The following is a 56596-nucleotide window of genomic DNA, read 5'->3' as shown; positions in this document are numbered from 1 at the left end:
GGCCTGACGGATGCGCTCCAGTTCGGTATGTCCGAGGTCACGGACGCGCCGGACCCGGGTCTCGTAACCGGCCCGCTCGATGCGCTTGACCATCTGGCGGACGTTGCGCATCGCGCGGCCGGCGAGCGAGAAATCCGCGACGTCCACCACCGCCTCGTCGCCCAGTTCGAGGGCGTCCAGGCCGGTCTCCCGGGTCCAGACCTCGCCGCCGGTCTCCGAGCAGCCCATGACGGCGGGTGTCCAGGAGTGCGCCTTGGCCTCGTCCATGAAGCGCTCGATGGCGCCCGGCCAGGCCTCCACGTCGCCGATCGGGTCGCCGCTGGCGAGCATCACGCCGGAGACGACGCGGTAGGTCACCGCCGCCTTGCCGCTGGGGGAGAAGACGACGGCCTTGTCGCGGCGCAGCGCGAAGTGGCCGAGGGAGTCGCGGCCGCCGTGCTTGGCGAGCAGCGCCCTGAGACGGGACTCGTCCTCCTCGGTGAGGTGTGCGGCGGGGTGCTCGGGACGGAAGGCGAGGTAGATCGTGGTGATCGCGGTGAGCAGGCCCAGGGCGCCCAGGGAGACGCCGACGGTCCACGAGGTGTCGCCCTGGTAGTCGACGGGGCCCTCGAAGCCGAAGAGGCCGTACAGGACGTGCGTGATGCGGTCGGCCAGGCTCGGGTCGCCGACCATGCGGTTCGGGTGGACGCTGACGATGATCAGCCCCAGGACGAGGGAACCGGCGCCCATGAGGACGAAGTTGGCGAGCGCACGCCACCGGCTGCGCGGGTCGGGCAGTGCCCTGAACTGATCGCGGTGGCGCAGCAGCGGCGCGAGCAGGGCGAGCGAGATGACCGCCCCGACGAGTGAGTGGCGGTACGTGAACTGCGCCAGCGCGCCCGCCGGCAGCAGTGCCACCGCTGCCCGCCAGGCCCGGCGCTTGCGGCGCCTGAGGCCGTGGGCGAGCAGCAGCAACAGCACGCCGGTGCTGAGCGAGAGCGCGGCCGCGAACGGGCCGAGCGCGCCCGGCAGTACCTCGGCCATGGTGTGCATACGGCTGTGCCGGAAGCGCGGGAAGACGCCGGCGGCGATGTCCAGAAGGCCTACGAGTGCGCAGGCTCTGGCGACGAGGACGGGGACGGCCTCGGGGCGCGGTCCGTGCAGTGCACGCCGCAACCGTGTTGATCGGATCGGAACCCCGCCCGACATTTCCTCATCTGTCCTGACAGACATCGCATCCCATGGTTCTGCGAGTGACTCTGGATCCGGAGCACCGATTCGGGCATCCGGCGACATTGCGCCCTCTAGGACGGTGTCTCGTGAGGAGAGGTTCACTCATCTCCTCAAAGCCGTTTCAAAGGCCGAGGAAAGCGAAAGCAAGCAATGGGTCTCACGAGCAACAACACGCTGGTGCCGGCGGTCCTGGCCGCCGTGACGCTGTTCGCCGGCACGGTGTGGCTCTGGCCACGGCTGGCGCGCCGGGGCTGGCGGTCCGTCAGCGCCCGTATCGGGCTGCTGCTCGCGACGCAGGTCCTGATCTTCGTGTCGGTAGGACTCGTCGCGAACCAGGCCTTCGGGTTCTACGCCTCCTGGGCCGACCTGTTCGGGCAGGAGACCGACCAGGGCGTGGTGGTCGACCACAACCCGGGCGAACGGTCGAGAGGACCCCTGACGGTGACGGAGATAGGGGACGTGCCCGGCAAGGGCGGCTTTCGGCCGTCGTCGGCCGGGCAGGTCCAGACGGTCGACATCGTCGGCCCCAAGTCCCACATCGCCAGCCCCGCGTACGTCTATCTCCCGCCGGAGTATTTCCAGGAGCGCTATCGGACGCGTACCTTCCCCGCGGCCGTCGTGCTCACCGGTTATCCGGGCACCGCGCGAGCGCTGGTGGACAAGCTCCACTATCCGCGCACAGCTCTGGAACTCACCAAGAGCGGCCGTATGCAGCCGATGATCCTCGTGATGCTGCGGCCGACCGTGGCACCGCCCCGGGACACCGAGTGCGCGAACGTTCCGGACGGCCCGCAGACCGAGACGTTCTTCGCGAAGGACCTTCCGAAAGCGATCAACGAGCACTACAGGGTGGGCAGGGAGCTGGGCAACTGGGGAATCATCGGGGACTCCACGGGCGGCTACTGCGCGCTGAAGCTCGCCATGCACCACCCCAAGGTGTACGTCGCCGGGGCGGGCCTGTCCCCGTACTACAACGCGCCCGTCGACCCCACCACGGGCGACCTGTTCCAGGGCGACAAGGCGCTGCGCGACCGCGCGAACCTGTGGTGGTGCCTCAAGCACCTTCCCGCTCCGGACACCTCACTGCTCGTCAGCAGCAGCAAGGTGGGCGAGAAGAACTACAAGGACACCCTGAAGTTCATAGAGCGGGTGAAGGCGACGGAAACGACTCGGATCTCGTCGATCATCCTCGAAAGCGGCGGGCACAACTTCACCACCTGGCGGCGAGAGATCCCGGCGACGTTGGAGTGGATGAGCGGGCTGCTGACCGGTGATCAGCGAACGGCGAGTGATCGGTGAGTGATCGACGAGTGATCAATACGCCGAATTCGACGGCCGCTCCGATTCCTGATGTCGTGTGAAGCCGAGGGGTGGCTGTGTTTTTACGGGGCGGGGCACCAAGGTTCGCCTACTCGCGGTAAGTTTCTGGCCATGCCACGTGGACGTCACCGCCATTCCCCGCCTTTGCACAGGCTGCTGCCTCCGTCGGCGATCGCAGGCGTCTCCCTCGTCTGTGCCTTCGGCCCCTGGGTCTTCTCGCAGCAGGCCGTGCTGCGCGTGATAGCCGCGTTCGCCGCGGCGGTCGCGGTCGTCGGGGCGGCCGTCATGCGCCGTTGGGACGCGCAGGCGGGCAAGCAGGTCGCCGACCTCACGCGCGCGCGTGCGAGCGACGAGTGGCGGCACGAGGAGCGGGTCGCCGAACTCGAGACCGACCTCGAGGAGTCGCGGGAGCTGCGCGTCAAGCTGGAGCAGCGGCTGCGCGCCAAGCGCGCCGAGCTGGCGGGCCTGCGCAACGAGCACGCGGCGCTGCTGCGGCGGTACGCCACGGCGGAGACGGAGCGGGCGAGCGCCCTGGAGGGGCGCCGGCTGCTGGAGATAGAGGCCGCCCCGGCGCGTGCGCTGCCGCCGGCGGCGGAGGCCGAGGCGGAGGCCGACGCGGTAACTGCCGGGGACGACGGGCCCGAGACCGAGACCGAGGCGGGGACCGAGGCCGAGGCAGGGTCCGAGGCCGCGGAGGCTTCTGAGGAGAAGCCGGAGCGGCCCGCGATCTTCTCCCCGGAGGGGTCGCGGTTGTTCCTGCGGGCGAACGCGGCGCTGAAGCGGCTCGACGAGGGCGGCGGCGACGCGGACGGAGCCCGGGGGGCGAGGACGGAGGCCCCGGCCAAGGCCGAGGCTCTGTCCAAGGCCAAGGCTCTGGCCAAGACAGAGGTCACGACGAAGGCCAAGGCGGAAGCCAGGACCGCGCCCAAGGCAGAAGCGAGGACGGCGGCCAAGGCAGAAGCCAGGACGGCGGCCAAGCCCGGGACCAAGGCTGAGTCCGAGGGCGAGCCGGTGAACGCCGGTTCCGCCGCGGCGGACACCGGCGGTACCGGGGCGGAGGCCGCGCAGGAGGACGAGGCGCGGGGGAAGCTCGAGGCGGTCGACGGGCATGAGCGCGCGGCCGCCACCACCACGGCGAGAGCCGCCCAGCCGCAGCAGCAGCCCGCCGGTCACTTCATCGCGCCCACCGCGGTGGCGGTCGTGCCCGCGGCTCCCGTGCGGCGCCCGCGGGTCGAGGGCGGGTTCGACTTCTTCGGCACGAAGGCGGGGGCCTCGCGGGACGCCCTGGAGGCCGTGCAGAACGAGGACCTCGCCGATGTCGTCGGCCAGGAGGCCCTCGCTCTGCACAAGGCCGAGTCGGAGGCGGAGTTCAAGCCGGCCGACGAGGAGTCGCGGGGGGTCGGCCAGGTCATCGACCTGACGGCCCACGACGAGACGGAACAGATCAACCTGCAGGGACTGCGCAGCGCGGTCTCCTGACCGACGTACGGCTGCTCGCGAGGGGCACGGTCAGACCATCCAGCGGTCGGGCCGTGCCCCTTTCCGTCCCGTCCGCGACCTCTCCGCCTGCGCACCGAGCAGCGCCGCGGCCTCCTGAGCGTCCCTCAGGCGGGCCGTGACGGTCTTGTTCGCTCCCGTGTCCACATGAACGTCGGCGACCCGCCACAGCCGCTCCCACGGCCCCTGAGTGATCCGTACGCTCTGGACCTTCGCGTGCGGGACGAGCGCCAGGCTCCGGCGCAACAGCCCCTGACGGGAGGCGAACACCGCGTCGGTGACAGCGAGTCCGTAGCCGCGCCACCACAGGGGCACGCACCGCCCCGCCCGCCGCGGGGGCCGGGACAGTGCCGACAGCGGCGGCACGGTCACCCCGGGCAGCACGCGCGCGACGACCGCCTCGGCGGCCTCGCGCGGGGCGACCGGCACCAGCACGGAGTTGGACGACCCGGCCACGTCCAGTTCGACGCGCACCCAGCCGCGCCGCCGCCACAGCAGCGGCTCCACGATCCGTACGGTCTGCACCCGCCCCGGCGGCACCGTCTCGTGGGTGCGGTCCAGGAGGCCGTGGTCGATGCGCAGTCCGTCCGGGGACTCGCCCACCGTCCAGTCGTACTCGGAGACGAACCGCCCCACACTGCTCGCCCCCGCCGCGCCGAGCAGCGGCAGGGCGGTCGCGAGGACCGTCCACAGGCTGTGGGTGGCCCACCACAGCAGCGGCGGTACGACGAGGGCGGCGACCAGCGCGCCCCAGGTGGCGCCCGTCAGCACGAGGGAGAGCGCGAGGTCACGCGGGGGCGTGCGCAGCAGCTCACGCGCCGGAGCCTCGCCGACCTCGTGCGCGGTCTCGGGAGCGAACCCGGCGGCGCGCGCGAGGAGTTCCGCGCGCAGGGTCCGCGCCTCGCGCTCCCCGAGGAAGGCCAGCTCGTCCTTCTTGTCGGTGCCGACGACATCCAGCCTGAGCTTCGCGACACCCGCCACGCGCGCGAGGAGCGGCTGGGTGACGTCGATCGCCTGGATCCGCTCCAGCCGGATGTGCGCGGTGCGCCTGAACAACAGGCCGGTGCGGATGCGCAGTTCGGAGTCGGTCACCGCGAAGTGGGTGAACCACCAGGTGAGAAAGCCGTACAAAGCGGCGCCCGGGACGATGACGGCGAGCGCGAGCAACAGGGTGGTGGTCGTCAGCCGGGTCAGCTGGCGCTGCGCCTGGTCGGGGTCGTGCACGGCCCACCCGATGACGACGGCGACCGGCGCCCACGCCCGCCTGAGCGGCGTTATGGGATGCAGCCGCCGCTCCGCGACGGGTTCCTTCTCCGGCTTCTCCTGTACGGCGTCGTCGACGCCCTGCGTCGTCACAGGCCCGCCGATCGGGCCTCGCCGAGTTCGGTGAGCCGGTCCCGCAGCCGCTCCGCCTCGGCCGGGTCGAGGCCGGGGATGGTCGCGTCGGTCGCCGCGGCGGCGGTGTGCAGCTGGACGCTGGCCAACCCGAAGTGCCGCTCCACGGGCCCGGAGGTGACCTCCACCAGCTGCATGCGGCCGTACGGCACGACGGTCTCCTCGCGCCACAGCACACCCCGGCTGATCAGCAGGTCGTCGGCGCGCTCGGCGTAGCGCCAGGAGCGCCAGTTGCGGCCGAGCACCACCCAGCCCCACCCGAGGAGGGCCAGCGGGAGCAGGGCGAACATCGCCCACACCGGCCCGCACAACAGCCCGAGCAGCAGCCCGAGGGCCACCGCGAGCAGTCCCAGCCACACCACCAGCAACAGCCGCCGCATCCGCAGCAGCCCCGGCGGCAGCCCGGTCCACACCGGTTCGTCGCCCGCGACCCCTGTGTCCTGCCCGCTCCCCGTCTCCATGGGGCCAGCGTACGTAGGAGAGACTGTGTCCATGACTCCTACGACGGAGACCACGGTCGGCATCGGCGGCGCCGCGGAGAGCACCGACATGGTGCTCAACATCGGACCGCAGCACCCGTCCACCCACGGCGTGCTGCGTCTGAGGCTGGTCCTGGACGGTGAGCGCATCATGAGCGCGGAGCCGGTGATCGGCTACATGCACCGCGGCGCGGAGAAGCTCTTCGAGGCGCGCGACTACCGCCAGATCATCATGCTCGCCAACCGCCATGACTGGCTGTCGGCCTTCTCCAACGAGCTGGGCGTGGTCCTCGCCGTGGAGCGGATGCTCGGCATGGAGGTGCCCACGCGCGCGGTGTGGACGCGTACGTTGCTCGCCGAGCTCAACCGGGTGCTGAACCACCTGATGTTCCTGGGCTCGTACCCGCTGGAACTCGGCGGCATCACCCCGGTCTTCTACGCCTTCCGGGAGCGGGAGGTCCTCCAGAACGTGATGGAGGAGGTCTCCGGCGGCCGGATGCACTACATGTTCAACCGCGTCGGCGGCCTCAAGGAGGACCTGCCGGCCGGCTGGAGCACGCGCGCGCGTGCTGCTGTCTCCGCCGTGCGCTCGCGCATGGACCGCTTCGACGACCTGGTGCTCGGCAACGAGATCTTCCGGGGGCGCACCAGGGACGTGGGCGTCCTCGCCCCGGAGACCGTCCACGCGTACGGCGTCAGCGGCCCCGTCGCGCGTGCCTCGGGCGTCGACTTCGACCTGCGCCGCGACGAGCCGTACCTCGCCTACGGGGAACTCCAGGGCACCCTGAAGGTGGTGACCCGCGAGGAGGGCGACTGCCTGGCCCGCTTCGAGGTCCTCCTGGAGCAGACGCACAACGCCCTCGACCTCGCCGACGCCTGCCTGGACCGGCTCGCCGAACTGCCGCCCGGTCCGATCAACCAGCGCCTGCCCAAGGTTCTCAAGGCGCCCGAGGGGCACACCTACGCGTGGACCGAGAACCCGCTCGGCATCAACGGCTACTACCTCGTCAGCAAGGGCGAGAAGACCCCGTACCGGCTGAAGCTGCGCTCGGCCTCGTACAACAACATCCAGGCGCTGGTGGAGCTGCTGCCGGGCACGCTGGTGGCGGACATGGTCGCGATTCTGGGGTCACTGTTCTTCGTGGTCGGGGACATCGACAAGTAGCCCGTCGACGCCGACGGGCTGGAGCAGCCAGCCGAAGTCGCCGAGTCCGCCCGGCGCGGTCAGTTCGGCGGCCTCTCCGGCGCGCGCGAGGGCGCGTAGGTACTCAGCGGGTTGTGTGGATGCCAGTGAGAGCGGGGGGCGGGCGCCTTCGATGCCCAGGGCGCGCAGGGCAGCGCGCTGGGTCAGCACGCGCCCTCCGGGGAGCGCGCACGCGTCCAGCGCCACATGGGCCGTGAGATCGCACGACCCGTCCGGTACGGGTGCGCACTCGCGCCCCTCACGGAAGCCGGTGAGCGTCCCGAAGAGGGGGCGCGAGGACGCCGTGTGCGCGTAGTCGACGGCCACCGCGAGCCCCCGGCCGACCGTGGCCACCGCCGACGCCCACGCCTCGTCCCGGGGCAGGCCGATCTCGGCCCGCAGTCCCTCCTCGGCCGGCAGCGGCCACCACCGGTCCAGCCACTCGGCGTCCGCGCCGGCGACCGCTTCCCCGAGACGTTCGCGACCGTCGCCTCGTACGAGAACCCGTCGCGGCAGGCCCGAGGAGTCCGTCTCGGCGATCTCCACCGGTACGTTGTCCAGCCATTCGTTGGCGAACAGCAGCCCGGTGATGTCCTTCGGCGGTTCGGGCAGCCACTCGATCCGGTGATCGAGGGCGGCGGGGCGGTCGGCGACCTCGACGGCGTACACGCGCGTGCGTGCGTTCACCTCCGCGGGCAGCGCGGCGAGGACGCCGGCCGCCAGCTCGCCCCGACCCGCGGCCATGTCGACGAAGTCGAGCCGGGTGGGCCGGTCCAGCGCCTCGTCGAGGCGGCACAGCAGCCGGGCCACGGCCCTCGCGAACAACGGGGAGGCGTGCACGGACGTACGGAAGTGTCCGGCGGGCCCCTCCGGCCTGCGGTAGAAGCCGTCCGGGCCGTACAGGGCGGCCTCGGCGGCGGCCCGCCAACCGCTCCAGCCGCCGGTCGTGTCATTGGTCACGCGGTCAGGCTAGGCGCACAGGGGAACGGGACCTCCACCTTGGGGAGTACGCGCGGGCGGTACGGATCGGTCCTCCGGTTGACCCCTGCACACATCACGCTTCCCTACGCTGGGTTACGTGCAACGCCTCTATGACTTCCTCCGCAGACACCCGACAGGGGTGGACGTCTTCTGGGCCGTCTTCCTGTTCGGGATCTCGCTCGCGAGCGGGACCGCCGGGGGGGAGTCCCAGGGGACGAAGTCCCCGTCGGTCATCGTTCCCGTCGTCCTGCTCCTGTGCCTGGTCGTGGCGCTGCGCAGGCGCATGCCGGAGCGGATGCTGCTGCTGGCCATCGGACTCGGCGTGGTCCAGCTGGCGCTGGACGTGGAGACCACGGCCGCCGACTTCGCCTTCCTGGTGATCGTCTACACGGTGGCGGCCACCGGTGCCCGGTGGGCCTCCCGGCTGGCGCTGACGATCGGCCTGTGCGCGGCCACTGCCGCCCAGCTGCGCTGGCCGCTGGAGAACTCCGGCGCACTCGGCAATGTCGCGATGATGATCTTCCTGACCGTGCCCTTCGCCCTGGCCTGGGTGCTCGGCGATTCGATCCGCACCCGCCGCGCCTACTTCGCGCAGCTGGAGGAGCGCAACGCCCGCCTGGAGAAGGAGCGCGAGGCACAGGCCAAGGTCGCCGTCGCCGCCGAACGCGCCCGGATCGCCCGCGAACTGCACGACGTCGTCGCGCACAACGTGTCCGTCATGGTCGTCCAGGCCGACGGCGCCGCCTATGTCCTGGACGCCGCGCCCGACCAGGCCAAGAAGGCCCTGGAAACCATCTCCTCCACCGGCCGCCAGGCCCTCGCCGAGATGCGGCGCCTGCTGGGCGTGCTGCGCACCGGCGAGCACCAGGAGGGCGGTGAGTACGTCCCGCAGCCCGACGTCGAGCAGATCGAGGACCTCGTCGATCAGTGCCGCGGCTCCGGACTCCCCGTCGACTTCAAGATCGAGGGCACCCCGCGCCCGCTGCCCAGCGGCGTCGAGCTCACGGCGTACCGCATCGTGCAGGAGGCGCTCACCAACACGCGCAAGCACGGCGGGCCGAACGCGGGTGCGAGCGTGCGCCTGGTCTATTTCGACGACGGCCTGGGCCTGCTCGTCGAGGACGACGGCAAGGGCGCCCCGCACGAGCTGTACGAGGAGGGCGGCGCCGACGGCGCGGGCCACGGCCTGATCGGCATGCGTGAGCGGGTCGGCATGGTCGGCGGCACCCTGGACGCGGGCCCCCGCCCCGGCGGAGGATTCCGCATCAGTGCGCTCCTGCCGCTCAAACCAGCGCATTGACACCGACGCGCGCCCCCTGTTGACACCTGTCACGCCCCCTGGCGACATGCCGTACGACCCCGAGGAAACGGAAGAGGCCCGATGACGATCCGCGTGATGCTCGTCGACGACCAGGTGCTGCTGCGCACCGGGTTCCGGATGGTGCTCGCAGCCCAGCCGGACATGGAGGTCGTCGCGGAGGCGGGGGACGGTGTGGAGGCCCTCCAGGTGCTGCGCTCGACCGCCGTGGACGTGGTCCTGATGGACGTCCGCATGCCGAAGCTCGACGGTGTGGAGACCACCCGCCGCATCTGCTCGGAGCCCGAGCCGCCGAAGGTGCTGATCCTGACCACCTTCGACCTCGACGAGTACGCCTTCTCCGGACTGAAGGCGGGCGCCTCCGGTTTCATGCTCAAGGACGTGCCCCCCGGCGAGCTGCTCACCGCGATCCGCTCGGTGCACAGCGGCGACGCCGTGGTCGCCCCCTCGACGACCCGGCGCCTGCTGGACCGGTTCGCACCCATGCTGCCCGCCACCGGCAAGGAGCCCCAGCACAAGGAGCTGGAGCGGCTCACCGGCCGCGAGCGCGAGGTCATGGTGCTGGTCGCGCAGGGGCTGTCCAACGGCGAGATCGCGGCCCGGCTGGTGCTGTCCGAGGCGACGGTGAAGACCCATGTCGGCCGCATCCTGACCAAGCTGGGCCTCAGGGACCGGGTGCAGGTGGTGGTGCTCGCCTACGAGACAGGGGTGGTGCGCGCGGGCGGGCAGGGCTGAGACACGGCCCCACGGCAAGACTCGTCCGGAGCTCGGGCTACCTCAATATCCCTTCCAGGAAGTCGCTGCCCAGCCGCGCCACCAGGGTGACGTCCAGCTGGTGCAGGACGTACCGGCCGCGGCGGCGGGTGGTGATCAGGCCCGCCTTCTTCAGGACGCTCAGGTGCCGGGATATCTCCGGGGCGGTCATGCCGTGCACCTGGGCGAGCTCGCTGGTGGTGTAGGCGCTGCGGGCCAGATGCCGGCACAGGCGCATCCGGACGGGATGGGAGAGCGCGGTCAGCCGCAGGGCCAGCTGCTCGACCGAGGGCGGGGAGGCGAGCTCGGGGGAGCCGACCGGGTAGTGCAGGGCGGGCTGCCAGCCGTACCGGTGCAGGACGCTCAGGTGCGGCCAGCCCAGGCTCGTCGGGATCAGCAGCAGACCTCCCTCCGCCGTGGCGCTGTGTCCGATGCCCAGCTTGTCGACCGTGATGCGGCTCGCTGCCTCGTCGAGCGTGACCGCCGGCGACACCGCGGTCAGCGCTTCCGCGAGGCCCTTGCGGCGCAGCAGGTCCGTCTTGTGGCGGGCGTCCGCGGCGAGCTGGTGGCGCAGCCGCGACCAGGTGTCCGCGAAGAACGCCTCGTCGCAGTCCTCCACGAACTGCCGGAACCAGGCCCTGATCCGCGGCGGGTCGGCCAGCAGCCGCTCGGTGAACCGCACCTGCTGCGGTCCGCGCGACGCGGCCAGCTCCAGGGCACGCCGGTGCAGTGAGCTGTCGCGGAGCACGCTCGGGCCGGGCGAGCCGTACGGCAGCGCGCAGGTGAACTCCAGGGCCGCGTCCACGAACTGCTCGTCCGTCAGCTTGTCGAGCAGGTCCAGGTCCTCGGCGATGCAGGCCCCGGGGAGCGTGCTCCGGCCCGCGACGCCGGCGAAAGGCATGAACAGGTCCGAGAACGTCGTGCGCCACAGGAAGTCCGCCTCGCACATCCGGTCGGCCAGATGAGGGTCGAGCCGCGCGGTCACGCCCGTCACCCAGGCCTGGAGTCCCGGATGGTGCCCCGGTTCGGCCAGCGCGTGCAGCGCCATGCCGAGCTCGGCCAGGGGCGAGGGCACGACGGCGACCCTCTCCGGCCGCAGCCCCGCGATGTCGATGCGCACGCTCATGACCTCATGGTGCACCCCGCCACTGACAACGCCGCCCTCGATTGACAGGGGCCGTCAATCGACGCGACGCCTCCGCCGTGGCCGCGCAGCCTGGGGTCATGAGCATCACCCAGCAGCACCTCCTCGACACCTACCGCGCCCGGCACCTCGGCACCCCCGTCCCGCCCGCGCCCGGCACCCACGACCTGCGGATCGTGCGCGCCCTGCGCGAGTACCGGCGGTCCCGGGCGGTCCTGGCGGAGCGGCCCGCCCGGGCGCGGCTACGGCACGCCCTGCGCCGTCGGCTGCACCGGCGGGCCCGCCCCGGCTGCTGACCCCCTAGCCGGCGACCTCCCGCAGCCGGGCGGCGAACTCGGCGGCCGCCGCCCTCACGTCGGCCGCCGTCCACTCCAGGGCGGCGGCACGGACGTAGACCTCGGTCATGGCCAGGCCCGGACCCTTCTCGTTCCAGGGGTTGATGAACAGGGCCGTCCCCGTCTCCTCCGACTGCCGGATCGCCGCCTCGGAGACCTCGTCGACGCCGTACGGCAGCCAGACCTGGAAGTCGAAGGTGTGCGGCACCTCGGGGTGGACCCGTGCCCACGGCACCCCGGCCTGAGCGAACCCCTCGCGCAGCGCGGCGGCCACCACGCGCGCGTGGGTCACGTACTCGGGCAGCCTGGGCAGTTCGTGTTCCAGCCCGGCGAGGGCCGACAGGGCGGTCGGGAACTGCTGGAAGATCGCGCCGCCGTACCGGTGCCGCCAGGTCTTGGCCTCCTCGATCAGGCTCTCCGGGCCGGCGAGCGCGGCCCCGCCGAAGCCCTGGAGGGACTTGTAGAACGACACGTAGACGCTGTCCGCGAGGTCCGCGATCTCGGCCAGGGGGCGGCCGAAGTGGACGGTGGTCTCCCACAGACGGGCCCCGTCGAAGTGCACCACCGCATCCCGCTCGCGCGCCGCCGCCACGAGCTCGCTGAGCTCCTCCCAGGTGGGCAGCAGGAATCCGGCGTCCCTCAGGGGCAGTTCCAGCATCAGCGCCCCGAAGGGCTCCTCGAAGCCGCGTATCTCGTCCGCCGTGGGCTGTCGCGGCTCGCTCGTCACAGGGACCGGGCGCAGACCGGAGACCTCCCGGAAGGCGTCGCGCTCGTGCACCTGGGGGTGGGCCAGGGCGTGCAGGGCGACGGTGGGGTTTCCGGTGCGGCCCGCCCAGCAGCGCAGCGCCACCTGCTGGGCCATCGTGCCGGTCGGGAAGAAGGCGGCGGCCTCCTTGCCGAGGAGACCCGCGACCTTCTCCTCCAGGGCAGCGACGATGCCGTTGCCGTACAGGTCGGACGGCTCGTCCAGGTCGTGGAGGGCGTCCGCCCCGTCGAACAGCGCCAGGCGTTCACGGAGGGGCGCGAGCATTTCCAGGCGCGCCAGCGTGCGCCCCGCGCTCCGGTAGGCGCTGATGCGCCGTGCGCGGCGCCGCAGGAGCCGTTCCTCCTCGGTGAGTTGCTCCGACGGCTCCCCCTCCGTGACCTGCTGCGCTCGTCCCTCGTCCGCCGTCGGCACGGCCTTGTGCCCCGCTGTGTCACTCATGCGCGGATCATCTCCCGCGCCCCCGGACAGGGGCAGCCCATTTCCGCGGCCGGCGGCCCACGGAAACCCACAGCCTGTGGACAACCGGACGCCCCTCGAACCGATCGCGTTAACATGACGAGAAATCGTCCGGTACCCAGATGCGGACTGGAACGGGAAGGCCGCCGTCGCGTGAGTACAGTCCAACAGCCAGACAGCAAGGACCGCCCCGCGCGGCTCACCGTCGGCGTCGTCGGCGCCGGCCGGGTGGGGCCGACGCTCGCCGCGTCCCTCCAACTCGCCGGACACCGGCCGGTGGCCGTCTCCGGGGTCTCCGACGCCTCCCGGCGGCGGGCCGCGCTGATGCTCCCCGACGTCCCGCTCGTCACTCCCGCCGACGTCCTGCAGCGCGCCGACCTGGTGCTGCTGACCGTCCCCGACGACACCCTGCCCGGCCTCGTCGAGGGCCTCGCCGAGACCGGTGCCGTGCGTCCGGGGCAGCTGCTCGTGCACACCTCCGGGCGCTACGGCGCGAAGGTCCTGGACCCCGCCCTGCGCGCGGGCGCCCTGCCGCTGGCCCTGCACCCGGCGATGACCTTCACGGGCACCCCCGTCGACGTCCAGCGCCTCGCGGGCTGCTCCTTCGGCGTCACCGCCCCCGAGGAACTGCGGCTGGCCGCAGAGGCCCTCGTCATCGAGATGGGCGGCGAGCCCGAGTGGATCGAGGAGGAGAAGCGCCCGCTGTACCACGCGGCCCTCGCCCTCGGCGCCAACCACCTGGTCACCTTGGTCGCACAGGCCATGGAGCTGCTGCGCTCGGCGGGTGTCGAGGCCCCCGACCGGATGCTCGGCCCGCTGCTCGGCGCCGCCCTGGACAACGCCCTGCGTTCCGGCGACGCGGCCCTCACCGGACCCGTCGCGCGCGGGGACGCGGGAACCGTCGCCGCGCACGTCACGGAACTGCGCGAGCACGCCCCGCAGACGGTCGCGGGCTATCTGGCGATGGCGCGCGCGACCGCCGACCGCGCGCTCGCCCACGGACTGCTGAAGCCGGAGCTCGCCGAGGACCTCCTGGGGGTACTCGCCACCGGGACCGACGGCGCCGAGGGAGACGCCCGATGACCACGACCCTGCTGCGCACCGCCGACGAACTCCACGCACGCACGCGCGTGGGCCGCCGGGCCGTCGTGATGACCATGGGTGCCCTGCACGACGGCCACGCCACCCTCATCCGCACCGCGCGCGAGATCGCCGGAGCGGACGGCGAGGTCGTCGTCACCGTCTTCGTGAACCCCCTCCAGTTCGGCGCGGGCGAGGACCTCGACCGCTACCCGCGCACCCTGGACGCCGACCTCAAGATCGCCGAGGACGCCGGCGCGGACGCCGTCTTCGCGCCCTCCGTCGACGAGGTCTACCCCGGCGGCGAGCCCCAGGTGCGCATCAGCGCGGGCCCGATGGGAGAGCGCCTGGAGGGCGCCTCGCGCCCCGGACACTTCGACGGCATGCTCACCGTCGTCGCCAAGCTGCTCCACCTCACCCGCCCCGACATCGCCCTCTACGGCCAGAAGGACGCCCAGCAGCTCGCCCTGATCCGCCGGATGGTGCGCGACCTGAACTTCGGCGTCGAGATCGTCGGCGTGCCCACGGTGCGCGAGGAGGACGGCCTGGCCCTGTCCAGCCGCAACCGCTACCTCACGCCGCGGGAACGGCGCACGGCACTCGCGCTCTCCCGCGCCCTGTTCGCGGGCCGCGACCGGCACGCCGCACAGGAGGCGCTGCGCGCGCGGGCCCGCGAAGTGCCCGCCACGCACGCGCGTGCCGAAGCCCTGAGCGCCCTCGGCGAGTCCCGCGCGGCCGCCGACGCACACGCCGTCGCCAAAGCCCTGCCCGGTGCCCCCTCGGCCGTCCGCGCGGCCGCCCGTCTGATCCTGGACGACGCCGCCCGCCAGGACCCGCCGCTCGCCCTGGACTACCTCGCGCTCGTCGACCCGGCCGACTTCGGCGAGATCGACGACGACTTCACCGGCGAGGCCGTCCTCGCCGTCGCCGCCCGGGTGGGGACGACCCGGCTGATCGACAACATCCCCCTGACCTTCGGAGCCGCCTCGTGACCAGCACAGGCATACGACTGCACGCACCCGCGCCCGGGTGGTCCATCGACGCGGACGTCGTGGTCGTCGGCTCCGGCGTCGCCGGCCTCACCGCGGCCCTGCGCTGCGAGGCGGAGGGCCTCAGGACCGTCGTCGTCACCAAGGCCCGCCTCGACGACGGCTCCACCCGCTGGGCGCAGGGCGGCATCGCCGCGGCCCTGGGTGAGGGCGACACCCCGGAACAGCACCTGGAGGACACGCTGGTCGCGGGCGTGGGCCTGTGCGACGAGGAGGCCGTACGGATCCTCGTCACCGAGGGACCCGACGCCGTACGCCGCCTGATCGCGACCGGCGCGCACTTCGACGAGTCCGAGGCGGGCGACCTCGAGCTCACCCGCGAGGGCGGCCATCACCGGCGCCGGATCGCGCACGCGGGCGGCGACGCGACCGGAGCGGAGATCTCCCGGGCGCTCGTCGAGGCCGTACGCGCGCGGGGACTGCGCACGATCGAGAACGCGCTCGTGCTCGACCTGCTGACCGACGCCGACGGCCGTACGGCGGGTGTCACCCTGCACGTCATGGGCGAGGGTCAGCACGACGGCGTGGGTGCCGTGCGGGCCCCGGCAGTCGTCCTCGCGACCGGCGGCATGGGCCAGGTGTTCTCCGCGACCACCAACCCGTCCGTGTCGACCGGCGACGGCGTGGCGCTCGCCCTGCGCGCGGGCGCCGAGGTCAGCGACCTGGAGTTCGTGCAGTTCCACCCCACCGTGCTGTTCCTCGGCCCGGACGCGGAGGGACAGCAGCCGCTGGTCTCCGAGGCCGTGCGCGGCGAGGGTGCCCACCTGGTCGACGCCGACGGGGTCCGCTTCATGCTCGGCCGGCACGAACTGGCCGAGCTGGCGCCGCGGGACATCGTCGCCAAGGGCATCACGCGCCGCATGCAGGAGCAGGACGCCGAGCACATGTTCCTCGACGCCCGGCACTTCGGCGCCGAGATGTGGGAACACCGCTTCCCGACCATCCTCGCCGCGTGCCGCGCCCACGGCATCGACCCGGTCACCGAGCCCATCCCGGTCGCACCGGCCGCCCACTACGCCTCCGGCGGCGTGCGCACCGACTCCCGGGGCCGTACGACCGTCCCGGGCCTGTACGCGTGCGGCGAGGTCGCCTGCACCGGTGTGCACGGCGCGAACCGGCTCGCCTCCAACTCCCTGTTGGAGGGCCTGGTCTACGCCGAGCGCATCGTGGCCGACATCGCGGCGGTCCAGAAGGCGAACGGCCTCCACGCGCGCGTGCCGGTACCCGTCGAGCACCCCGAGACGCCCGCCCACCCCCTGCTCGCCCCCGAGGCCCGGTTCGCGATCCAGCGGATCATGACGCAGGGCGCGGGTGTGCTGCGCTCGGCCGAGTCCCTGTCCAGGGCCGCCGACCTGTTGCAGCAGCTGCATGCCGACGCCCGGGACGCCCTCGCCGAGAACGGCAAGACGGCCGAGCCCGGCGTCGACACCTGGGAGGCCACCAACCTCCTGTGCGTGGCCCGTGTCCTGGCGGCCGCGGCCCTGCTGCGCGAGGAGACTCGCGGCTGCCATTGGCGCGAGGACGAGCCCGACCGGGACGACCCGGCGTGGCGCCGCCACATCGTCGTACGACTGAATCCCGACCGGACCCTCGCCGTACACACCACCGATACCGCAGACTTCCCCCCGACCCGGCAGCACCTTCAGGAGCAGTGACAGCAGTGAGCACCGACGACCTTCCCCTCGCCTCGTCCGGCGGTTGCGGCGACGGCTGCGCCTGTGGCGCGGACGCCGGCATCGGCGACGACGAGTACCTGGAGTGCGGGCTCGACCCCGCGCTCGCGCAGCTCCTGGCCGACGCCGGGCTCGACCCCGTGGAGGTCGAGGACATCGCCAACGTGGCCATCCAGGAGGACCTCGACCACGGCGTGGACGTGACGACCGTCGCGACCATCTCCGAGGACGCCGTCGCCACCGCCGACTTCGTCGCGCGCGAGGCGGGCGTCGTGGCCGGCCTCAGGGTCGCCGAGGCGGTCGTCTCGGTGGTCTGCGAGGACGAGTTCGAGGTCGAGCGGCACGTCGAGGACGGCGACCGGGTGGATGCGGGACAGACGCTCCTGTCGGTCACCACGCGTACGCGTGACCTCCTCACCGCCGAGCGCAGCGCGCTCAACCTGCTGTGCCGGCTCTCCGGCATCGCGACCGCCACACGCGCGTGGGCGGACGCGCTGGAGGGCACCAAGGCACGCGTGCGGGACACGCGGAAGACGACTCCCGGGCTCAGGTCGCTGGAGAAGTTCGCGGTGCGGTGCGGGGGCGGGGTCAACCACCGGATGTCGCTGTCCGACGCGGCGCTGGTCAAGGACAACCACGTGGTCGCCGCCGGTGGTGTCGCGCAGGCCTTCAAGGCCGTCCGGGAGGCCTTCCCGGACGTGCCGATCGAGGTCGAGGTCGACACCCTGCACCAGCTGCGGGAGGTCGTGGACGCGGGCGCCGACCTGATCCTGCTGGACAACTTCACGCCCGGCGAGTGCGAGGAGGCGGTCGCGCTCGTGCACGGGCGGGCCGCCCTGGAGGCCTCCGGCCGGCTGACGCTGGCCAACGCGCGCGTGTACGCCGACACCGGGGTCGACTACCTCGCCGTCGGGGCACTCACCCACTCCTCGCCGATCCTCGACATCGGCCTCGATCTGCGCGAGGCGGAGTAGTCGCGATGCTCCTCACGATCGACGTAGGCAACACGCACACCGTCCTCGGGCTGTTCGACGGCGAGGACATCGTCGAGCACTGGCGGATCTCCACGGACGCCCGCCGGACGGCGGACGAGCTGGCGGTACTGCTCCAGGGCCTGATGGGCATGCATCCGCTCCTCGGGGACGAACTGGGCGACGGCATCGACGGGATCGCGATCTGCGCGACCGTGCCGTCCGTGCTGCACGAGCTGCGTGAGGTGACGCGGCGTTACTACGGCGACGTGCCGGCCGTGCTGGTCGAGCCCGGGGTGAAGACGGGGGTGCCGATCCTCACCGACAACCCCAAGGAGGTCGGCGCGGACCGGATCATCAACGCGGTGGCGGCCGTCGAGTTGTTCGGCGGGCCGGCGATCGTCGTGGACTTCGGTACGGCGACGACGTTCGACGCGGTGTCCGCGCGCGGGGAGTACGTCGGCGGGGTCATCGCCCCCGGTATCGAGATCTCCGTGGAGGCGCTCGGGGTGAAGGGGGCGCAGCTGCGGAAGATCGAGGTGGCCCGGCCGCGGAGCGTGATCGGGAAGAACACGGTCGAGGCGATGCAGTCCGGGATCGTGTACGGCTTCGCCGGGCAGGTCGACGGCGTGGTGAGCCGGATGGCGCGGGAGCTCGCGCAGGACCCGGACGACGTGACGGTGATCGCCACGGGCGGTCTGGCGCCGATGGTGCTGGGGGAGTCGTCGGTGATCGACGAGCACGAGCCCTGGCTGACGCTGGTGGGGCTGCGGCTGGTGTACGAGCGGAACGTCTCGCGGATGTGATCGCCGGGCCGGCCCGCGTGGACCGGCATTGGTGTGGCCCTGTCGCGCCACACCCGCCCGTTATGACGAGTTTGTCTGATTAGCGCGTACTGTCGCTGCATGCCCACGCCATACGGATCCCGCGGCGGCATGGCGTTCGGCGTGGAGGAGCTGCGTGTGCTCCGCCGCGCTCTCGCCCTCGCCCTCCATCCCGCCCCCGCCTCGGCCGAGGACATCAAGGACTGCCATCGCCTCGCCGAGTCCCTCGACGAGGCGGAGCGTGAGGGTGCCCGGCTGCGCGCCTTCCTGGTGGCCGACCTCGCCCGGTACCGCGCCGCACTGCCCGGCACCGCCGCCGGCTACCTCACGCTGCTGGAGGAGACGCTGGGCGCCGGCTACCGGCCCGGGCCCGACGACCTGGCCTCACTCCGGGCGCTGCGCGGCAACCCTGTTGCGGCGGCTTTGTTGAGCCGCTGCCAGGTGCTGGCCGAACGCGACGTGAGGGCCCGCCTTGCGGACGCCACGAGCGCCACGAGCGCCCGGCGTACCCCCGTTGCCCCCGTTGCCCCCGTGGCCCCTGTGATCCCGGCCTCCCGTACGCGTCTTCTGGCGCTCCCCGGGGGGCGCTCCGGGAGTGCTGGGGGTGGTCCGGCGGAACAGGACGCCAAGGAGCCTCGGCGCGAACCGCGCAGGGAGCCGGCCAAGCCGCCGGTGAAGCCCGCGGAGAAGCCCGCCCCCGCCGCCCCGAAGCCCTCCCGCCCCATTCCCACCCCGGGCGAGGTCTTCCCGCGCCGCAGGCCGACCCCGCCGCAGCAGCTGGCCGCGGGCTGACGCGGGACAGGCCGCACCCCGCCCGGGTCGTCCGTCCGCGCGTGGCTACTCTGGACGCATGGACTATGTCTCCGCGCTCGTGCCGCCGGTCGTGATGGCCGTGTTCTTCATCGGTCTGATCCGAGTCATCGTGAAGACCCAGGGCGGGGCCAACAAGGCCAAGGAGGACGCGGCCGTCGACGCCGCCCTCGCGCGCGCGGAGGCGACCAAGCAGGCCGACTGACCGGCCGCACCCCCGTCGGCGTACGACTCCCCGAGCCGCCGTGCTTTCGGAGTCGTACGCCCTTTTTGTTGCTGTTTGGCGTTGAAAGGCCCGTCCGTCACGCCGATAGCCGGAACCCCCACTATTGTGCTGAGGTGTGCCTCGCCCATTGGGAGAACTCGAAGACGCGGTCATGACGCGGGTGTGGAAGTGGAACCGCCCGGTCACCGTTCGAGAAGTCCTGGAAGACCTTCGGCAGGAACGGTCCATCGCGTACACCACGGTGATGACCGTTTTGGACAATCTCCATCAGAAGGGCTGGGTGCGCCGTGAGGCGGAAGGCCGGGCCTATCGATATGAGGCGGTCTCCACACGGGCCGCCTACGCCGCCGCACTGATGAACGACGCCTGGTCCCAGAGTGACAACCCCGCCGCCGCTCTCGTCGCCTTCTTCGGCATGATGAGCGAGGAACAGCGACAGGCACTCCAGGACGCGGTACGGATCGTCGGGGGACCGACCGTGGAGAACCCCGACTCGGCATCGAGGGACGGCGGGCGATAGCGTCCGCTCATGTCCGCGAAGAGCCCCTCCGGCGAGAACCCCGAAGTCACCGCAAAAGCCATCACCGTCCGCCGGGCCCGCACCAGCGATGTCGCCGGCATCCGTCGGCTCCTTGACTCCTACGTCCGCGACCGCATCCTGCTCGACAAAGCGACGGTGACGCTTTACGAGGACATCCAGGAGTTCTGGGTCGCCGAGCGCGACGACAACGCCGAGCTGGTCGGCTTCGGCGCCCTGCATGTCATGTGGGAAGACCTCGCGGAAGTGCGCACTCTCGCCGTGAAGCCCGGACTGAAGGGTGCCGGGGTCGGGCATCAGTTGCTGGAGAAGTTGTTGCAGACGGCCCGCTGGCTCGGTGTTCGTCGCGTTTTCTGTCTCACCTTCGAAGTGGACTTCTTCGGCAAGCACGGCTTCGTCGAGATCGGCGAGACACCCGTTGACACCGATGTCTACACCGAGCTGCTGCGTTCCTATGACGAAGGGGTGGCGGAGTTCCTGGGTCTCGAACGGGTGAAACCGAACACCTTGGGCAACAGCCGGATGCTTCTGCATCTGTGATCGCCAAGGATTCCGGCGCTCGGGCCTGCCCAGGTTCCCTATGTCCGAAACGCGCACGTTTCCGGACGGGGCGGCCCCTGTCGGTCTCTCCCGGGGGTTTGTGTTTTCTCAGCAAAAGCGGTTTGCTTTCCGACGTACTGCAGTACTGCATATAACAGGGGACGGCGAAACGGCGGACGCCGCAGACCACCCGGCCCTCAAGTATTGGATGAAAGGAAATCCGGTGGCACAGAAGGTTCAGGTCCTTCTTGTCGATGACATCGACGGCGGCGAGGCGGACGAGACCGTCACGTTCGCGTTGGACGGCAAGACGTACGAGATCGATCTCACGACCGCCAATGCGGACAAGCTCCGTGGCCTTCTCGAGCCTTACGTGAAGGGCGGTCGCCGCACCGGCGGCCGTGCTTCGGGCGGGCGTGGAAAGGCGCGGGCCGCTTCCGGTGGCAGCCAGGACACCGCTCAGATCCGTGCCTGGGCCAAGGAGAACGGTTACGAGGTCAATGACCGCGGCCGCGTTCCGGCGAGCATTCGTGAGGCTTACGAGAAGGAAAACGCCTGATCGAAAGGTCCACGAAGGCCGGGGCCTGCGAAGGCTTATGGCCGGACGCGCCGCAGCCGCAGCCGGTGGCACTGCGTCGCCACCGTGTTCACGACGCGTACGAGATCGGGGGCGCCCCCATCGCCCCCCAGTGCCGACACCGTCGGCAGCGAGGCCTCGACCTCGCACCCAGGCTCGGGGGGCCGCAGCCACACGGCGGCCCCCTGCAGGGCGCCCGGACGGCCCAGGACGAGAGGCCGCCGGCTCCCGGCAGCCCGGCCCGCCTCCGTCGGCGACGGTCGGAGCAGGCCTCCGGCCTGTTCCGGTAGCGACGGCAGGGCGACGGATTCGCCCACCGCGGTCCCCGGACGCGCAGACCTCCCCGACGGCACCTTCCCGAGCCCGCCCACCCAGTGCTCCGGCGGACGCGGTGCCCGCATCACACCGCCCGTCCCGATCGCCCGCAGGTCGAGCGCCAGCGTGCCCCACTCCAGCCAGTCCAGCAGGCCCGGCAGCTCCTCCGCGCTGCCCGCCGCCACCAGGAGCCGCATGCGGTCGCCCCGCAGTGCCACCGGCGAGCCCTCCATGAGGTGGCGCAGGGCCGCGCGACCCGCCTCGGCCGGGACGTCCAGTACGTCGAAGCGCAGACCCAGGCGCAGCCGTACGGGAGATTCAGGGGCGCTCTCGGGCACCGTGGGCCAGCCCAGTTCGTTCTCGTACCAGCGGCGGACCGGATCGTCGTCGGCGGCGGTCGGTTCGAGCGGCCGGCGCGGGGGCGGGACCGCGGTGAGACCGACGGTGAGAGGGGGGTGGCTGGCGACCATGCCAAGTGCAACCGTCGGAAAGGCGCGAGAGTTACGCTGGGTGTACCGCCGTGTGCGAAGAGTGTTTGAAAAGGGGGCGTGCGGAGGTGCGGGGTGGCACAAGGTTGTTCGCCCGTAGCGGAGGGGCGGGGGGCGTACGGCATGGACTGTCGGTCCGTGCGGGTAAGACATCCCTAGTGGGAGGGGGCGACACGCAGGAAAGGCCGTCTCACGTTCGCCATCGGCGTACTGGCGACTGGGGTAACTGCCTGGCCTGCGGGAACATCGTCTCGCACCATCGGGTTGGACAGGATGTCGGCGTTCGGGGTCAGGAGGCCATCGACGGTGTCGGCAGTTGGAATGAGCGGTCCCCGCTTGCGGGACTAAGCTGCGGAAGGACAGGGAGGGGAAGTTCCCCCCACTGCCTGACCGCTCTGAGGAGCGATTAACGATGTTCGAGAGGTTCACCGACCGCGCGCGGCGGGTTGTCGTCCTGGCTCAGGAAGAAGCCCGGATGCTCAACCACAACTACATCGGCACCGAGCACATCCTCCTGGGCCTGATCCACGAGGGTGAGGGTGTCGCCGCCAAGGCCCTTGAGAGCCTCGGGATTTCGCTCGAGGCGGTCCGCCAGCAGGTGGAGGAGATCATCGGGCAGGGGCAGCAGGCCCCGTCCGGGCACATCCCCTTCACCCCCCGTGCCAAGAAGGTCCTGGAGCTGTCGCTCCGCGAGGCCCTTCAGCTGGGCCACAACTACATCGGCACGGAGCACATCCTGCTCGGCCTGATCCGTGAGGGCGAGGGCGTCGCCGCCCAGGTCCTGGTCAAGCTGGGCGCAGATCTCAACCGGGTGCGGCAGCAGGTCATCCAGCTGCTCTCCGGTTACCAGGGCAAGGAGACCGCCACCGCCGGCGGGCCTGCCGAGGGCACCCCCTCGACGTCCCTGGTCCTCGACCAGTTCGGCCGGAACCTCACCCAGGCCGCTCGTGAGTCCAAGCTCGACCCGGTCATCGGGCGCGAGAAGGAGATCGAGCGGGTCATGCAGGTGCTGTCCCGCCGTACCAAGAACAACCCGGTCCTGATCGGTGAGCCCGGCGTCGGCAAGACCGCCGTCGTGGAGGGCCTCGCCCAGGCCATCGTCAAGGGCGAGGTGCCCGAGACCCTCAAGGACAAGCACCTCTACACCCTGGACCTCGGCGCGCTGGTCGCCGGCTCCCGCTACCGCGGTGACTTCGAGGAGCGCCTGAAGAAGGTCCTCAAGGAGATCCGCACCCGCGGCGACATCATCCTGTTCATCGACGAGCTGCACACGCTGGTCGGTGCGGGTGCCGCCGAGGGCGCCATCGACGCCGCTTCGATCCTGAAGCCGATGCTGGCCCGCGGTGAGCTGCAGACCATCGGTGCGACCACGCTGGACGAGTACCGCAAGCACCTGGAGAAGGACGCGGCCCTCGAGCGCCGCTTCCAGCCCATCCAGGTCGCGGAGCCGTCCCTGCCGCACACCATCGAGATCCTCAAGGGTCTGCGCGACCGGTACGAGGCCCACCACCGCGTCTCCATCACCGACGAGGCGCTGGTCCAGGCCGCCACCCTGGCCGACCGGTACATCTCGGACCGCTTCCTGCCGGACAAGGCGATCGACCTGATCGACGAGGCCGGTTCCCGGATGCGCATCCGCCGGATGACCGCGCCGCCGGACCTGCGCGAGTTCGACGAGAAGATCGCCGGTGTCCGCCGGGACAAGGAGTCCGCGATCGACTCGCAGGACTTCGAGAAGGCCGCCTCCCTCCGCGACAAGGAGAAGCAACTCCTGGCCGCCAAGGCCAAGCGGGAGAAGGAGTGGAAGGCCGGCGACATGGACGTCGTCGCCGAGGTCGACGGCGAGCTGATCGCCGAGGTCCTCGCGACCGCCACCGGCATCCCGGTCTTCAAGCTGACCGAGGAGGAGTCCTCACGTCTGCTGCGTATGGAGGACGAGCTCCACAAGCGGGTCATCGGCCAGGTCGACGCCGTCAAGGCGCTGTCGAAGGCGATCCGTCGTACGCGTGCGGGCCTCAAGGACCCGAAGCGTCCGGGTGGTTCGTTCATCTTCGCCGGCCCGTCCGGTGTCGGTAAGACCGAGCTGTCCAAGGCCCTCGCGGAGTTCCTCTTCGGTGACGAGGACGCGCTGATCTCCCTCGACATGTCGGAGTTCAGCGAGAAGCACACGGTCTCGCGGCTCTTCGGTTCGCCCCCCGGCTACGTGGGCTACGAAGAGGGCGGCCAGCTGACCGAGAAGGTCCGCCGCAAGCCGTTCTCCGTCGTCCTGTTCGACGAGGTCGAGAAGGCCCACCCGGACATCTTCAACTCGCTGTTGCAGATCCTGGAGGACGGTCGCCTGACCGACTCCCAGGGCCGGGTCGTGGACTTCAAGAACACGGTCATCATCATGACGACCAACCTCGGCACCCGGGACATCTCCAAGGGCTTCAACCTGGGCTTCGCGGCCTCGGGTGACAAGAAGACCAACTACGAGCGCATGAAGAACAAGGTCTCGGACGAGCTCAAGCAGCACTTCCGGCCCGAGTTCCTCAACCGTGTCGACGACGTGGTCGTCTTCCCGCAGCTGACCCAGGCCGACATCCTCCAGATCGTCGACCTGATGATCGGCAAGGTGGACGAGCGCCTCAAGGACCGGGACATGGGCATCGAGCTCTCCCAGTCCGCCAAGGAGCTGCTGTCCACGAAGGGTTACGACCAGGTGCTGGGCGCGCGGCCGCTGCGTCGCACGATCCAGCGCGAGATCGAGGACACGCTCTCGGAGAAGATCCTCTTCGGCGAGCTGCGTCCCGGTCACATCGTGGTCGTGGACACGGAGGGCGAGGGCGAGACCCAGACCTTCACCTTCCGCGGTGAGGAGAAGGCGGCGCTGCCCGACGTCCCGCCGATCGAGCAGGCGGCCGGCGGTGCCGGGCCGAACCTGAGCAAGGAGGCGTAAGCCTCACACGGCCGCAGGGCCGACGAGAGGGGCCGGTGCTCACAGAGCACCGGCCCCTCTCGCGTACGCGGTCCGCCGGGAGTGGGTCAGGACAACTGGCCGTCGTAGTCCGGGAGTTTGAAGGTCTTCTCGGCGTGGCCGCCCGACAGGTCGGTGGCGCTGTTGCCGATGTTCGCGATGATCGTGTAGCCCTTGTTCTCGATGTCGACGCGCTGGGCGGTCTTGTAGGTGGCGACGTCCTTGAACAGGTCGATGAAGTTGCGGACGTACAGGCCGCTGACCTGGTAGCCGACCTGCTTGAGGTTGTAGTCGGTGGCCGAGGCGATGATGCCGGGGCGGGCGGTCACGAAGAACAGGGATACGCCGTGCTCCTGGGCGTACTTCGCGACGTCCAGGACGGGCTTGTTGGCCGGCTGGGGGTAGCTGAAGCCGAAGTCGGTCTCCAGCGTGGTGTTGTCGATGTCGAGGACGATCGCCTGCTTCTCGCCGGACTTGGGGGCGGCGATGCGTGCCTTCAGATAGGGGAGGGCCTGGCCCATGACGGCCCGGCAGTCGGTCTGCCAGGTCGCGTAGTCGACGTCCGCAGCGGCGGCCGTGGCGGTCGTGGAGGCGCTTGCGGGGGTCGTCGCGGCCTCGGCGGGGACGGCCAGGGCGAGGAGTGCGGCTGCGGAGACGGTGCTTACGGCTGTGCTGCGCGCCCAGGGGCGTCTGCTTCTCATGTTTGTGGGGGTCCTCTCACGTCCGTATGCCGTTGTCTGGTGCATGTTCGGTGGCGAGGGTGGCGCGAGGGGAACCGTAGGGTTACTGGGTGGTAAGTCGCCAGAGACGTGCGTCACATGACGGGGTTTTTCGAAAGGGCCCCCGGTGACTTGCCGCACAGGCGATTTGTCCATTACTAGGCGGAATAGTGGGGTGTTCGGGGTGTGATTCCGGGAGGTACATGAACTTCCCGGGCGTCCGTTCTCGACCCATTACTACATTCCGTCGTAGATGCGCTGTTTGGGCGTATTCGGCCCCTCGGGTTACCAAGGGATGCGCCAACCGGCCGCCGTCGTGCGCCGGGTGGCTCTCCTGTCCCCGGCTTCATGAGGTTTCGAATGTTCCAGCGCGTCTCCCACCGCTCTTCCCGTACGTCTCTGCTCCGCACCCGTGTGGCCGTCGTGGCCGCGTCCGTCGGGGCGTCGGCTGTGCTGGGGGCCGGAGTCGCCTCGGCCGCGTCCCACTCGCCCTCCTGGGTCGACCCGGTGAAGAAGTACACGCTCAGCGCGAGCTTCGCGCAGGCCGGTGGCATGTGGCAGTCCACCCACAGTGGGCAGGACTTCGCGGTGCCGAGCGGTACGACCGTCGTCGCCGCGCACGGCGGGACCGTCGTCAAGGCGGGTCCGGGCGGTGCCGGTGACGGTGCCGCCTACGGCAACGCCATCGTGATCAAGCACGGCAACAAGAGGTACTCGCAGTACGCCCACCTCTCCCGGATAAAGGTCAAGGTCGGCCAGGTCGTCAAGACCGGTCAGCGCATCGCCCTGTCCGGCAACACGGGTAACTCCAGCGGCCCGCACCTGCACTTCGAGATACGCACCACCCCGAACTACGGCTCGGCCATCGACCCGGTCGCCTTCCTGCGCGCCAAGGGCGTCAAGGTCTGAGCGGGGGTCGTCCGACGGTCGGGGTGACCGTGCGCGGCGAGTTCTGTCGGGTCGGGCGCGCGGGGGGCATGTATGGCGGGCGCGCCTACGTCGGGTCGGTCGGGGCGGGGGTCCGGGCCGCTGGGGGGCGCGAGTGTCCGTCGGACGGACGCCGCCCCTGAGGTGAGTCGGGCGGGTGAGTCGTTCGAGCTGCCTCGGGGGGTGGGCGGGCGCGCGTGAGCCGCTGGTGCTGCCTTCGGGAGGGCCGTGGGCGTGAGTGCCCAGGGTCGCCTCCGGGGCGGATGGCGGGTTCCGGTCCTCGTGCCGTCTTCGGGGTGAGGGGCGGGTGCCGGTCCTTGGGTCGCCTCCGGGGGGCGCAGGGCGGGTGCTGGCCCTCGTGGTGGCTGAGGTGTGCGTGGTTTGGGCTGTCTCTGGGCGGAACCGCGGACGGGGCTTCCCCGGGCCATGCCCCTCCGGGGCGGATGGCGGGCGCCAGTCCTTGTGTCGCCCTCCGGGGCACATGGCAGACCCCGGTCCTCGTGTCGCCTCCCGGCGAAGGGCAGCCGCTGGTCCTCGTGCAGGGCCCGAGGCGTGAGTCGTTCCCGCTCCCGCGGGGCCGAGGTGCGGGCGCGCGCCAGCCCCAGGCCGGCTACCTTGCCCGAATCCCAGCCCCCTAGCCGTTACCCCCACCCCGGTGGGCCCGGGTGACCAGGTCTGTCGCTACCTCCAGAACTGCCTTGCGCTTGGACTCCGGGTCCCCGGTGATGTCCTGGAGGAAGAACATCCCCGCGTGCAGGGTGAAGATCGCGCTGACGCAGCGGACCTGGTCGGTCAGGTCCGCCTCGGGGTCGACGATGATCTCCCGCAACCCCTGCATGCGCTCCTTGAAGGTCTCACCGACACGCAGTTCACGGACCGTCGCCTGGTTCTCCTGCATGAAGCGGAACAAGGGAGTCGCACCGGCCAGCGTCTCGCTGTAGCGCCGTACGATCTCCTGCTTCGTCTCCAGCGTGTGCGGCTGCTTCCGGCCCCACTCGATCAGGTCGAGGATCGGCTGCGTCAGATCGTCGAAGATGCTGACGAGGATCTCTTCCTTGGTCTTGAAGTGGTAGTACAGCGCCGCCTTGGTGACATCCAGGTGCTCGGCGATCTCCCGCAGGGACGTCTTCTCGTACCCCTGCTCCGCGAAGAGTTCGAGGGCCACGTCCTGGATGCGCTGGCGCGTGTTGCCGCGGCGCTGCTGCTTCGTGACGTCCATGGTGCCGCCCATCCTCGTGCTCCTCGGCTTTCCATAAAACTTACTTGACGCCCGGCTAGTTACGCGTCTACCTTCCCCAGTGTAGACAACTAGCCGGGCGGCAAGTAAGTAGCCCGGCGGGGGCAGTACAGCAGGACCTCAGGGGAGTGGGAACGATGGCGGACACACAGACGGTCGAGACGGAGCCGGACAAGAAACAGCGCAGTGTGCGGGTCGTCCTGCTCGCGCTGATGATCACCATGATGCTCGCGATGCTCGACAACATGATCGTGGGCACCGCGATGCCGACGATCGTCGGCGAGCTCGGCGGACTCGAGCACCTCTCGTGGGTCGTGACGGCCTACACGCTGGCCACCGCCGCCGCCACCCCGCTCTGGGGCAAGCTCGGCGACATGTACGGCCGCAAGGGCGTCTTCATGAGCTCGATCGTGCTCTTCCTGATCGGCTCCGCGCTCAGCGGCATGGCCCAGGACATGGGGCAGCTCATCGGCTTCCGGGCCGTGCAGGGCCTCGGAGCCGGTGGTCTGATGGTCGGCGTCATGGCGATCATCGGTGACCTGATCCCGCCGCGGGAGCGTGGCAAGTACCAGGGCATGATGGCCGGCGTCATGGCGCTCGCGATGATCGGCGGCCCGCTGGTCGGCGGCACCATCACCGACAACTGGGGCTGGCGCTGGTCCTTCTACATCAACCTGCCGCTCGGTGTCGTCTCGCTCGGTCTGATCAGCGCGGTGCTGCACCTGCCCAAGAAGCGCGCACAGGCCCGTATCGACTACCTGGGCGCCGCCCTGCTGACCGTCGGCATCACCTCCATCGTGCTGGTGACCACCTGGGGCGGCACGGAGTACGCCTGGACCTCCGCGCGGATCATGGAGCTGATCGGCATCGGGGTCGCCGCGCTCGTCGGGTTCGTGTTCTGGCAGACCAAGGCGGCCGAGCCGGTCGTACCGCTGCACATCTTCCGCAGCCGCAACTTCACGCTGATGTCGGTCATCGGCTTCATCACCGGCTTCGTGATGTTCGGCGCCACGCTCTTCCTGCCGCTGTACCAGCAGTCCGTGCAGGGGGCCTCCGCGACCAATTCCGGGCTCCTCCTGCTGCCGATGCTCGGCGCGATGCTGGTGACCTCGATGGTCGCGGGCCGGATCACCACCAACAGCGGTCGGTACTACGTCTTCCCGGTCGTCGGCAGTGTCCTGATGGTGATCGGCCTGTACCTGCTGTCGACGATGGACACGGGGACCTCGCGGTTCACCTCCGGTGTCTTCATGGCCGTCGTCGGGCTCGGCATGGGCTGCCTGATGCAGATCACCATGCTGGTCGCGCAGAACAGCGTCGAGATGAAGGACATGGGCGTCGCGTCCTCCTCCACCACCCTCTTCCGCACGCTCGGCTCCTCCTTCGGTGTGGCCATCATGGGCGCGCTGTTCAACCACCGGGTCCAGGACGTCATGGCCGAGCGAGGCGGCGCGATGGGGGCCAAGGTGACCGAGCAGTCCGCGACGCTGAACGCGAAGGGCCTGGAGAAGTTGCCGGCCACGGTGCGCGAGGCGTACCAGTTCGCGGTGTCGGCGGGCACGCACTCGGCGTTCCTGCTCGGCTCGATCGTCGCCGTGGTCGCGCTGGTGGCGGCGGTGTTCGTCAAGGAAGTGCCGCTGAAGGGAGCGGGACCGCAGAAGTCGGCGGACGACGCGGCCCCGGCTCCGCTGGTCGAGGTCTGAGCCGCCTCTCCTGAACCGAAGGCCCCCGGACTGTGTCCGCCCCGGGGGCCTTCTTCATGTCCACCCGCGGGTCGGCATGTCCAGCCGCTGGGTCGACATGTCCGGCCGCGGGGTCGATGTCAGTGCCGCATGCCACCATCGACCCATGGACAAAGTGCGGCAGATCCGGCTCGCCAAGGACGCCATGGACCGGGACTGGGCCGACCCGGAGCTGGACCTCGGCGCCGTCGCCGCGCATGCCGGGTACTCGCGCTATCACTTCCTCAGGGCCTTCAAGGAGGCGTACGGCGAGACACCCGGGCAGTACCTCACGCACCGGCGGATCGAGCGGGCCGAGGAGATGCTGCGCGGGGCCGATCTGAGCGTCACCGAGATCTGCCACCTGGTCGGCTTCAGCAGCCTCGGCACCTTCTCCGCCCGCTTCAAGGCGCACACCGGGCTCACCCCGAGCGAGTACCGCACCCGGCACGTGGGCCGGGGCGCCGCCCTGATCCCCGGCTGCTACGCCATGCTCTGGGCCGGCGGCTTCCCCACCGCGAGGGACCCGGGAAGGACCGCAACTTCGAAGAAGCGGCCCGATCCCGCCGCTGCCTACGGTGACAGGGAGCAACCCCCGGACGACAGGAGAGCGGAGCCATGATCAAGGGACTGGGCATCGTCACCGTATGGACCTTCGACCAGCGACGCACCAAGGCCTTCTTCACCGAGAAGCTGGGCTTCGAGGTGCGCAGCGAGGTCTCGATGGGCGAGATGACATGGGTCACCGTCGGCGCCAAGGAGCAGGAGGGTGTCGAACTGACCTTGATGAGCCTCGACGGCCCGGGCCTGGACCCCGAGTCCGCCGAGGCACTGAAGAAGCTCGTCGGCAAGGGCGTGATGGGCGCGGGAGCGTTCCGTACCGACGACTGCCGCGGTGACTACGAGACGTTCCGGGCACGCGGGGTGGAGTTCATCCAGGAGCCGCAGGAGCGGCCGTACGGCATCGAGGCGATCTTCCGCGACGACAACGGCAACTGGTACTCGCTGACCCAGCGCAGCGCGGAGCTGGACTTCTCCAAGGACTGGGCGTCGTGACGAAGGACGTGGCCGAGGCCGACCACACTGCAGAGGCCGACCACACTGCCGTACGGGTCGCCCTCTGGTGGGCCCTGCACGTCCGCGCGGATCCGCCGCCGTGTGTGCCGGAGGACGAGATCGGGCTGCGGCTCTCGGCCCCGGCCGGCGGGACCGGCCCGACATGGATGTGGACGCCACCCGCCGCACCCGGGCGTCGATCGTGGCCCGGACGCGCTGATCCGTCCACCGGTCACGGCAGCATCGGATAGCTCCCCGTGGCCGTCGGCGCATGCTCCGGCAGCCACAGCACCGCCACCGCTCCCTCCGCGGGGACCCCGTCCGGTGGCCCGGCCGGGCGGACGTTGCGGAAGGTCAGCCGCGCGCCCAGCACCCGGGCCTGCCCCGCCGCGATCGTCAGCCCCAGCCCGTGCCCGTGTCCCGCGCGGTCCGCGCTGCCCGTGCGGAAGCGGCTCGGGCCGTCCGCGAGGAGATCCTCGGGGAAGCCGGGGCCGTGGTCGCGGACGCGGATGACGCGGCCCTCGACGGTGACCTGGACGGGCGGCTTGCCGTGCCGGGCGGCATTGGCGAGGAGGTTGAACAGGACCCGCTCCAGGCGGCGCGGATCGGTCGTGACCTCCGACTCGTGCACCACGCGGACCTCGATCTTCGGATCCTTGGCCGCCACCCGGCGGGTGACGAACTCGCCGAGCAGGATGTCCTGGAGCTCCGCCCGCTCGTTGGCGCCGTCGAGGCGGGCCACCTCCAGGACGTCCTCGACGAGGGTGCGCATGGCCTTCGCCCGGTCCAGGACCAGCTCCGTGGGCCGGCCAGGAGGCAACAGTTCCGCCGCCGTCAGCAGACCCGTCACCGGTGTCCGCAGCTCGTGCGCGATGTCCGCGGTGACCCGGCGTTCCGCCTCCAGCCGCTGCTGGAGGGCGTCCGCCATGGCGTCCACGGCGCTCGCGAGGTCGTCGGTCTCGTCCCGTACGACCCCGCCGATCGCGTCCCTGACCCGGACATTCGTCTCACCCTTGGCCATCTGGTTGGCCGCGGTCGCCGCCTTCCGCAACCGCCGCGACAACTGCCCCCCGATGAGCACACCGAGCGCGCTGCCGCCGAGGACCACCGCGATGGAACCGATCACCAGGGCCTGGTCGAGGTCGTTGAGGATGTCGGTGCTGCGGTCGGTGAACCCGGTGTGCAGGGACAGCACATGGCCGCCCTTGACCGGGACGGCCGCCCAGATGTCCGGACCCCGGTCGGGGCGGTCGGAGACATACGTGGCCCGGCGGCCCTCCTCGACCTTCTCGCGCAGCGCGGGCGGCAGACGGCGGTCGTCGACCGCGATACTGGGGAAGTTCGGCTTACCCGTCAGCTCGAAGTTGCGCTGGGCGATCTGGATCCGCTCGTCCGCGAGGTCCCGCGCGTTGTCCAGCATCGAGACGCGCGCCGCGTTGTGCACGACCAGGCTGAGCGCTACCGCCACGAGCGCGCCGACCAGCGCGATGGCCGCGCTCAGCTTCCACCTCAGCCCGGTCCGCACGGCCATGCGCTCCGCCACCGGGCCCCGAAGGATCCCCCGCATACCCCAGGTCCCCCTGCTCAGGCCTTCAACTTGTAGCCGAAGCCACGGACCGTCTCGATCCGGTCCTGGCCGATCTTGGTCCGCAGCCGCTGCACATGGACGTCGACGACCCGGGTGTCACCGCCCCAGCCGTAGTCCCACACCCGCTCCAGCAGCTTGTCGCGGGACAGGACCGTGCCCGGCGCGGAGGAGAACTCCAGCAGCAGCCGCATCTCGGTCGGAGTGAGCGCCACCGTCCGCCCGGCCCTGCGCACCTCCATGCCCTCGGTATCGATCTCCAGTTCGCCGAAGGTCAGCACGCCCCCGGCGGCCGCGTCCTCGCTCACCTCGCCCCGGTCGGCCCCGCCCGCGTGCCCGAAGCGGCGCAGCACCGCACGTATCCGGGCGACCAGGACGGCCCCGTCGAAGGGCTTGGTCACGTAGTCGTCGGCGCCGGCCTCCAGACCGAGCACCACGTCGATCGAGTCGGCGCGCGCCGACAGCATGATCACCGGCACGGTCGACTCGTCGCGGATACGGCGGCACAGGCTGACCCCGTCCAGACCCGGGACCATGACGTCCAGCAGGGCGATGTCGGGGCGGTCCGCCCGGAACGCCTCCAGCCCCGACAGTCCGTCGGGCATGGCGGTGACCGCGAAGCCGTCCCGCTCCAGGGCGAGTTGGGTGGCCTCGCGGATGACGTCGTCGTCCTCGACGAACAGCACATGGGTCTGGTCTGCCATCCGGGTGCTCTCACTCTTCGGGGTCGTTGCGGTCACTGGGGGATCGTTCCGGGCGGCCCGATCGGTTCACGCCGTAGGCCGGCGGACCATGCCGTACGTCAACTGTCGGGCACCGGCGTCGGATCCGTGCCCACGACGTCGCTGTAGTCGCTGTGCGTCCGGTACACCGCGGCGAACCTCCCCGAGGCCCAGCGGTACGTGATCACGTTCTCGCCCGACGGGTCCGAGACCGGGTCGCCCTTCTCGTACACCTGCTTGGTCACCACCAGATCGCCGCGGTCGATCTCGGCGTAGACCGGAGGTTCCTCGGTCTGGAAGACATTCTGGTACGAACCGTCTTCCTCGCGATACACGTACGAGCCGACACCCACCAGATCCGCACAGGTCACGACGTTGACGACGACGTCGTCGGCCGAGCCGCCGGTCAGGTCGCCGTAGAACAGGTCGACCGGGTACTGGTCGGTGCCGCAGGGCTCCAGATCGCGCTTGACCGCATCGGAGACCTTCGGGTCCGACTTGAGGAGAGCGACGGCCCCTTTCCGGTCCAGACGCGGGGAGGCGACGGCGGACGACAGGGCGGACGGCAGGGCCGTGGATGAGCCGCCGCCCCCCGCGACCGCGTGCGCAGGCCCCTCGTCACGGGTGCCGGTGCCGCCGGTGGCGCAGGCGGAGACGAAAAGGGCGAGGGCGGCCAGCACGGCCACCGCCGTGCTCGCCGCCTGGAAGATCCCCCGGACCGGAGCGAGGTCCGGCCGGGTGGGCCCGGGTTCGGTCAGGCCGCCGCGCAACGCTCCCGCTCCTCACGCTCCAGCGCGCGTGCGTCCAGGTCGCGGGCCTCCAGCTCCTCGCGGAGCCGGGCGAGCGCCCGGTGCAGCGTGCTCTTGACCGTACCGGCCGACATGCCGAGGGCGGCGGCCGTCTCCTCCGTGGACATCTGCTCCCAGTGTCGCAGCACCACGACGCTGCGCTGTTTGGGGGCGAGCACCTTCATGACGTCCATCAGCAGGGCGCGGTCCGCGTGCTGCTCGGTGGAGTCGTCGACCGAGGCGTCCGGGAGCTGCTCGGTCGGGACCTCCTCCAGCTTCCGCGCCCGCCACCACTCCGTGCGGGTGTTGATCATCACCCGGCGCAGGTAGGCGTCCGCGAGCCGCTTGTCCTCGATGGTCTCCCAGCGGCCGTACGTCCGCACGAGCGCCGTCTGGAGCAGGTCCTGCGCGTCGACCGGGTCCGGGACCAGACGGCGTGCGCTGCGCAGCAACGCGTCCTGCCGGGTGCGGACGTACTCCTCGAACTCGAGCACCTCGCCCTGCGCCATGTCGACCGCCTCCTGATCCCCGTTCCGGCAGTCCCTGCCGGTTCTCATCTCATGTGCTGCCGCCTGGTGTGCGGCATGGCAACGAAGCTACGGAGTTGTTGTCACGGGGCTGTGCGAAGCAGCGCGCGGCTGGCACTCGGCTGTCCGTCGGTTGTGTAACGGAAGCCGAAAACGGGTAAACCGGCGCGGGCATTCGCGCCGGTTCAGGGGGATTTGCCCGTTTGCTTCGTGACGGGCTACGTCAACGGCAGCCGATACAAACCACCCTGGAGGGGCTCGACGAGCCCGTCCGCGACCAGACCGTCCAGCGCCCGCGCCCGCTGCACCGGCTCGTGCCACACCCGGTCCAGCACCGCCTGCGGCACGGGCGCGTGGGCCTCCCGCAGCACGGCGAGCAGCTTGCCGCGCACCTGACGGTCGGTACCGGCGTACGTCTGACCGCGCCGCGGCGGCCCGTCGTGCTCGGGCTTGCCGGCCAGCCGCCAGGCGCACTGGGTGGCGATGGGGCAGCGCCCGCAGGCCTCGTTCTTGGCTGTGCACACCAGCGCGCCCAACTCCATGGAGGCGGCGGCCCAGCGCGCGGCGACGCCCTCGTCCTGCGGCAGCAGTGCGCGGGCGAGCTTGCGCTCGGCGGCGGTGGTGGCGTTGGGCGGGTACTGCACCCCGGCCACCGCCCGCGCGAAGACCCGCCGGACATTGGTGTCCAGCACCGCGTGCCGCTGCCCGTACGCGAAGGAGGCGACGGCGGCGGCCGTGTACTCGCCGATGCCGGGCAGCGCGAGCAGTTGTGCGTGGTCCGTCGGTACGTCACCGCCGTGCCGTTCCGTTATGGCGACGGCGGCGCCGTGCAGCCGCAGGGCCCGGCGGGGATAGCCGAGCCGGCCCCAGGCGCGCACGGCCTCGCCGGGCGCCTCCGCGGCCAGATCGGCGGGCCGTGGCCACCGCGCGAGCCACTGCTCGTAGACCGGCAGCACCCGGCTCACGGGCGTCTGCTGGAGCATGAACTCACTGACCATCACCCCCCACGGCCCGGCCTCGGGCCGCCGCCACGGCAGATCCCGGGCGTGCTCGTCGAACCAGTCGATGACGGGGGAGTGCAGGTCCGCTCCGCGCGGAGCGTCGGTGACGCCGTCGGCGGAGCTGCTGTTCGGGGGCTGGGGCTGGGGCTGGGGCTGGGGCTGGGGCTGGGGCTGGGGCTGGGGCTGGGGCTTCGTGGGCGCAGTCATGGCCTTCCGATCCTGCCATGGCCGGGGGCCCGCGCGGGGGTACCGCCATGCCGGGGGCCACGGGACCTGAAGAGCGCCGGCGGTGCGGACCGCCGCACAGGGCCCGGCCACCGCCCGCGCCCTGGCCGTGCGGAGTTCGGAGCCGACCGGCGTCGGCAGGGGAGGTGCCGCTCCCACCGATCGGTGGGAGCCGGGAGCAACTCGTGGTGGAGGCGGGGGAGTCGGAAGACAGTCGTGGCCAGAGGTGCAAGGCACGCGATCGCGAACATACGGGCGGCGTCGGCGAACAGGGCGCCGAGGCGCAGGAGTCCGGCCTGCGTCCATCTCCCGACGCCGTGCGGTACCCACGTGCGGGTGTCAGCCGCGAAGCCGGTGATGTCCCGGTGGCTCCTGGCGACCTCGAAGTCCATGGTCACGGACCGTAGGCGGCGGGCCGATACGGTCACGCCCCGCGATCGTCACGTGTCAGTTTCCGGAATGATGATCCTGAAAAGTTGTGGCGCCCGGCGGCGGGTGAGGGCGGCGAACTCGCCGATCTCTCGTACAGTTTGCGCCGTGGGATCTCTGCGCAATCCGGTCGGGCCGCTTCCCTCCTCCATCTACTGGCGACGGAGGGCTGTCATGCTGTCCGTCCTCGCCGTGCTGGCGCTGCTGATCGCGTGGATCGTCAGCTCCGACGGCGGAGGCGGCAGGAACGGCGCAGGCGGGCCCAACGACAAGAATCCCTCCCCCTCGACGATCACCCCGGGACCTTCCGGTTCCGGGCCCGCGATCAGTCAGGCCCCGGGCGGCCGCGGCGAGTCGACCACCGGCGGGGACACCGGCGGAGGTTCGGGGTCGGGCGCCGGTTCCGGTTCCGGCGCGGGGGCCGGCGCGGGAGCCGGCGGTGGGACCGGTACGGGTGGCTCCGCGGGGGCGGGCGGGCCCGGCAGCGGTGGCGCCGGTGGCGGGGGCATCGCCGGGAGCGGCGGTACGGGCATCGGCGTCGGACAGGGCGACACCCTTCCGGGCGGTTCCTCGCTGCCCAACTGCACAGCGGGCGCGGTGAGGTTGAGCGTGCGCAGTCTGCACAACGCCTACGAGCCCGGTCAGACGCCCACGTTGCTGCTGACCGCGACGAACTCCTCCGGCAGCGACTGCAAGGTCGATCTCGGGCCGAAGCGCGCGGTGTTGACCATCACTCAGGCCGGCGAGGACGACCCGTACTGGTCGTCCGCCGACTGCCCCAAGACCCCGGGGAACCTGGTCTACCGGGCTCCGGCCGGGAGCAGCATCACGTACACGGTGAAGTGGGACCGCAAGCCGAGTGCTCCGCAGTGTGCGACACCGCCCGCGGGGTCGGCGGGGGCGGGGACGTACCTGGTGGAGGTCAAGGCACCCGGGTACAGCACGGCTCAGGCTTCGTTCGTGCTGGAGAACGACTGAGCGACCATGAGGGTGCCGCGGACGGTTGTTCGTTGTCTGCGGCCCGGTGGGGGCTTGTCGCGCCCACGCGGCGGAGCCGCAGATGAATACAGCCCCGCGCCCCGAAAAGCCCTATACGTACCGTTCCAGGATCGAGCTCTCCGCCAGCCTCGACAGGCCCTCCCTGACGCTCCTTGCCCTTGCCTCGCCCACTCCGTCCACCGTCTGCAGGTCGTCGACGCTGGCCGCCAACAGCTTCTGGAGGCCGCCGAAGTGTTCCACCAGGCGGTCGATGATCGCGCCGGGCAGGCGGGGGACCTTGGCCAGGAGCCGGAAACCCCGGGGGGAGACGCCCGAGTCGATCGCCTCGGGGGAGCCGGTGTAGCCCAGGGCACGGGCCACGGTGGGCAGTTCGAGGAGCTCGGCGTGGCTCAGGGCGTCCAGTTCGTACAGCGCCTCCTCGACCGTGCGGGAGCGCTTCGCGGTGGGTTCGGGGACGTAGTCCCGGACCACCAGTTCGCGTTCCGGCTCCACGCCCGCGATCAGCTCGTCCAGCTGGAGGGCGAGGAGGCGTCCGTCCGTGCCGAGTTCGACCACGTACTCGGCGATCTCGGTCGCGATACGGCGGACCATTTCCAGGCGCTGGGCCACGGCCGAGACGTCCCGGACCGTCACGAGGTCCTCGATCTCCAGCGCGGAGAGCGTGCCCGCGACCTCGTCCAGACGCAGCTTGTAGCGCTCCAGGGTCGCCAGGGCCTGGTTCGCGCGGGACAGGATCGCCGCCGAGTCCTCCAGGACACGGCGCTGGCCGTCGACGTACAGGGCGATGAGGCGCATCGACTGGGAGACCGAGACGACCGGGAAGCCGACCTGCTTGCTCACCCGGTCCGCGGTGCGGTGCCTGGTGCCCGTCTCCTCCGTCGGGATCGTCGCGTCGGGCACGAACTGCACGCCCGCCCGCAGGATCTTCGACAGGTCGGACGAGAGCACGATGCCGCCGTCCAGCTTGCACAGCTCACGCAGGCGCGTGGCCGCGAACTCGACGTCCAGGACGAAACCGCCCGTGCACATCGTCTCCACCGTCTTGTCGAAGCCGAGCACGATGAGTCCGCCGGTGTTGCCGCGCAGCACCCGCTCTAGGCCGTCGCGCAGGGGGGTACCGGGGGCCACGGCGCTCAGGGAGGCGCGCATCAGGCCATCGGAACCGGCACTCCCACCGGACTTTCCGGGAGCTGCTGCCCGGTCGTTGGCTGCCACTGCTCTCCTCCGGTCGCGGGGTCTTGGGCGCTCCCGTGTCGCACATTCGGTTCGTACGGACGGGCGAGACCAGGGCAAAGTCTACCGGCGGTCCTCAGCGTCCCGGGGGGCCTCTCGCCGACGAGAGCGCGGAAGGACCCTCAGGGCGTCCCCTATGTCCGCCACTTCCAGGACCTTCATGCCGGCCGGGATCTTGCCGGGATCGCCCGGTACGAGTGCGTGCGTGAAGCCCAGACGGTGTGCTTCGGAGAGCCTGCGCTGGACGCCCGTGACCCGTCTGACCTCGCCCGCGAGGCCCACTTCGCCGATCGCGACGAGGTTCTTGGGCAGCGGGGTGTCGCTGGCCGCCGACGCCAGGGCGAGGGCGATCGCCAGGTCCGCGGCGGGTTCCGAAAGCTTTACCCCGCCGACCGTCGCGGAGTAGATGTCCCGCTTGCCGAGTGCGCTGATCCGGCCGCGCTGCTCCAGGACGGCGAGCATCATCGAGACGCGGGAGGTCTCCAGACCCGAGGTGGTGCGCCTGGGAGAGGGGATCTGCGAGTCGACGGTGAGCGCCTGGACCTCGGCCACCAGGGGACGGCGGCCCTCCAGGGTGACGGTGAGGCAGGTGCCGGGGACCGGTTCGTCACGACGTGTCAGGAAAAGTCCGCTCGGATCCGCCAGGCCCGTGATGCCCTCGTCGTGCAGCTCGAAGCAGCCGACCTCGTCGGTGGCGCCGTAGCGGTTCTTGACGCCCCGTACGAGCCTGAGGCGCGCGTGGCGGTCGCCCTCGAAGCTCAGGACCACGTCCACGAGGTGCTCCAGCAGACGCGGGCCGGCGATCGCACCGTCCTTGGTGACATGGCCCACCAGGAGGGTGGACATCCCGCGCTCCTTGGAGACCCGGATGAGCGCCCCGGCCACCTCGCGCACCTGGGCCATGCCGCCGGGGGCGCCGTCGATCTCCGGGGAGGCCACCGTCTGCACCGAGTCGAGGATCAGCAGCGACGGCTTCACCGCGTCCAGGTGTCCGAGGACCGAGGACAGGTCGGTCTCGGCGGCGAGATACAGGTGGTCGTCGATCGCGCCGATGCGGTCGGCGCGCATCCGGACCTGGCTCGCGGACTCCTCGCCGGTCACATAGAGCGTGCGGTGCTCGTCACTCGCCGACTTGGCCGCCACGTCCAGCAGCAGCGTGGACTTGCCGACGCCGGGCTCGCCCGCGAGGAGCACCACCGCGCCGGGCACGAGGCCGCCGCCGAGCACCCGGTCCAGCTCGGGCACGCCGGTGGAGCGGGCGGTGGCCTGACGGCCGTCGACCTGGCCGATGGGCACGGCGGAGGTGGTCACACGGCCGGGTGCCGTCGTACGCACGGCGGGCGCGCCGTACTCCTCGATCGTCCCCCAGGCCTGGCACTCGGGGCAGCGACCGAGCCACTTGGCCGTCTGCCACCCGCACTCGGTGCAGCGGTAGGACGGACGCTCCTTGGCGGACTTCGTACGGGCAGCCATGCACGAACCGTAACCGCCGACACTGACAATCAGGCCGCCGCCCACCGGACGGGAGGCGCTCCGGCATCCGGCCACTCCCGCGCTCCGGCATGTGAATCAGCCACGTCCCGATGGGAACAAGCCATCGGATCAAGGGTTCCCGTCCCCTATTGAGGGATCGTTTCACCCGTACGGAGTAAAAGTGCTCAAGCCGCAGGAAGGGGTCATGTTTCGCCCCCTACGGTCCACGGATGATGAGCAGCAGTCCGGAGACCTCGACCCGCACCACCGGCGCGCACCGGGCGCAACGGCAGGAGCGCGACCGCGGTGCGGCCCGCACGCCGGCACAGCGGCCGCCCACGCGCTACGAGCCGTACCTGGACGGCCTGTTCACCTACTGCATGTCCGTGCTGTGCGACCACGACGCGGCGACCACCGCCCTCGGTGACGTCCTCGCGCTCGCCGAGCGGCGCGGCGGCCCGGACGCGGCCGGCGACCGCAGGGCCTGGCTGTACGCACTGGCCCGCTGGGCTTGTCTGCGCAAGCTGGCCGAGGCCAAGCAGAAACGTCAGGCCACGCACGCGGCAGGGCGTCACGGAACTCACCAGGAGGCCGCCGAACCCCCGGCCGCCGAGGACGTCCTGGAGTCACGGCGGCGTGAACTCTCCCTGCTGGCCTGGCCGGAGGCGGCCGGTACGACCCCCGAGCAGCGCGAGGCGCTCGAACTCGCCGTGCGCCACCACCTCGCCGCCCACGAGGTCGCCGCCGTCCTCGGCATGGACCTCGCCCGCGCCCGTGAACTGCTCGCCTCCGCCGCCTGCGAGGTCGAGCGCACGCGCGCGGCCCTCGCCGTCGTCGAGACCGGTGACTGTCCGAGCGTGGCGCGGCTCACCGGCGACCACCAGTTCGTGCTCAGCTCCGCCCTGCGCCGCGAACTCGTGCGCCATGTCGACGACTGCCCGCGCTGCCGCCGCAGTGCCGAGCGCGCGGTCCCCGGCCGCTGGCCCGGCACCATGACCACGCCCGCCGAACTGCCCGTGCTCGAAGCACCCCGAGCGGCCCTGCACAGGGTGCTGGCGCACCCGCCACGCGCGCGTGGCGCCGCCGTGCCCCGCTTCGACCGGCGCGGCTTCCCGATGGACCCCAAGGACCGGGCCGCCCGCCGCGACCGCCTTCGCGCGCGTGCCGTCACCACGACCGTGGTCGCCACCGTCGTCGCGGCCCCCGTGCTCGCCCTGTGGGCCGCCTACCGGGGCGGTCCCGGCGAGGGGGCCGACGGCCACTCCGCCAGCGCCAGCGAGGCGCACGGCCCCGACAGCCTGGACGGCGTGGCGGCGAGCGGCGGCTACCAGAACGCCGGCAACGCGAGCACGAGACCCGGGAACCGTTTCGCCAAGGACGGGCGGCCCGATGTCTCCGTGGAGGTCGTCAGCGTCGCCGGTGCCGGCAAGAAGGGCGCCGGACACCTGGAGGTCGACGCCGACAACAACGGCGACACCACGCTGATCACCCTCACCGCGACCGGCGACGCCCCGGTCCGCTGGTCGGCCACCACGGGAGCCTCCTGGCTCTACCTCAGCCGGTCCTCGGGAACCCTGAAGCCCGGCGAGGCGTTGACGATCAAGGTGTACGTCGACCATCTGCGTGAGCCGTCCGGCCCCTGGAGCGCGCGCGTGGCGATCTCACCGGCCGGCGCCGTCGTCACCATCCAGGGCTACGGCACGGCGCCCGCACCGTCCACCCCCGGCGAGCCGACGACACCCCCGCCCAGCCCCAGCCCCACGGCCTCGGCCCCTTCGGATCCCACCCCCAGCGACCCGCCGACCCCGTCTCCCTCCCCCACCCCGCCGGACCCCACCCCGTCCGGCCCGGCGAGCCCGACACCGTCGCCCGTGGACAGCGGCGACCCCAGCCCGTCCGCGTCGTAGCAGATGCGGCGGGGGAGCCGGGGCGGGTGGCGTCGGGGCCGTCGGTGAGGGGGCGGGTGGCGTCGGGGCCGTCGAGGAGGTTGGCAGGTGCCGTCCGGGAGCGTCGTCGGAGTGCCCGCGACAGCAGACGTGCCCAGCGCCCCCCACCCACAGGTTCCCGTCGCTCAGACGGCCGGGTCCGCCGGATGCGGTGCCAGCAGGGGCAGTTGCGAGGCCAGGCGCTGCTCACAGAGCTCGACCAGACGGTCGTAGCCGGCCTTGCCCATCAGTTCGATCAGCTCGGGGCGGTAGGAGACGTAGACCGGGTCGCCGGCGCCGTGTGCCGAGGTCGCCGACGTGCACCACCAGTGCAGGTCGTGGCCGCCCGGACCCCAGCCGCGCCGGTCGTACTCGCCGATCGACACCTGGAGCACGCGGGTGTCGTCGGGCCGGTCGATCCAGTCGTACGTCCGTCGCACCGGCAGCTGCCAGCACACGTCCGGCTTGGTCTCCAGCGGCTCGCGGCCCTCCCGCAGCGCCAGGATGTGCAGCGAGCAGCCCTGGCCGCCCGCGAAGCCGGGCCGGTTCTGGAAGATGCACGAGCCCTGGAACGGCCGGGTCTGCCGGTCGCCGTCCTCGTCCTCGGAGATCCAGCCGTTGCGTGTGCCCTCGTCGTGGTGCTGCCAGATCTCCGGAGTGAGTCGCGCCACGTGCTCGGCGACCCGCTGCTCGTCGTCCTCGTCGGAGAAGTGGGCACCCAGCGTGCAGCACCCGTCGTCCGCCCGGCCCGCCTGGATGCCCTGGCAGCCGCTGCCGAAGATGCAGTTCCAGCGAGAGGTCAGCCAGGTCAGATCGCAGCGGAAGACCTGCTCGTCGTCCGCCGGATCCGGGAACTCCACCCACGCGCGCGCGAAGTCGAGCCCCTTCTCGTCGTCCTTGAGAGCCTTCATGGCCTTCCGCGACTGCTTCGGCGACTTCGGCGGCTTCACCCGCGAAGGACCGTCGGCAGATACGGCCGTTTTGTCGTCCTTCACCTTTTTCGTCTTTGGCACGCGTCCAGGGTAAGTCGCCCGAGGCCCCTCCGGAGACAGTCCGACGCCCGGCTGGCAGTAGCGTGCCCTCCATGAGACTCGGTGTCCTCGACGTGGGATCGAACACGGTGCACCTGCTGGTGGTGGACGCACACCCCGGCGCACGCCCCCTGCCCGCGCACTCGCACAAGGCGGAACTGCGCCTTGCCCAACTCCTCGACCAGGCCGGTGCGATCGGTCCCGAAGGCGTCGAGAAACTGGTCTCGGTCGTCAAGGACGCGCTCCAGGCCGCCGAGGACAAGGGTGTCGAGGACCTGCTCCCGTTCGCCACCTCCGCCGTCCGCGAGGCCAGCAACGCCGACGACGTCCTCACGCGCGTGCAGGCCGAGACCGGTGTCGAGCTCCAGGTCCTCACCGGCGCCGAGGAGGCCCGCCTCACCTTCCTCGCGGCCCGCCGCTGGTTCGGCTGGTCGGCGGGCAAGCTCCTGGTCCTCGACATCGGCGGCGGCTCCCTGGAGATCGCCTACGGCATCGACGAGGAACCGGACACGGCGGTCTCCCTGCCGCTCGGCGCGGGCCGTCTCACCGCGGGCTGGCTCCCCGGCGACCCCCCGGACCCGGACCACATACGGGCCCTACGACGGCACGTGCGCGCCCAGATAGCCCGCACGGTCGGCGAGTTCGCCCGCTTCGGCGCCCCCGACCACGTGGTCGCCACTTCCAAGACCTTCAAGCAGCTGGCCCGCCTGGCCGGTGCGGCCCGCTCCGCCGAGGGCCTCTACGTCCAGCGCGAACTGAAGCGCGAGTCCCTGGAGGCTTGGGTCCCGCGACTGGCCGGGATGACGACGGACCAGCGGGCCGAACTCCCGGGCGTCTCGGAGGGCCGGGCCAACCAGCTCCTGGCGGGCGCTCTGGTCGCCGAGGGCGCGATGGACCTGTTCGGCGTGGAGACGGTCGACATCTGCCCATGGGCGCTGAGGGAAGGCGTGATCCTGCGCAGACTTGACCACATGGGTTCGGCGCAGGGCCTTTAGGGGCGCGCGGAACCGGGCGACAAGCCAGGACGCACGCGAACCCGCCCAGTGGCAAGCGCCACAACGGCCAGGAGGCGTTCCGTCCCACCCCGGCGGACGCCGTAGGCTGACGACCGTGGCAGAACCAGTCGTACGGATCCCGGATGCGAAGGTCGCCCTCTCGACGGCCTCCGTCTACCCGGAGTCGACGGCGACGGCCTTCGAGATCGCCGCACGTCTCGGGTACGACGGCGTCGAGGTCATGGTGTGGACCGACCCGGTCAGCCAGGACATCGAGGCCCTGCGCCGGCTCTCCGACTACCACGGGATCCCCATACTCGCCGTGCACGCCCCCTGCCTGCTCATCACGCAGCGGGTGTGGTCCACGGACCCCTGGGTCAAGCTCCAGCGTGCCCGGGCGGCCGCCGAGAAGCTGGGCGCGAGCACCGTCGTCGTCCACCCGCCCTTTCGCTGGCAGCGCCAGTACGCCCGCGACTTCGTCAGCGGGATCTGGCGGATGGCGAACGAGACGGACGTACGGTTCGCTGTCGAGAACATGTACCCCTGGCGCTACCGCGACCGCGAGATGCTCGCCTACGCCCCCGACTGGGACGTCACCAAGGACGACTACCGGCACTTCACGATCGACCTCAGCCATGCGGCGACCTCCCGGACCGACGCGATGGAGATGGTCGACCGGATGGGAGACCGCCTCGGCCACGTCCACCTCGCCGACGGCAAGGGTTCCGCGAAGGACGAGCACCTCGTGCCCGGCCGTGGCGGCCAGCCCTGCGCCGAGCTCCTGGAGCGCCTCGCGCTGAGCGGCTTCGACGGCCATGTCGTCATCGAGGTCAACACCCGCCGCGCGATGTCCGGCGCCGAACGTGAGGCCGACCTCGCCGAGGCCCTGGCCTTCACCCGCCTCCATCTGGCCTCGCCGGTGCGGGTGCGGCGGCGATGAGCCGGCGGGCAGGTGTGCGGGTGTCCTCGGCGGTGGGGCCGAGGGGGCGTGCCGGCGTCCCTGGCGGTGAGGAGCCGGGGCGGCGTACAGGTGCGTCCGGCAGTAGGGGCCGAGGTGGCGCGCAGATGCGTCCGTCGTTGGGGAGCGGAGCGGGCGTGCGGGTGCCTTCGGCGGTGAGGAGCCGAGCAGGCGTGCAGGTGCCCCCAGCGACAACGAACCGCGCGGACGTGAAGGCGCCCCGGTCGTGAGCCACAGCGATCCCGCCCCGGCTGTGAGCGGCGTCACCGCCCGGAAGCGTGGCCGTCCCCGTCGTACGGAATCGGACGCGGCCGGTACCCGCGGCCGGATCCTCGTCGCGGCCCGCGAGGAGTTCGCCGAGCGGGGCTACGAGAAGACGTCCGTGCGCGGGATCGCCAAGGCCGCCGGGGTCGACTCGGCCCTGGTCCACCACTACTTCGGCACCAAGGAACAGGTCTTCGAGGCGGCCGTGGAGATCGCCGCCGCGCCCGCGCTGAGCGCGCCGGCCGCCCTCGCCGAGGGCCCTGTCGAGGACATCGGAGAGCGCCTCACCCGCTTCATCTTCGGTGTCTGGGAGAACCCGGCGACGCGCATGCCGCTCCTGGCGATCGTCCGCTCCGCCGTGAACAACGAGACCGCGGCCACCGTCTTCCGCCGGCTCGTCGCCGCCCAGCTGCTGCGCCGCATCGCCGACCAGCTGGACCTGCCCGACGCCGAGCTGCGAGCCGAACTGGCGGCCGCGCAGCTCGTGGGGACGGCCATGCTGCGGTACGTGATCAAGGTGGAGCCGCTGGCGTCGACGGACATCGAGCAGATCATCGCGCGGGTGGCCCCGGTGGTGCAGAGCCATCTGACCGGACCCTGACTCCGAGACGGGCGTCCCGCATTCCGGACACCTTGTCCCGACCCCTGGATGACCGGCGTACGCTCGTTAGCAGTCAGAAGTCTCATACGACCGTCTCTGAAGTCTCTGACGACCGTCTCTGAAGGAGCGAGCGACGATGCCCGAGCTGAGGTCCCGCACAGTCACCCACGGCCGCAACATGGCGGGCGCACGCGCCCTTATGCGCGCCTCCGGTGTACCCGGTGCGGACATCGGCCGCAAGCCGATCATCGCGGTCGCCAACTCCTTCACGGAGTTCGTGCCGGGCCACACCCACCTGCAGCCGGTCGGCCGGATCGTCTCCGAGGCGATCGTCGCTGCCGGTGGCATCCCGCGCGAGTTCAACACCATCGCCGTCGACGACGGCATCGCGATGGGCCACGGGGGAATGCTCTACAGCCTGCCCTCCCGCGACCTGATCGCGGACTCGGTCGAGTACATGGTCGAGGCCCACTGCGCGGACGCCCTGATCTGCATCTCCAACTGCGACAAGATCACCCCGGGCATGCTGAACGCCGCGCTGCGGCTCAACATCCCCACGGTCTTCGTCTCCGGCGGCCCGATGGAGTCCGGCCGCGCGACCCTCGTGGACGGCACGGTCCGCACGCTCGACCTGGTCGACGCCATGTCCGACGCGGTGAACGAGAAGATCTCCGACGAGGACATGCTCCGCATCGAGGAGAACGCCTGCCCGACCTGCGGCAGCTGTTCCGGCATGTTCACCGCCAACTCGATGAACTGCCTGACGGAGGCCATCGGCCTGTCCCTCCCCGGCAACGGCTCGGTCCTGGCCACGCACACGGCCCGCAAGCAGCTGTACGTCGACGCGGCCGACACCGTCATGGACATCACCCGCCGCTACTACGAGCAGGACGACGAGACGGTCCTGCCGCGCAACGTCGCCACCTTCGCGGCCTTCGAGAACGCCATGGCCCTCGACATCGCCATGGGCGGCTCGACCAACACGATCCTGCACCTGCTCGCGGCGGCCCAGGAGGCGGGCGTCCCCTTCGGCCTGGGTGAGATCGACGCGGTCTCCCGCCGCGTCCCCTGCCTCGCGAAGGTCGCCCCGAACGTCGCGAAGGACCGCACGTACTACATGGAGGACGTGCACCGTGCGGGCGGCATCCCCGCCCTCCTCGGCGAACTGCACCGCGCGGGCCTGCTCAACGAGGACGTGCACTCGGTCCACAGCCCGTCCCTGTCGGACTGGCTCAAGACCTGGGACGTCCGCGGCGGCTCGCCGTCCCCCAAGGCCCTGGAACTGTGGCACGCGGCCCCCGGCTGCGTCCGCTCCGCCGAGGCCTTCTCCCAGTCGGAGCGCTGGGCGTCCCTGGACGAGGACGCCGCCGGCGGCTGCATCCGCAGCGTCGAGCACGCTTACTCCAAGGACGGCGGCCTGGCCGTCCTCAAGGGCAACCTCGCGGTCGACGGCTGTGTCGTGAAGACGGCCGGCGTCGACGAGTCGATCTGGACCTTCGAGGGCCCGGCCGTCGTCTGCGAGTCGCAGGAGGAGGCCGTCCAGAAGATCCTCACCCAGCAGGTCAAGGAGGGCGACGTCGTCGTCATCCGCTACGAGGGCCCCAAGGGCGGCCCCGGCATGCAGGAGATGCTCTACCCGACCTCGTACCTGAAGGGCCGCGGCCTCGGCAAGGCCTGCGCCCTGATCACCGACGGCCGCTTCTCCGGCGGCACCTCGGGCCTGTCCATCGGCCACGCCTCCCCGGAGGCCGCGGCCGGCGGCACCATCGCCCTCGTCGAGGACGGCGACCGCATCCGCATCGACATCCCCGGCCGGTCGATCGAGCTCCTGGTCGACGACGCCGAGCTCGCCCGCCGCGAGGCGGCCCTGGACGGCGTGTACGCCCCGAAGAACCGCGAGCGCAAGGTCTCGGCCGCACTGCGGGCCTACGCGGCGATGGCCACCAGCGCCGACAAGGGCGCGGTGCGGGACGTGTCGAAGCTGGGCTGAGCACCCGACGCGGGGCCGCCTCCTCGGGGGCGGCCCTTCGCGTTGCCCGGATCACCAGGCCGACGGCTCGCGGGCGTCCACGGCGAACACGGTGCCGTCGGGGGCGGTGGCGTAGACCCGGCCGCCGGCGACGGTGGGCGATGGCAGTGTGCCGACGACGGAGCCCGAGTTCGAGCCGAGGCGCGCCGGGGTCTGCCCGACGAGCCGGCCCTTGCCGGCGTCGACGGCGAGCAGCCGTCCGTCTGCGGTGGTGAAGTACACATGGCGGTCGTCGGCCACCGGTACGGAACCCCGGCTCACCGATGTCTCGAGATTCCAGAGCCGCTTGCCCGACGCCGTGTCCACGGCGTCCAGGGAACCGCTCATCGCCAGCACGTAGACCATGTTCCCGCGCACTGTGGCCTGGGCATCGGGACGCGCCACCGGGAGCTTCACCCGGCGCGACGACTCAGTGGCCGGTGTGTAGCGGACGACGGCCTCCGTGTCGCCGTACAGGTTGTTCGTCGAGAGGAAGAAGACGGACCCTCCGTGCGCGCCCACTGGAATGAGGTTGCCGCTCAGCCGGGCGTCCCAGCGCACAACCCCGGTAGTGGGGTCCACCGCGGTGACCCGGGTGCTCGACGCGTCGAGGGAGAGGTTCGTCGTGTACACCAGAGGGTCCCCGTCGAACGAGACGAAGGTCGGCGTGGGCTGTCCCGGTATCCGCAGGTTCCACTTGGTGGCACCCGTCGCGGCGTCCACACCGGTGACCGTCCCGTCGAGGAGGGTCAGCAGGAGCATCCCCCCTGCGACCTGCAAGCCGTGGTGTTCGGGCAGAGTGCGCCCCCAACGCGCCTTGCCCGAGGCGGGGTCGAGCGCTTCGAGGCGTCGACCTTCCTCCACCATCGGCTGTACGAGACCACTCTCGACGGCCGGTGGCTTGCTGAGCCTCGACTCGGCGACGGAGTGTCGCCACCGCAAGGCACCGTCGGCCGGGTCCAGAGCGAAGACCGTGCCGGACTGTGCGCAGATCAACTGGCCTGCCCCGTAGGAGCATTGCGCCGGACCCGTGGCCTTGGGCACCGGGTTCGCCGTCCAGCCGGCGAACCCGGCGGCCGCGGTGGGCTTGTCACCGCTCTTCGCGGTCGCGTCCTCACTGCTGCTCAACCACTGGACCGAGGCAAGGGCACCGACCAGGATCAGCACGACCGCGACGGCCACGAAGAGCGTCCTTCGGGAGGGACGCCGCCCGGGCCGTGACGCCTGCTCCTTCGGCTCGGGCCCCGGCACGTCACCCGTGCGCTGCGCCGGTATGAACGTCTGTGTGTCGTACGAGGCCGCGACGGACCGCAACTCCCGCATCAGCTCGTCCGGAGTGGGCCGGTCCTCGGGCTCCTTGGCGAGACACCGCACGATGAGCGGCGCGAGATTCGTCGGTACGCCGGTCAGATCCGGCTCGTCGTGCACGACCTGGTAGGCGACGACATACGGACTGTCGGAGTCGAACGGCCCGCGCCCCGTGGCCGCGTGCACCATCACGGAGCCGAGGGCGAAGATGTCGGCGGCGGGCCCCACCTCACGCGGCCGCCGGAACTGCTCGGGCGCCATGAACGGCGGGGTCCCGATCAACTTCCCCGTCTCGGTACGAAGTTCGCTGTCCTTTGGCCGAGAAATGCCGAAGTCGATGACCTTGGGACCGTCGTCGGCGAGCAGCACGTTGCTCGGCTTGAGGTCCCGGTGCACGACCCCGACCCGATGGATGTCACGCAGCGCCTCCGCCAGACCCGCCATCAGGCGCCGCAACTGGTCGGGCGCCATCGGGCCGTTCCGTTTCACCTCGTCGGAGAGTGTGGGCCCGGGGATGAACAACGTGGCCATCCAGGGCCGCTCGGCATCGGGATCGGCATCGACGACGGACGCGGTGAACGCCCCGCTGACCTTCCGCGCCGCGGCCACCTCCTGCCGGAAACGTCCCCTGAACTCGGGATCCTTGGCGAACTCGGTGTGTACGACCTTCACCGCGAGCTTCATCCCAGAGGTGCTGCGCGCGACGTGCACCACGCCCATCCCGCCGGACCCGAGGCATGACTCCAGCCGGTAGTGACCGGCGTACTCGGGAAGTTCCGCTTCCGCGCCCGCTCCGGTGTTGCCCTGTGGCGCCATGGAACCACCCCCGTGCTGATCGTCCGCGCGCGCGACACACGGAGCCTATTCGATGACTCGTACGGGACAGAGGCGGCTTGCTAGTGTCCGCGTGCGAGTTACGCACATGTGTTTCATGGCGTGATTTAGGGGAATCAACGGGACCCCATGGCAGTCATGGGGACCAACGGGGGAGGACTTGCATGTCTGTTGACCGTGTGGAAGAGACCGGGGGCGCCGAGGCGACCGAGGCCCTGTCGGCGGTGGCATCGATCCGGTACTACTCAGTCGCGCCCGGAGTCCGGCTCAACGTCCGCAACGGCCCGGGCACGAGCTACAGCGTCGTGCGGGTGCTGCCCGAAGGCGCCAAGGTACCGATCTACTGCCAGACGCCGGGCACGTCGGTGAGCGGCCCCTACGGCACCAGCAACATCTGGGACAACATCAGCAACGGCCAGTACGTCTCCGACGCCTACATACTCACCGGCAGCGACGGCTACGTCGCCGACCGCTGCTCCTGAACCTCCTCGGGGGAAACCGCATGACATCCCGGAAACGCTGATCCGTCATGCAACCTGGGACAACATCGCCAACGGCGAGTTCGTCTCGGCCACCTACGTCCATACCAGTAGCGACGGCTACGTGGCGTCACGCTGCGGCTGATCCCGAAGGGAGCCCGCCCCCGTCCCAGAGCCATAATCGTCCCGTGAGCGACGATTCCGGCACCCAGGACATCCCCGCGGGCTCCCCAGAGGGCGGCGGCCCCCGCCCCGACCCGATCCGTTTCTTCGGCACGACCTGGGTGAACCACGACAACGGCTACGCCCTCCGCCGCGTCGGCGCGGCCACCGGCTCCCTCGCCGCCACCGTCGCCTCCTGCGTGATCCTCCGCTTCGCCTACGAGGGTCTCCAGATCGCCGACACCGGCAGCTTCGTGACCGTCCTCGTCATCGCGATGTTCGCCATCTGCAGCGCGCTGGCCTTCCGCAACACCTGGGACGGCTTCGGCAAGCACCCCGACCCCGACCGCCAGGCATCCCTCCGCGGCCTCCTGGCCATCGGGTTCGTGGGCTCGCTGCTCGCCTATTTCTTCCGCACCTTCATCGAGGCGCCGGGAGAGGGGCTCCGGCGCAAGGAGTACGAGACGGCGCTGAAACTGCACGAGAAGCGAGGCGCTCGGCGCACGGGCGACCCCTCCAAGAAGAAACGCCGCCGCTGAGCGCGCCGGAAACCACCGACGACGCACCGCCCGCCCACCCCTCCGCTTCTCACCGAAAACTCATCGCTCCCCCTTACCCCTCCCCGTCACCATGGCCCTATGACGGCCTCCTTCCACACCAGCCGAGCCCAGTCCTTCAACGCCGCCGCAGCTCAATACGCCGCGAACCGCCCCTCCTACCCGCCCGCCCTCTTCGACGCGATCGAGGAACTCGCCGACCGCACCCTCACCGGCGCCCGGGTCGCCGACATCGGGGCCGGTACCGGGATAGCGACCGCGCTGCTGCACGCCCGCGGTGCCGAGGTCGTCGCGGTCGAACCCGGGAACGGCATGGCCGAGCAGTTCCGCCGCACCCACCCCCACATCCCGATCATCAGGGGCGACGGCAACGACCTCCCCCTCCTCACGGACTCCGCCGACCTCCTCACCTACGCCCAGTCCTGGCACTGGACCGACCCGGCCCGCGCGGTCCCGGAAGCCTGCCGCGTACTGCGGCCGGGCGGTGCGCTGGCCCTGTGGTGGAACACCTACGCCCTCGACGTCCCCTGGATCGCCGGCCAGGTCGACCGGGTCACCGAACACTTCAAGGACTACGGCGCCCACCCGGCCGTCGAGGTCAACGGCAATGGAGCCCGGTCCGCCCTGGCCGACCCCAGCGGCCGCCTGGAGTTCACCCACCGAGTGGTCCGCTGGAGCCGCCACGTGCCCGTCGACACCCACCTCGCCAACATCGGCAGCCACTCGCTGTTCCTGGTCGCGGGTGAGGATCACGCCGAGGTCTTCCTCACCGAGGAGCGGCGGATCCTGCTGGAGCTCTTCCCCGGCGGAACCGTCGAGGAGACCTACGACGTCGAGCTGCTGGTCGCCGTCAACGCCTGACCCCGCGGCGGCCCACCCTCGGCAACCACAGGGTGGGCCGCAGTGACGTGGCACACCCCAACACCCGTACGACCATCCCCGCCGGGCCGTCACCCCGAACACGACCACCTCGGCAGCGCCCCGAGCAGCCCGCGCCGGGTCTCCCGCGCCCCCCCGCCCCCCGAGTCCCGCGCCCCCGCGCCCTCAGCTCCCCGCCGCAGTCCGTGCGCCGCCCCACGCGCAGCCGGGCCCCATCCCACCGCCGCGCGCCTACGCCACCGAACGCGACCCGCTTGACGCGTCGGAGTGGCGGGAGGATTATTCATCGCATGATGAATAAAGAGCCAGGGCCACCCGCCGACAGCACGGACACCGAGCGCGCCACCGCCGCCGTCCACGCCGACGGACTCACCGTCGTCCGAGGCCCCCGCACCGTCCTGCGCGGCCTCGCCTTCGATGTCCCCCGCGGCCAGATCACCGGCCTCCTCGGTCCCTCGGGCTGCGGCAAGTCCACCCTGATGCGCTCGATCGTCGGCACCCAGGCCAAGGTCACCGGCACCCTCGACGTCCTCGGCCGGCCCGCGGGCCACCCCACCCTGCGCACCCGCATCGGCTACGTCACCCAGGCCCCCTCCGTCTACGACGACCTGACCGTCCGCCAGAACCTCGACTACTTCGCCGCGATCCTCGCCCCCGGCCGCGCCGCCGCCGACCGCCGCCAGTCCGACGTCACCCGAGCCATCGACGACGTCGACCTCGCCACCCACGCCGACTCCCTCGCGGGCAACCTCTCCGGCGGCCAGCGCAGCCGCGTCTCCCTCGCCGTCGCCCTCCTCGGCGCCCCCGAACTCCTCGTCCTCGACGAACCCACCGTCGGTCTCGACCCCGTCCTGCGCCGCGACCTCTGGAACCTGTTCCACGACATCACCGCCCGCCGCGGCGCCACCCTCCTCATCTCCTCCCACGTCATGGACGAGGCCGAACGCTGCCACCGCCTCCTCCTGATGCGCGACGGCGAGATCCTCGCCGACGACACCCCCGAGGCCCTGCGCACCCGCACCCACACCGACACGGTCGAGGAGGCCTTCCTCCACCTCGTCGACCAGGCCGTCGAGGCAAGCCGCACCAAGGAGCCCACACGATGACCACGACCACCACGCCCGAGCTCAGCCTGGCACCGGCCCCCACCAGCGCTCTCAGCCTCTCCCGCACCACAGCCACCGCGGCCCGGGTCCTGCGCCAGCTCCGCCACGACCCGCGCACCATCGCGATGATGATCCTGATCCCCTGCCTGATGCTGCTCCTGCTGCGCTATGTCTTCGACGGCAGCCCGCGCACCTTCGACAACATCGGCGCCTCCCTCCTCGGGATCTTCCCGCTGATCACGATGTTCCTGGTCACGTCCATCGCCACCCTGCGCGAACGCACCTCCGGCACCCTCGAACGCCTCCTCGCCATGCCCCTCGGCAAAGGCGACCTCATCGCCGGCTACGCCCTCGCCTTCGGCACCCTCGCGATCATCCAGTCCGCCCTCGCCACCGGCCTCGCCGTCTGGTTCCTAGGCCTCGACGTCATCGGCAGCCCCTGGCTCCTGCTGCTGGTCGCCCTGCTCGACGCCCTGCTCGGCACCGCCCTCGGCCTGTTTGTCTCGGCATTCGCCGCCTCCGAATTCCAGGCCGTCCAGTTCATGCCGGCCGTGATCTTCCCCCAACTCCTCCTCTGCGGCCTCTTCACCCCCCGTGACAACATGCACCCCGTCCTGAAGACCATCTCCGACTTCCTGCCCATGTCCTACGCCGTGGACGGCATGAACGAGGTCCTCAGGCACACGGACATGACAGCGACCTTCGTCCGCGACGCGCTGATCGTTGCGGGCTGCGCACTGCTGGTCCTGGGACTGGGCGCGGCGACCCTGAGGCGCAGGACCGAATAGGACCGCGCAGGACCGCCCCAAGCGCCGCCACCCACTCCAGGTCCCGCCCACCGGACACCCACCCCGCCCGCCCCGACCCGGTGCCAGACTGAATCGCATGAGTCAGAAAGTCGCAGTCCTCGGCACCGGCAAGATCGGCGAAGCCCTGCTCAGCGGAATGATCCGCGCCGGCTGGGCCCCGGCCGACCTCCTCGTCACCGCCCGCCGCCCCGAGCGAGCCGAAGAACTCCGCACCCGCTACGGAGTCAGCCCGGTCACGAACCCGGAAGCCGCCAAGACCGCCGACACCCTGATCCTCACGGTCAAGCCACAGGACATGGGCACCCTCCTCGACGAACTCGCCCCGCACGTCCCGGCCGACCGCCTGGTCATCAGCGGCGCCGCCGGCATCCCCACCTCCTTTTTCGAGGAGCGCCTCGCCACCGGCACTCCGGTCGTCCGTGTCATGACCAACACGCCCGCCCTCGTCGACGAGGCCATGTCCGTCATCTCCGCCGGCACCCACGCCACCGCCGACCACCTCGCCCACACCGAGGAGATCTTCGGCGCAGTCGGCAAGACGCTCCGCGTCCCCGAGTCCCAGCAGGACGCCTGCACCGCCCTCTCCGGCTCCGGACCGGCGTACTTCTTCTACCTGGTCGAAGCCATGACGGACGCGGGCATCCTGCTCGGCCTGCCCCGCGACAAGGCCCACGACCTGATCGTCCAGTCCGCTATCGGCGCCGCCACGATGCTCCGCGACAGCGGTGAACACCCGGTGAAGCTCCGCGAGAACGTCACGTCCCCTGCGGGCACCACCATCAACGCCATCCGCGAACTCGAGAACCACGGCGTACGGGCCGCCCTCATCGCCGCTCTCGAAGCCGCCCGCGACCGCAGCCGCGCGCTGGCCTCCGGCAAGAAGGACTGACGCCCGCAGGGCGCGGTCACCCGGCCGCGCCGAGCCGGCGGCGTGGCGGCGATGTGCCTGGCACTGCGCATCGCGCCTCGCCACCAGCCGTCAGACCAGACCTACGTGGCGGCGTCCATCACGACCCCGCTGTCGATCGCGCCGGTATCGACCGAGGCCGGAAGCAGCCCGATCGCGCGATAGGCGGCATCCACGGTCGGCCGCGCCATAGCCCGTGCCCTCTCCGCGCCATCCCGCAGCACCCCCTCCACATAGCCAGGATCCGCGCACAACTCCTTGTGCCTGTCCTGCACGGGCCTCAAGACCTCGACCACGGCCTCGGCGGTGTCCTTCTTCAAGGCGCCGTACGACTCATATACACCGCTCAGCTCCGATGGGTTCCCACCCGTGCAGGACGCGAGGATCTCCAGCAGATTCGCCGGCCCCGGACGGGCCTCCCGGTCGTACACGACGTCCCGCCCGCTGTCGGTCACGGCCCGCATCACCTTCTTCCGCACGACGTCCGGCTCGTCGAGCAGATAGACGATCCCCGGCCCGGAGTCGTCCGACTTCCCCATCTTCGACGTCGGCTCCTGGAGGTTCATGACCCGCGCACCCACCGTCGGCACGGTGGCCCGGGGCACCACGAACGTGTAGCCGTACCGCTGGTTGAACCGCACCGCCAGATCCCGCGTCAGCTCCACATGCTGAGCCTGGTCGTCCCCGACCGGCACCTCGTCGGCCCCGTACGCCAGGATGTCCGCGGCCATCAGCACCGGATACGTGAGCAGGGACAGCCGCACACTCCCGCCCCGCGTCCGCTCCCGAGCGGCCTTCTCCCGGTACTGGATCATGCGCCGCATCTCGCCGTCCGTGGCCACGCACTCCAGCACGTACGACAGCCGCGCGTGCTCGTCGACATGACTCTGTACGAACACGGTGCACAACTCGGGATCCAGCCCCGACGCGAGCAACAGCGTCGCCGCCTGCCGGCTCAGCCGACGCACCCGCGCCGGATCATGGTCGACGGTGAGGGCGTGCAGGTCGACGATGCAGAACAGCGACTCCGCCCGGCACTGGTCGACCGTGGCCCACTGCCGCATGGCTCCCAGGTAGTTACCCAGCGTCAGATGCCCCGTCGGCTTGATCCCGCTGAAGACCCGCGTCATCTCTCCACCTCCTGGTCGAGACCGCCGTCCCCGGCCGGCCGACCCTCAGGAGTCCTGGAGGGAGATACGCGAACGGCCGCCGAGGCGGCGGCCGTTGAGTGCATACGTACTTACGGCCGCCTTCAGGCGGCCCACCACTGCTGGGTGCACGTACGCGTTGTCATGCAGGCCAGCCTACGCCGCCGAGTGCCCGTCCGGAGCTGAGTTGACACCCCCCGGCCCGGTACGTAGTGTTCTCCGAGTTGTCCGACGTGAGCGCCGACCCCGGTCGGTCCCCGGACAGCCATTCCGCAGGTACCAGCCAACAAACGACGACAGTCGCTCTGTCTGCCGTCGCCGCATTGGCGTGCGTATTCGCGAAATGAGGAATCCACGTTCGAAAGGACGGTGGCCCCCGATTAGCTCGGGAGCCGGGAATCCGCTAAAGTCTCACTCGTCGGAACGGCCCAACGGCCGGGAAGACAAGCCCCGCTGACTGGGAATCAGGCCCGAAAGGATCTGGTAGAGTCGGAACCGCCGGAAAGGGAAACGCGAGAGCGGGAACCTGGAAAGCACCGAGGAAATCGGAACCGGAAACGGTCTGATAGAGTCGGAAACGCAAGACCGAAGGGAAAAGCCCGGAGGAAAGCCCGAGAGGGTGAGTACAAAGGAAGCGTCCGTTCCTTGAGAACTCAACAGCGTGCCAAAAATCAACGCCAGATATGTTGATACCCCGTCCATCGGACTTGTTCCGGTGGCGAGGTTCCTTTGAAAAAACACAGCGAGGACGCTGTGAACGACCGCCTTATTCCGGTGGTCGTTCCGCTCTCGTGTGTGTGCACCCGATTACGGGTAAACATTCACGGAGAGTTTGATCCTGGCTCAGGACGAACGCTGGCGGCGTGCTTAACACATGCAAGTCGAACGATGAACCACTTCGGTGGGGATTAGTGGCGAACGGGTGAGTAACACGTGGGCAATCTGCCCTTCACTCTGGGACAAGCCCTGGAAACGGGGTCTAATACCGGATACCACTCTCGCGGGCATCTGCGAGGGTTGAAAGCTCCGGCGGTGAAGGATGAGCCCGCGGCCTATCAGCTTGTTGGTGAGGTAATGGCTCACCAAGGCGACGACGG

General features: G+C 70.9%; 52 protein-coding genes, 1 rRNA gene and 1 pseudogene (1 of these 54 cut by a window edge). 35 read left to right on the top strand and 19 right to left on the bottom strand.

The window, feature by feature from the left end:
- Positions 1 to 1188, bottom strand: partial view of a phosphatidylglycerol lysyltransferase domain-containing protein gene (locus ABZT93_RS33435; protein ID WP_356111749.1) — the 5' portion only. It extends 624 nt beyond the left edge of the window; only the first 1188 of its 1812 coding nucleotides appear in the window; it begins with the start codon at positions 1186 to 1188; its stop codon lies off the left edge, out of view.
- Positions 1189 to 1362: 174 nt separating this feature from the next.
- On the opposite strand from ABZT93_RS33435, the gene ABZT93_RS33430 reads away from it, so the two are divergent.
- Positions 1363 to 2511 carry an alpha/beta hydrolase-fold protein gene (locus ABZT93_RS33430; RefSeq protein ID WP_356111747.1) on the top strand — a complete coding sequence of 383 codons (1149 nt, stop codon included), beginning with the start codon at positions 1363 to 1365 and terminating at the stop codon, positions 2509 to 2511.
- Positions 2512 to 2643: 132 nt separating this feature from the next.
- A complete protein-coding gene (locus ABZT93_RS33425) occupies positions 2644 to 4011 on the top strand; it encodes a hypothetical protein (RefSeq protein ID WP_356111745.1) in 1368 nt (455 codons plus the stop codon).
- 30 nt (positions 4012 to 4041) lie between these two features.
- Here the strand turns inward: ABZT93_RS33425 and ABZT93_RS33420 are convergent, their stop codons facing one another.
- Together ABZT93_RS33420 and ABZT93_RS33415 are read right to left on the bottom strand one after the other, a co-directional pair.
- Complete coding sequence (locus ABZT93_RS33420) at positions 4042 to 5385, bottom strand: PH domain-containing protein (RefSeq protein ID WP_356111743.1); 1344 nt, start codon at positions 5383 to 5385, stop codon at positions 4042 to 4044.
- On the bottom strand, positions 5382 to 5885 hold the full coding sequence (locus ABZT93_RS33415; RefSeq protein WP_356111741.1) for a PH domain-containing protein: 504 nt from the start codon (positions 5883 to 5885) through the stop codon (positions 5382 to 5384). The genes ABZT93_RS33420 and ABZT93_RS33415 overlap by 4 nt, the downstream gene beginning before the upstream one ends.
- Positions 5886 to 5916: 31 nt before the next feature.
- Here ABZT93_RS33415 and ABZT93_RS33410 point away from each other — a divergent pair, with 31 nt between their 5' ends.
- Positions 5917 to 7068 (top strand): NADH-quinone oxidoreductase subunit D, encoded by a 1152-nt coding sequence (locus tag ABZT93_RS33410; RefSeq protein ID WP_356111739.1) that lies wholly within the window; start codon positions 5917 to 5919, stop codon positions 7066 to 7068.
- On the opposite strand, the gene ABZT93_RS33405 is transcribed toward ABZT93_RS33410, so the two are convergent.
- Positions 7033 to 8046, bottom strand: coding sequence for an SAM-dependent methyltransferase (locus ABZT93_RS33405; protein ID WP_356111736.1), 1014 nt, complete (start codon positions 8044 to 8046; stop codon positions 7033 to 7035). The genes ABZT93_RS33410 and ABZT93_RS33405 overlap by 36 nt on opposite strands.
- A gap of 118 nt (positions 8047 to 8164) precedes the next feature.
- Here ABZT93_RS33405 and ABZT93_RS33400 point away from each other — a divergent pair, with 118 nt between their 5' ends.
- On the top strand, positions 8165 to 9367 hold the full coding sequence (locus tag ABZT93_RS33400) for a sensor histidine kinase (RefSeq protein WP_356111734.1): 1203 nt from the start codon (positions 8165 to 8167) through the stop codon (positions 9365 to 9367).
- Between the two features lie 81 nt (positions 9368 to 9448).
- Positions 9449 to 10120, top strand: coding sequence for a response regulator transcription factor (locus ABZT93_RS33395; protein ID WP_356111732.1), 672 nt, complete (start codon positions 9449 to 9451; stop codon positions 10118 to 10120).
- 37 nt (positions 10121 to 10157) lie between these two features.
- Here the strand turns inward: ABZT93_RS33395 and ABZT93_RS33390 are convergent, their stop codons facing one another.
- A complete protein-coding gene (locus tag ABZT93_RS33390; protein WP_356111730.1) occupies positions 10158 to 11264 on the bottom strand; it encodes a DUF5937 family protein in 1107 nt (368 codons plus the stop codon).
- Positions 11265 to 11362: 98 nt separating this feature from the next.
- On the opposite strand from ABZT93_RS33390, the gene ABZT93_RS33385 reads away from it, so the two are divergent.
- Complete coding sequence (locus tag ABZT93_RS33385; RefSeq protein ID WP_356111728.1) at positions 11363 to 11578, top strand: hypothetical protein; 216 nt, start codon at positions 11363 to 11365, stop codon at positions 11576 to 11578.
- Between the two features lie 4 nt (positions 11579 to 11582).
- On the opposite strand, the gene ABZT93_RS33380 is transcribed toward ABZT93_RS33385, so the two are convergent.
- The gene (locus ABZT93_RS33380; RefSeq protein ID WP_356111726.1) at positions 11583 to 12821 is read right to left on the bottom strand and encodes a beta-eliminating lyase-related protein; all 1239 of its coding nucleotides are present in this window, start codon (positions 12819 to 12821) and stop codon (positions 11583 to 11585) included.
- Positions 12822 to 12992: 171 nt separating this feature from the next.
- On the opposite strand from ABZT93_RS33380, the gene ABZT93_RS33375 reads away from it, so the two are divergent.
- From ABZT93_RS33375 to ABZT93_RS33330, 10 genes are all read left to right on the top strand, one after another.
- Positions 12993 to 13922, top strand: a complete 930-nt coding sequence (locus ABZT93_RS33375; protein WP_356111724.1) for a DUF2520 domain-containing protein — start codon at positions 12993 to 12995, stop codon at positions 13920 to 13922.
- Entirely contained in the window at positions 13919 to 14911 is a 993-nt protein-coding gene (panC, locus tag ABZT93_RS33370) for a pantoate--beta-alanine ligase (RefSeq protein WP_356111723.1), read from the top strand. The genes ABZT93_RS33375 and panC overlap by 4 nt, the downstream gene beginning before the upstream one ends.
- Positions 14908 to 16623 (top strand): L-aspartate oxidase, encoded by a 1716-nt coding sequence (locus tag ABZT93_RS33365; protein WP_356111721.1) that lies wholly within the window; start codon positions 14908 to 14910, stop codon positions 16621 to 16623. The genes panC and ABZT93_RS33365 overlap by 4 nt, the downstream gene beginning before the upstream one ends.
- A gap of 5 nt (positions 16624 to 16628) precedes the next feature.
- Positions 16629 to 17615, top strand: coding sequence for a carboxylating nicotinate-nucleotide diphosphorylase (gene nadC / locus ABZT93_RS33360; protein WP_356111719.1), 987 nt, complete (start codon positions 16629 to 16631; stop codon positions 17613 to 17615).
- Positions 17616 to 17620: 5 nt separating this feature from the next.
- Positions 17621 to 18418 carry a type III pantothenate kinase gene (locus ABZT93_RS33355; RefSeq protein ID WP_280850082.1) on the top strand — a complete coding sequence of 266 codons (798 nt, stop codon included), beginning with the start codon at positions 17621 to 17623 and terminating at the stop codon, positions 18416 to 18418.
- 129 nt (positions 18419 to 18547) lie between these two features.
- Complete coding sequence (locus ABZT93_RS33350; RefSeq protein WP_356111819.1) at positions 18548 to 19228, top strand: hypothetical protein; 681 nt, start codon at positions 18548 to 18550, stop codon at positions 19226 to 19228.
- Between the two features lie 58 nt (positions 19229 to 19286).
- On the top strand, positions 19287 to 19451 hold the full coding sequence (locus ABZT93_RS33345) for a hypothetical protein (protein ID WP_020122549.1): 165 nt from the start codon (positions 19287 to 19289) through the stop codon (positions 19449 to 19451).
- A 148-nt stretch (positions 19452 to 19599) separates the two neighbouring features.
- A complete protein-coding gene (locus tag ABZT93_RS33340; protein WP_007383769.1) occupies positions 19600 to 19992 on the top strand; it encodes a BlaI/MecI/CopY family transcriptional regulator in 393 nt (130 codons plus the stop codon).
- Positions 19993 to 20001: 9 nt separating this feature from the next.
- Positions 20002 to 20550 carry an amino-acid N-acetyltransferase gene (locus ABZT93_RS33335; RefSeq protein ID WP_356111716.1) on the top strand — a complete coding sequence of 183 codons (549 nt, stop codon included), beginning with the start codon at positions 20002 to 20004 and terminating at the stop codon, positions 20548 to 20550.
- A 223-nt stretch (positions 20551 to 20773) separates the two neighbouring features.
- Positions 20774 to 21109, top strand: coding sequence for an Lsr2 family protein (locus ABZT93_RS33330; RefSeq protein ID WP_356111713.1), 336 nt, complete (start codon positions 20774 to 20776; stop codon positions 21107 to 21109).
- A gap of 35 nt (positions 21110 to 21144) precedes the next feature.
- On the opposite strand, the gene ABZT93_RS33325 is transcribed toward ABZT93_RS33330, so the two are convergent.
- Positions 21145 to 21912 carry an SCO3374 family protein gene (locus ABZT93_RS33325; protein ID WP_356111711.1) on the bottom strand — a complete coding sequence of 256 codons (768 nt, stop codon included), beginning with the start codon at positions 21910 to 21912 and terminating at the stop codon, positions 21145 to 21147.
- Positions 21913 to 22342: 430 nt separating this feature from the next.
- On the opposite strand from ABZT93_RS33325, the gene ABZT93_RS33320 reads away from it, so the two are divergent.
- Positions 22343 to 24868 (top strand): ATP-dependent Clp protease ATP-binding subunit, encoded by a 2526-nt coding sequence (locus ABZT93_RS33320; RefSeq protein WP_057612449.1) that lies wholly within the window; start codon positions 22343 to 22345, stop codon positions 24866 to 24868.
- A gap of 86 nt (positions 24869 to 24954) precedes the next feature.
- On the opposite strand, the gene ABZT93_RS33315 is transcribed toward ABZT93_RS33320, so the two are convergent.
- Positions 24955 to 25587 (bottom strand): HAD family acid phosphatase, encoded by a 633-nt coding sequence (locus ABZT93_RS33315; RefSeq protein WP_356111709.1) that lies wholly within the window; start codon positions 25585 to 25587, stop codon positions 24955 to 24957.
- A gap of 378 nt (positions 25588 to 25965) precedes the next feature.
- Here ABZT93_RS33315 and ABZT93_RS33310 point away from each other — a divergent pair, with 378 nt between their 5' ends.
- Positions 25966 to 26514, top strand: a complete 549-nt coding sequence (locus tag ABZT93_RS33310; RefSeq protein ID WP_356111707.1) for a M23 family metallopeptidase — start codon at positions 25966 to 25968, stop codon at positions 26512 to 26514.
- A gap of 652 nt (positions 26515 to 27166) precedes the next feature.
- On the opposite strand, the gene ABZT93_RS33305 is transcribed toward ABZT93_RS33310, so the two are convergent.
- Positions 27167 to 27763 carry a TetR/AcrR family transcriptional regulator gene (locus tag ABZT93_RS33305; protein WP_356111705.1) on the bottom strand — a complete coding sequence of 199 codons (597 nt, stop codon included), beginning with the start codon at positions 27761 to 27763 and terminating at the stop codon, positions 27167 to 27169.
- A 143-nt stretch (positions 27764 to 27906) separates the two neighbouring features.
- Here ABZT93_RS33305 and ABZT93_RS33300 point away from each other — a divergent pair, with 143 nt between their 5' ends.
- From ABZT93_RS33300 to ABZT93_RS33285, 4 genes and pseudogenes are all read left to right on the top strand, one after another.
- Positions 27907 to 29472: an MDR family MFS transporter gene (locus tag ABZT93_RS33300; protein WP_356111703.1), complete on the top strand. Its 1566-nt coding sequence runs from the start codon at positions 27907 to 27909 to the stop codon at positions 29470 to 29472.
- A 145-nt stretch (positions 29473 to 29617) separates the two neighbouring features.
- Positions 29618 to 30112, top strand: a complete 495-nt coding sequence (locus ABZT93_RS33295; RefSeq protein ID WP_356111701.1) for a helix-turn-helix transcriptional regulator — start codon at positions 29618 to 29620, stop codon at positions 30110 to 30112.
- Positions 30109 to 30546, top strand: a complete 438-nt coding sequence (locus ABZT93_RS33290) for a VOC family protein (RefSeq protein ID WP_356111699.1) — start codon at positions 30109 to 30111, stop codon at positions 30544 to 30546. Before ABZT93_RS33295 ends, ABZT93_RS33290 begins: the two co-directional genes overlap by 4 nt.
- Positions 30534 to 30763, top strand: a pseudogene (locus tag ABZT93_RS33285) (SAM-dependent methyltransferase); the annotation flags it as partial. The gene ABZT93_RS33290 and the pseudogene ABZT93_RS33285, both read left to right, overlap by 13 nt.
- Positions 30764 to 30778: 15 nt before the next feature.
- On the opposite strand, the gene cseC reads toward ABZT93_RS33285, so the two are convergent.
- The 5 genes from cseC to ABZT93_RS33260 all read right to left on the bottom strand — a co-directional run bounded on the left by cseC (position 30779) and on the right by ABZT93_RS33260 (position 35376).
- The gene (gene cseC / locus ABZT93_RS33280) at positions 30779 to 32113 is read right to left on the bottom strand and encodes a two-component system sensor histidine kinase CseC (protein ID WP_356111697.1); all 1335 of its coding nucleotides are present in this window, start codon (positions 32111 to 32113) and stop codon (positions 30779 to 30781) included.
- A gap of 17 nt (positions 32114 to 32130) precedes the next feature.
- Positions 32131 to 32835, bottom strand: coding sequence for a two-component system response regulator CseB (gene cseB / locus ABZT93_RS33275; RefSeq protein ID WP_356111695.1), 705 nt, complete (start codon positions 32833 to 32835; stop codon positions 32131 to 32133).
- 98 nt (positions 32836 to 32933) lie between these two features.
- Positions 32934 to 33623, bottom strand: coding sequence for a hypothetical protein (locus ABZT93_RS33270; RefSeq protein ID WP_356111693.1), 690 nt, complete (start codon positions 33621 to 33623; stop codon positions 32934 to 32936).
- Positions 33608 to 34150, bottom strand: coding sequence for a SigE family RNA polymerase sigma factor (locus tag ABZT93_RS33265; protein ID WP_020122536.1), 543 nt, complete (start codon positions 34148 to 34150; stop codon positions 33608 to 33610). Before ABZT93_RS33265 ends, ABZT93_RS33270 begins: the two co-directional genes overlap by 16 nt.
- A 236-nt stretch (positions 34151 to 34386) precedes the next feature.
- Complete coding sequence (locus ABZT93_RS33260; protein WP_356111691.1) at positions 34387 to 35376, bottom strand: A/G-specific adenine glycosylase; 990 nt, start codon at positions 35374 to 35376, stop codon at positions 34387 to 34389.
- 555 nt (positions 35377 to 35931) lie between these two features.
- On the opposite strand from ABZT93_RS33260, the gene ABZT93_RS33255 reads away from it, so the two are divergent.
- Positions 35932 to 36801, top strand: coding sequence for a hypothetical protein (locus ABZT93_RS33255; RefSeq protein WP_356111689.1), 870 nt, complete (start codon positions 35932 to 35934; stop codon positions 36799 to 36801).
- Positions 36802 to 36912: 111 nt separating this feature from the next.
- On the opposite strand, the gene disA is transcribed toward ABZT93_RS33255, so the two are convergent.
- Positions 36913 to 38037 carry a DNA integrity scanning diadenylate cyclase DisA gene (disA, locus tag ABZT93_RS33250; RefSeq protein ID WP_356111687.1) on the bottom strand — a complete coding sequence of 375 codons (1125 nt, stop codon included), beginning with the start codon at positions 38035 to 38037 and terminating at the stop codon, positions 36913 to 36915.
- A gap of 81 nt (positions 38038 to 38118) precedes the next feature.
- Positions 38119 to 39528 carry a DNA repair protein RadA gene (radA, locus tag ABZT93_RS33245; RefSeq protein ID WP_356111685.1) on the bottom strand — a complete coding sequence of 470 codons (1410 nt, stop codon included), beginning with the start codon at positions 39526 to 39528 and terminating at the stop codon, positions 38119 to 38121.
- Positions 39529 to 39758: 230 nt separating this feature from the next.
- Between radA and ABZT93_RS33240 the strand changes: the two genes are divergently transcribed.
- Positions 39759 to 41435, top strand: coding sequence for a hypothetical protein (locus ABZT93_RS33240; protein WP_356111683.1), 1677 nt, complete (start codon positions 39759 to 39761; stop codon positions 41433 to 41435).
- Positions 41436 to 41599: 164 nt separating this feature from the next.
- Here ABZT93_RS33240 and ABZT93_RS33235 read toward each other — a convergent pair whose 3' ends face one another.
- Complete coding sequence (locus tag ABZT93_RS33235) at positions 41600 to 42466, bottom strand: hypothetical protein (protein WP_356111681.1); 867 nt, start codon at positions 42464 to 42466, stop codon at positions 41600 to 41602.
- Between the two features lie 71 nt (positions 42467 to 42537).
- Between ABZT93_RS33235 and ABZT93_RS33230 the strand changes: the two genes are divergently transcribed.
- From ABZT93_RS33230 to ilvD, 4 genes are all read left to right on the top strand, one after another.
- Entirely contained in the window at positions 42538 to 43479 is a 942-nt protein-coding gene (locus ABZT93_RS33230) for a Ppx/GppA phosphatase family protein (RefSeq protein ID WP_356111679.1), read from the top strand.
- A 115-nt stretch (positions 43480 to 43594) separates the two neighbouring features.
- Positions 43595 to 44419 carry a sugar phosphate isomerase/epimerase gene (locus ABZT93_RS33225; protein WP_356111677.1) on the top strand — a complete coding sequence of 275 codons (825 nt, stop codon included), beginning with the start codon at positions 43595 to 43597 and terminating at the stop codon, positions 44417 to 44419.
- Positions 44420 to 44690: 271 nt separating this feature from the next.
- The gene (locus ABZT93_RS33220; protein WP_356111817.1) at positions 44691 to 45302 is read left to right on the top strand and encodes a TetR family transcriptional regulator; all 612 of its coding nucleotides are present in this window, start codon (positions 44691 to 44693) and stop codon (positions 45300 to 45302) included.
- A gap of 136 nt (positions 45303 to 45438) precedes the next feature.
- A complete protein-coding gene (gene ilvD / locus ABZT93_RS33215; protein ID WP_356111675.1) occupies positions 45439 to 47292 on the top strand; it encodes a dihydroxy-acid dehydratase in 1854 nt (617 codons plus the stop codon).
- Positions 47293 to 47343: 51 nt separating this feature from the next.
- On the opposite strand, the gene ABZT93_RS33210 is transcribed toward ilvD, so the two are convergent.
- Positions 47344 to 49434: a serine/threonine-protein kinase gene (locus ABZT93_RS33210; protein WP_356111672.1), complete on the bottom strand. Its 2091-nt coding sequence runs from the start codon at positions 49432 to 49434 to the stop codon at positions 47344 to 47346.
- Between the two features lie 182 nt (positions 49435 to 49616).
- Between ABZT93_RS33210 and ABZT93_RS33205 the strand changes: the two genes are divergently transcribed.
- The 6 genes from ABZT93_RS33205 to proC all read left to right on the top strand — a co-directional run bounded on the left by ABZT93_RS33205 (position 49617) and on the right by proC (position 54333).
- A complete protein-coding gene (locus ABZT93_RS33205) occupies positions 49617 to 49934 on the top strand; it encodes an SH3 domain-containing protein (protein WP_329266177.1) in 318 nt (105 codons plus the stop codon).
- A gap of 185 nt (positions 49935 to 50119) precedes the next feature.
- A complete protein-coding gene (locus ABZT93_RS33200) occupies positions 50120 to 50632 on the top strand; it encodes an EamA/RhaT family transporter (RefSeq protein WP_356111670.1) in 513 nt (170 codons plus the stop codon).
- Between the two features lie 99 nt (positions 50633 to 50731).
- A complete protein-coding gene (locus tag ABZT93_RS33195; RefSeq protein WP_356111668.1) occupies positions 50732 to 51511 on the top strand; it encodes a class I SAM-dependent methyltransferase in 780 nt (259 codons plus the stop codon).
- A 308-nt stretch (positions 51512 to 51819) separates the two neighbouring features.
- Positions 51820 to 52635, top strand: coding sequence for an ABC transporter ATP-binding protein (locus ABZT93_RS33190; RefSeq protein WP_356111666.1), 816 nt, complete (start codon positions 51820 to 51822; stop codon positions 52633 to 52635).
- Positions 52632 to 53423: an ABC transporter permease gene (locus tag ABZT93_RS33185; protein WP_356111664.1), complete on the top strand. Its 792-nt coding sequence runs from the start codon at positions 52632 to 52634 to the stop codon at positions 53421 to 53423. Before ABZT93_RS33190 ends, ABZT93_RS33185 begins: the two co-directional genes overlap by 4 nt.
- A gap of 97 nt (positions 53424 to 53520) precedes the next feature.
- A complete protein-coding gene (gene proC, locus ABZT93_RS33180) occupies positions 53521 to 54333 on the top strand; it encodes a pyrroline-5-carboxylate reductase (protein ID WP_356111662.1) in 813 nt (270 codons plus the stop codon).
- A 101-nt stretch (positions 54334 to 54434) separates the two neighbouring features.
- On the opposite strand, the gene trpS is transcribed toward proC, so the two are convergent.
- The gene (gene trpS / locus ABZT93_RS33175) at positions 54435 to 55481 is read right to left on the bottom strand and encodes a tryptophan--tRNA ligase (protein WP_356111660.1); all 1047 of its coding nucleotides are present in this window, start codon (positions 55479 to 55481) and stop codon (positions 54435 to 54437) included.
- A gap of 838 nt (positions 55482 to 56319) precedes the next feature.
- On the opposite strand from trpS, the gene ABZT93_RS33170 reads away from it, so the two are divergent.
- Positions 56320 to 56596: ribosomal RNA gene (locus tag ABZT93_RS33170) — 16S ribosomal RNA — on the top strand; the annotation flags it as partial.

The organism is Streptomyces sp. NPDC005303 (genome assembly GCF_040607335.1).
In the GTDB taxonomy this organism is placed as follows: Bacteria; Actinomycetota; Actinomycetes; order Streptomycetales; family Streptomycetaceae; genus Streptomyces.
The sequence above is the reverse complement of the archived record's forward strand: the minus strand, read 5'-3'. Positions and strand labels throughout refer to the sequence as shown.

Bases quoted from the DNA above. Each gene is read 5' to 3' on its own strand.
- ABZT93_RS33410 (WP_356111739.1), top strand. From the start codon at position 5,917: ATGACTCCTACGACGGAGACCACGGTCGGCATCGGCGGCGCCGCGGAG.
- ABZT93_RS33430 (WP_356111747.1), top strand. From the start codon at position 1,363: ATGGGTCTCACGAGCAACAACACGCTGGTGCCGGCGGTCCTGGCCGCC.
- panC (WP_356111723.1), top strand. From the start codon at position 13,919: ATGACCACGACCCTGCTGCGCACCGCCGACGAACTCCACGCACGCACG.
- ABZT93_RS33265 (WP_020122536.1), bottom strand. From the start codon at position 34,150: ATGGCGCAGGGCGAGGTGCTCGAGTTCGAGGAGTACGTCCGCACCCGG.
- ABZT93_RS33385 (WP_356111728.1), top strand. From the start codon at position 11,363: ATGAGCATCACCCAGCAGCACCTCCTCGACACCTACCGCGCCCGGCAC.
- ABZT93_RS33355 (WP_280850082.1), top strand. From the start codon at position 17,621: ATGCTCCTCACGATCGACGTAGGCAACACGCACACCGTCCTCGGGCTG.
- proC (WP_356111662.1), top strand. From the start codon at position 53,521: ATGAGTCAGAAAGTCGCAGTCCTCGGCACCGGCAAGATCGGCGAAGCC.
- ABZT93_RS33210 (WP_356111672.1), bottom strand. From the start codon at position 49,434: ATGGCGCCACAGGGCAACACCGGAGCGGGCGCGGAAGCGGAACTTCCC.
- ABZT93_RS33295 (WP_356111701.1), top strand. From the start codon at position 29,618: ATGGACAAAGTGCGGCAGATCCGGCTCGCCAAGGACGCCATGGACCGG.
- ABZT93_RS33240 (WP_356111683.1), top strand. From the start codon at position 39,759: ATGATGAGCAGCAGTCCGGAGACCTCGACCCGCACCACCGGCGCGCAC.
- ABZT93_RS33290 (WP_356111699.1), top strand. From the start codon at position 30,109: ATGATCAAGGGACTGGGCATCGTCACCGTATGGACCTTCGACCAGCGA.
- ABZT93_RS33320 (WP_057612449.1), top strand. From the start codon at position 22,343: ATGTTCGAGAGGTTCACCGACCGCGCGCGGCGGGTTGTCGTCCTGGCT.
- ABZT93_RS33325 (WP_356111711.1), bottom strand. From the start codon at position 21,912: ATGGTCGCCAGCCACCCCCCTCTCACCGTCGGTCTCACCGCGGTCCCG.
- ilvD (WP_356111675.1), top strand. From the start codon at position 45,439: ATGCCCGAGCTGAGGTCCCGCACAGTCACCCACGGCCGCAACATGGCG.
- ABZT93_RS33345 (WP_020122549.1), top strand. From the start codon at position 19,287: ATGGACTATGTCTCCGCGCTCGTGCCGCCGGTCGTGATGGCCGTGTTC.
- ABZT93_RS33315 (WP_356111709.1), bottom strand. From the start codon at position 25,587: ATGAGAAGCAGACGCCCCTGGGCGCGCAGCACAGCCGTAAGCACCGTC.
- ABZT93_RS33350 (WP_356111819.1), top strand. From the start codon at position 18,548: ATGGCGTTCGGCGTGGAGGAGCTGCGTGTGCTCCGCCGCGCTCTCGCC.
- trpS (WP_356111660.1), bottom strand. From the start codon at position 55,481: ATGACGCGGGTCTTCAGCGGGATCAAGCCGACGGGGCATCTGACGCTG.
- ABZT93_RS33230 (WP_356111679.1), top strand. From the start codon at position 42,538: ATGAGACTCGGTGTCCTCGACGTGGGATCGAACACGGTGCACCTGCTG.
- ABZT93_RS33380 (WP_356111726.1), bottom strand. From the start codon at position 12,821: ATGAGTGACACAGCGGGGCACAAGGCCGTGCCGACGGCGGACGAGGGA.
- ABZT93_RS33335 (WP_356111716.1), top strand. From the start codon at position 20,002: ATGTCCGCGAAGAGCCCCTCCGGCGAGAACCCCGAAGTCACCGCAAAA.
- ABZT93_RS33310 (WP_356111707.1), top strand. From the start codon at position 25,966: ATGTTCCAGCGCGTCTCCCACCGCTCTTCCCGTACGTCTCTGCTCCGC.
- cseC (WP_356111697.1), bottom strand. From the start codon at position 32,113: ATGCGGGGGATCCTTCGGGGCCCGGTGGCGGAGCGCATGGCCGTGCGG.
- ABZT93_RS33425 (WP_356111745.1), top strand. From the start codon at position 2,644: ATGCCACGTGGACGTCACCGCCATTCCCCGCCTTTGCACAGGCTGCTG.
- radA (WP_356111685.1), bottom strand. From the start codon at position 39,528: ATGGCTGCCCGTACGAAGTCCGCCAAGGAGCGTCCGTCCTACCGCTGC.
- ABZT93_RS33415 (WP_356111741.1), bottom strand. From the start codon at position 5,885: ATGGAGACGGGGAGCGGGCAGGACACAGGGGTCGCGGGCGACGAACCG.
- ABZT93_RS33395 (WP_356111732.1), top strand. From the start codon at position 9,449: ATGACGATCCGCGTGATGCTCGTCGACGACCAGGTGCTGCTGCGCACC.
- ABZT93_RS33205 (WP_329266177.1), top strand. From the start codon at position 49,617: ATGTCTGTTGACCGTGTGGAAGAGACCGGGGGCGCCGAGGCGACCGAG.
- ABZT93_RS33300 (WP_356111703.1), top strand. From the start codon at position 27,907: ATGGCGGACACACAGACGGTCGAGACGGAGCCGGACAAGAAACAGCGC.
- ABZT93_RS33390 (WP_356111730.1), bottom strand. From the start codon at position 11,264: ATGAGCGTGCGCATCGACATCGCGGGGCTGCGGCCGGAGAGGGTCGCC.
- ABZT93_RS33305 (WP_356111705.1), bottom strand. From the start codon at position 27,763: ATGGGCGGCACCATGGACGTCACGAAGCAGCAGCGCCGCGGCAACACG.
- ABZT93_RS33190 (WP_356111666.1), top strand. From the start codon at position 51,820: ATGATGAATAAAGAGCCAGGGCCACCCGCCGACAGCACGGACACCGAG.
- ABZT93_RS33185 (WP_356111664.1), top strand. From the start codon at position 52,632: ATGACCACGACCACCACGCCCGAGCTCAGCCTGGCACCGGCCCCCACC.
- cseB (WP_356111695.1), bottom strand. From the start codon at position 32,835: ATGGCAGACCAGACCCATGTGCTGTTCGTCGAGGACGACGACGTCATC.
- ABZT93_RS33195 (WP_356111668.1), top strand. From the start codon at position 50,732: ATGACGGCCTCCTTCCACACCAGCCGAGCCCAGTCCTTCAACGCCGCC.
- ABZT93_RS33260 (WP_356111691.1), bottom strand. From the start codon at position 35,376: ATGACTGCGCCCACGAAGCCCCAGCCCCAGCCCCAGCCCCAGCCCCAG.